We start from the raw sequence: 57,671 nt of genomic DNA, 5'->3' as shown, positions 1-57,671 counted from the left end.
CCCATCGATTTGTTCGAGGACATCGCCGATCCGCGCGACTGGGAGGCGCTGGTCGCTGTCGAGGCGAAAACGAATCCGCGCATTCGATTTGAGGTGGGCGATCTTGGCAAGGTACCCGCGCACCGTCGCGTGTCGGGCATCGGCGCCAGTTATGTCATGGCCCCCTTTGTCCATTGCTCCACAGGGCGGCCGGGCCGCTTCACGGACGGAAGCTATGGTATCTATTATGCAGGCGACAGTGAAGAAGTCGCCGTTGCCGAAACCATACACCACCATCAGGAATTCATGCGTTCAACACCTCAGTCTCCGGGCTGGACCTCGGACTTCCGTGTCCTGGTGGGCAGCCTGGACCGGGCACTGGACGACGTGAACGCGGTGCCCGACGTTCTTCATCCGCACGATTACACCGCTTCGCAGGTTGAGGGACGTGGGCTTCGGGCCGCGGGAAGCGATGGCCTCCTGTGGAACAGCGTTCGAATGCGCGGTCAACGGTGCATCGGTATCTTCTGGCCGGACGCGATACCCATTCCCGTCCAGGGACGGCACTATTGTTATCACTGGAACGGCACGCGGGTCGACTTTGTGCGTCAGTACGACACGGGAGCAGTTTTGGCGGTGACGTAACAGGCGGCATGTGGCCGTAGAAGAGTCATAAAATGTGTCCTCTGTTGCGCCAGTTCACAAAGTAATCTAGTGGTCCGATTCTGACATTTGCACCCCTTTGATACCAGCCATTCAGGCAAATGTCAGAATCGAAGGACCACTAGCAAGTCTATAATTCTAGTGGAACTTTGAATTTGACATTCGCCTGCCCCGCGTGATGTCAAATGGGATGCGAATGTCAAATTCGTTCCACTAGCAGATGCCACCCATTGCTTTGTGACAGCGTGGTGACTTTCATCACGTTGTCATGGAGTTGCGTGACTATTCAGCCGTTTCATTATTTGCCGGGATGCGATCGTGCAGTTCAGAGAACTCTCCTACGCCAATGACACCCAGTCGCGCATCACCCAATGGCTGATCCGTTCGATTGAAGGCCTGTCCGGCCGCGACCACTATGTCCGGCTCTACAATGCCTGGCGCACCGACATCGTCCCGGCGGGGATCGATGTGTTCTGCCGCATGATGGACCTCATCAACATCAGGCTCGACGTTGCGGACCAGTGGCCGCCGCAGCATGTACCCGATACGCCCCTGGTGATCGTCGCCAACCATCCCTTCGGTATCGGCGACGGCATCGCCGCGCTGGCGCTGGCCGAACAGCTCGGCCGGCCGTTCCGCGTGCTCATCAACAACGATCTGATGAAGGTGCCGGAAATCCGCCCCTATGCGCTGCCGGTCTGCTTCGACGAAACCAAGGAAGCGGTGGCGATGAACATGGCCACCCGCCATGAGGCGGTACGCCTGTTGAAGGAGGGCGTTACCATCGTCGTCTTCCCGGCGGGCGGGGTTGCCACGGCGCCCAAGGGCTTTGGCCGGGCGGAGGATCTGCCCTGGAAGATTTTTCCGGCTAAGCTGGTGCAGCAGGCCAAGGCGTCGGTCATTCCGGTCTATTTCGGCGGGCAGAATGGCCGGGTTTTTCATCTCGCCAGCAAGATTTCGATGACGCTGCGCATCTCGCTGCTCATCCGCGAATTCCGCAAACTGTCCGGCAAGGCCATCACCGTGCGCATCGGCCGGACGATGGACTGGCCGGAACTGGCGCCGCTGGCCGACCGCAAGCACCTGCTGGATTATATGTATGACGCGGTGTTTGCGCTGGCTCCGGTCAAACCTCAGTCCAGCGGATCGTCGCCGCTGGCGGGCTGATTGGCGGTGGAGGCGGCGCTGGCGCCATTGGTCGCCAGAAGTTCCACATCCTGGTTGCGCCCGGCGACGACCTTGAAATCGCGCTGGTAAATCTTGTCCTTGTTCTTGGCGATGATGACGTATTCGCCTTCCGCCAGGACGATGGAGGCAAAGGCGCCGACGCTTTCGCGCACGATGTCGCCCGAGGTCGTCAGCACCGACCAGGCGGTATCGGCAAGGGCTTCGCCGCCCGCTTCCCGCACCAGTTTCATCGTTAGCTGCGCGGCCCGGTGCTCCACATTGGCCTCGGTGATCTTGCCGGCCTCGACACGGATATCCGCGCGGATGACCGCATTGGCCGTGCCGTAATTGGAGACGATCTGATAGGTCCCCGCATTCAGCCGCACGACGCTTTCCGGCTTGACGTCGGGAATGATGAGCGCGCGTTCGCCGCTGGCATCCTCGTGATCCTCATAGATGGAGAATCGCAGCTGGTCCTGCGGAATGCGCGCGCCGCCCGACAGAACCGCGTTGAGCTTGACGCCGCCCGCATCGAGAATCATCGTCTCGTTGCGCTTGGCGCGGGTCATGGTGATGCGCTTGGTGGCGCCCGCCCGGCCGAAGGCCACATGCACGAGATAGCTGCCGGGGGCGAGGTTGAACGATGTCGTGCCGCCCTTGGCCGTGGCCAGCAATGGCAGCTTGCCATCCGTATCGGCATCCGGCGCGAACACGCGCCAGACGAGGCCGCGGCCGATGTTTTCGCCGTTCTCCGCCAGTTTGGCCGACAGGACCAGCTCGGCCTCCGTGGCAAGCGGATTGTTGGCCGGGGCTTTCGGGTTGGCATATTGGTTGATGCTGGGGATAGACGGCAATTCCACGTCGGGCGTGGCCATCTCGGGGGCGAGCGCCTGCGCCCAGGCGCCCGTTGATAGGAGAGCTGCCGCCAGCGCCGCCTGCAAAATCCAGGATGCGCCGGAGCTGAAGCCCGCTTTCTGAGTGTCGAATATGCCCATGCACTGTTTTGATCCGAAGCCGGTGGCAATTTCAAGGCTTTTTCACGCGATCATGACTTTACACGGCCGGTGAAACCGCGACATTGTCCGCCCATTCGAAAAACAGCATCTGGTACCCCGTTTCATGCCTTCTCCCATCATTGATTTTCTGTCGCAGCGCAGCTCAACCCCGATTTCCGCCATTGGCCTTCCCGGTCCAAGCGATGCGGAGATCGAAACCATGGTCCGCATCGCCGCACGCGTGCCCGATCACGGCCGCCTGACGCCCTGGCGTTTTGTCCTTTACCGCGGCGATGCGCGCGTCGAGGTCGGCAAATATCTCGCTGACCTGGCCGAGGAACGGGAAGGGCCGCTGACCGAACAGCGGCGCGAGCAGGAGCTGAAGCGCTTTGCCCGGGCGCCGCTGGTCATCGGCGTGATCTTCTCCAAGGTCGATCATCACATCCCGGAATGGGAACAGTTCCTGTCGTCCGGTGCGGCGGCGATGAACCTCGTCCACGCGGCCAACGGGCTTGGCTATGCCACCAACTGGATCAGCAACTGGTATTCATCCGATGAGAAGGGCCGGGCGCTGCTTGGCCTCGCGCCGCATGAGCGGGTGGCCGGTTTTGTCCATATCGGCAGCTGCGACGCGAAAGTGCCGGAACGCCCGCGTCCCGAGGTGAAGGATATCCTGTCCGAATATGCCGGGCCGTGGAAGGGCTGAGCCGCGATGTTCTACAAATTCGAGGACGGCCACGGCCTGCCGCATGATCCGTTGAAGGCCATCGTTTCGCCCCGTCCCATCGGCTGGATATCCAGCCGTTCGGCGGAGGGCAAAATCAACCTGGCGCCCTATTCCTTCTTCAACATGATCAGCACGAAACCCTGCCTGATCATGTTTTCCTCGGAGGGGCGCAAGGACAGCGTCACCTTCATCGAGGAAACGCGGGAGTTTGCCGCCAATCTCGTCAGCGCCAATCTGTCGGTGGCCATGAACAAAACATCGGTCAATGCGCCGCGCGGCGTCAGCGAGTTCGACTATGCCGGCCTCAATGCCGCCGATTGCAGGCTGATTGGTGCGCCGCGCGTGGCCGAAGCCTTTGCAACGCTGGAATGCGTCGTCACCGACATCCGTCACCCCGTCGACCGCCATGGCAATCCGGTGCAGGCACTGATGGTCACCGGCGAAGTCGTCGGCGTTCACATCGACGAGGCGATCCTGACCAACGGCCTTGTCGACATGACCAAGGCGCAGCCGGTGTCGCGGCTTGGCTATATGGACTTTGCAACCGTGTCGGAAACGTTTCAGATGTTCCGGCCGAAGTGGGAGGGGTGAAGGCGTTAATGCAAACACCCCCCTCTGGGCTGCCGCCCATCTCCCCCACAAGGGGGGAGATCAGCTGTCATTGCTGTTTCAGCCAATCTTCAACATTAAGAACAACGCAAAAGCGTTGATGCCAATGTGATCTCCCCCCCTGTGGGGGAGATGCCCGGCAGGGCAGAGGGGGGTAATTGCATCCCTTATCGACTTAAACAGCACCAACCCGTCCCATCAGCCGTTCCGCCCGGCGCAGATGCGGGCGGTCGAACATCAGCCCATCAATGCCGATGACACCCGCAGCGGGATCGTCGGCGAACGCCCGGATGATCTTTTGCGCCTGTGCCACCGCTTCGGCTGAGGGCGTGAACACGGCGTTGATCACCGGGACCTGCGCCGGATGGATGGCGAGCTTGGCGGTAAAGCCGTCACGCTCCGCCTCGGCGCATTCGCGGGCAAGCCCGGCATCGTCCTTGTAGTTGATGTAGACCGTATCGATGGCAGCGGTATCGGCGGCCGAAGCGCCAAGAACGGTCAGCGCCCGCGCCAGCCGGAAAACATCCGTATAGCGCCCGTTGTCATCGCGCACCGCACGTGCGCCAATGACCGCCGACAGGTCTTCCGCGCCCCAGGTGAGGCCGATGAGGCGTGCCGATGCATCGGGATAACTGGCTGCCGACAGGGTGCCGAGCGCGGTTTCGGTGATAATGGCGAGAATCTGCGTCGACCCCTCCGGCGCGCCCGCATGGGCCTCGTGCACGTTCAGCTTGGCCGACAGCCGCGTCACATCCTTGCCGCTGTTGGATTTGGGCAGCAGAATCCCGTGGGGAAGCGATGGCATGACCGCCTCGAGATCGGCATCGGCAAGCCCGCTCGCCAGATCATTGATGCGCACGAACAGGCGTTGTGAATTCTTGTCCCGGTTCGATTTAAGAAAATCCGCCGCGATCTGCCGGGCAGCGGGCTTGCGCTCGGCGCTGACCGAATCTTCCAGATCGATCAGCAGCACATCAGCGCCGCTGGCAAGACCCTTTTCCAGCTTCTTTTCCGAATCGCCCGGCACGAACAAAAGCGAGCGCATCAGGCAGCACTCCTGGATTTCATCATCGCCTGACGCGTGCATTTGGCAACGAGAACGCCGTTCTGGTTGTAGGCGCGATGCTCGAACACAACGACGCCGCGATCCGGCTTGGATTGGGACGGCCGCGTTGAAAGCACCGTTGTCTCCACCCGCACCGTATCGCCGTGGAACAGCGGGGCAGGGAAGGTCACGTCGGTCATGCCCAGATTGGCAATCGTCGTGCCGATGGTGGTGTCATTGACGGAAATGCCGATCATCAGGCCGAGCGTGAACAGCGAATTGACCAGCGGCTTGCCCCATTCGGTCTTGGCGGCGAAGTCGAAATCGATGTGCAGCGGCTGCGTGTTGAGTGTCATGACCGAGAACAGCATGTTGTCGCTCTCGGTGATGGTCTTGCGCAGGCTGTGATTGAACACGTGCCCGACTTCGAATTCTTCCAGATACAGTCCGGCCATGTGCTGGCGTCTCCTCGATGCGATTTTTGGCGAAAGACTAGGGCGGCTTCGGCGGGTTCGCAACGGGGAAGGATCAAAGTTCTCTCGCGGCGCCGAAACAACATGGTTAATCGACATGGTGAACCGATCGTAAACCTTTTGCCGCTAGCCTTGGCTGCAATAAGGGCTTGGGGTATAAATTCATGACAATACAGCATTATCTGGCGATGGTCGGACATGCTTCTGCGGCACAGCGTTGCCATGCCGCAGGGGCGCTGGCCCATGTCTATCTTGAAACCGGACGCGCTTTCGAAGACCGCTGTGCGGCGGAGGCGGCGCTGACGCTGCTGCTCGATGATCCGTCGCCAAAGGTGCGGCTTGCTCTGGCCGAAGCTTTTTCGACAAGCGCCCATGCGCCCGCCCACATCGTCGCCAGCCTTTCGCGCGACCAGGCGGAAATTGCCGCCTATATGCTGGCGCGCTCGACCGTGCTGACCGATATCGACCTGATCGACTGCATTGCCGGGGGCTGTGCGCAAAGCCAGAGGGTGATTGCGGGCAGGGCCAAGGTGTCCTTTGCCGTCAGCGCGGCGCTGATCGAGATCGCCGAACCGGTTGCCATTCTCGACCTGCTGGCCAACAGCCGCGCCGAGATTGCCGACATCAGCTTCCGCCGTCTGGTCGAGCGCCTTGGCCATGTCGCTGATATCCGCTCGCTGCTCGCCGATGATGACCGCTTGCCCGCCGATTGCCGTCATGCGCTGGCGATCAGGGTGGCCGAAGCCCTGTGCCAGATGGATATGGTCATGGCCCTGATGGGCGAGCGCCGCGCCCGGCGCATCACCAGCGAAGCCTGCGTCAAGGCCTCGATCAGTCTGGTTGCCGAAACCCCGCCAGCGCAATATCCGGCGCTGATCGAGCATCTGCAGCTGCGCGGCGACCTGACCACGGCCTTTGTCATCCGCATCGTTGCCTCCGGCAAGATCGATTTTTTTGGCGCCATTCTGGTGGCGCTGTCCGGGCATAATCTTGCCCGGGTGCGCAATCTTCTGATCGATGGCCGCGATGCAGCCCTCGGCGCGCTGTTCAGTGCCGCCGGACTGCCCGACAGCACGCACCAGCCGCTGCGCGTCGCGCTGCATGCCTGGCGTGATGTCGCTAATGGCAAGCTGGCCATCGGGGCACAGGAGGTCACCCGCCGCATGATGGAACGTCTGGCGCCGGAAAAGCCTGCAATGGTGCACGACCTGACCGCGGCCAATGACGGCATGCAGTCGCTCCTGCGCAAGATTTACCTGGAAGCGATTCGGGAGAATGCGCGCAGCCACGGACTGGCCATCGCCGCCGCTTGACCCGGCTTTTTCGCCACGAGCGCATATTTGATTACAAAATCAGATGCCTGCGTGAACGAATGAATATGCGCGCCGCGTGTTCCGTGATGCAAAATTGCTTTTTTCCGGCGCAGTGCCGTGGCTCCGTCCCGAAGCCGCGCCGGAATGATCATAGATTTCATGTTGTTGCCGCTGGATATTGATGTTTGCCGGCATTTGCGGGGAGCAAGGCGGAATAATAAGACAGTATTATTGACCTAATATTTCATGGTAGAGTGCGCAAACATCGCGTGACTGGGAGGTCTGCTGAATGCCCGATGATTCCACGAGTGAATTTGGTCCACTAAGCCTGCACGTGCCCGAACCGGCCGTGCGTCCCGGCGGCGAGCCTGATTTTTCCAATGTGAACATTCCCGAAGCGGGTTCGGTGCGCCGCCCGCCCGTCGATGCCAATCCGGAGGAAATCCGCGATCTGGCGTTTTCAATCATTCGTGTTCTCAACCGCGACGGCGAGGCTGTCGGCCCGTGGGCTGGCGAGCTGACGGATGACCAGCTGGTGGAGGGCCTGCGCCACATGATGACGCTGCGCACCTTCGATGCGCGCATGCAGATCGCCCAGCGGCAGGGCAAAACCTCCTTTTACATGCAGCATCTGGGCGAAGAAGCCGTGAGCTGCGCCTTCCGCATGGCGCTGTCGCCGGGCGACATGAATTTCCCGACCTATCGTCAGGCCGGTCTGCTCATTGCCGGCGGCTACCCGATGGTCGAGATGATGTGCCAGATCTATTCCAACGAAAGAGATCCGCTCAAGGGCCGCCAGCTCCCCATCATGTATTCCTCGAAGGAGCACGGGTTCTTCTCGATCTCCGGCAATCTGGCGACGCAATATATCCAGGCGGTCGGCTGGGCCATGGCATCGGCGATCAAGAAGGATACCAAGATCGCAGCCGGCTGGATCGGCGACGGATCGACGGCGGAATCGGATTTCCACGCCGCGCTGGTCTTTGCCTCCACCTACAAGGCCCCGGTCGTCCTCAACATCGTCAACAACCAGTGGGCGATCTCCACCTTCCAGGGCATTGCCCGCGGCGGTGCCGGGACCTTCGCCGCGCGTGGCCTCGGCTTCGGCATGCCGGCACTGCGGGTCGACGGCAATGATTACCTCGCTGTTTTCGCCGTGGCCAAATGGGCCATCGAGCGGGCGCGGCGCAATCTCGGGCCCACCGTTGTCGAATATGTCACCTACCGTGCCGGGGCGCACTCCACCTCGGACGATCCGTCCGCCTACCGGCCGAAGACCGAATCCGATGCCTGGCCGCTCGGCGATCCCGTCATGCGCCTGAAGAACCACCTGATCGGGCGCGGCGTCTGGTCGGAGGAGCGGCATACCCAGGCGGAAGCGGAAATTCTCGACAGCGTGATCACCGCCCAGAAGGAAGCCGAAAGTTTTGGCACGCTGCATGCGGGCGGCAAGCCGTCGGCGCGCGACATGTTCGAAGGTGTCTACGAGGAAATGCCGCCGCATCTGCGTCGTCAGCGCCAGCAGGCGGGAGTGTGAGGGATGCCGCGTAAGACAATGATTGAAGCCATCCGTGACGCGATGGATGTGATGATGGAACGCGACGACAACGTGGTCGTGTTCGGTGAAGACGTCGGTTTCTTCGGCGGCGTGTTCCGCTGCACCCACGGGCTGCAGGCCAAATACGGCAAGACCCGCTGTTTCGATGCCCCGATCAGCGAAGGCGGTATCGTCGGCGCCGCCATCGGCATGGCGGCCTATGGCCTGAAACCCTGCGTTGAAATCCAGTTCGCCGACTATGTCTATCCGGCCTATGACCAGATCGTCTCGGAAGCCGCGCGCCTGCGCTACCGTTCCAATGGCGGCTTTACCGCGCCGATCGTCATCCGCATGCCGGCGGGCGGCGGTATTTTCGGCGGCCAGACCCACAGCCAGAGCCCGGAAGCGCTGTTCACGCATGTTTCCGGTCTGAAGGTGGTCGTGCCGTCCAATCCGCATGATGCCAAGGGCCTGCTGATTTCATCCATCGAAGACCCGGACCCGGTGATCTTCCTCGAGCCGAAGCGGCTCTATAACGGTCCGTTCGACGGCCATCATGACCGCCCGGTGACGCCGTGGTCGAAGCATGAACTGGGCGAGGTGCCGGATGGGCACTATACGGTGCCGCTGGGCAAGGCCATCAAGCGCCGCGAGGGCAAACAGCTGACCGTGCTGGCCTATGGCACGATGGTCTATGTGGCGGAAGCCGCCGCCGAGGAGACCGGCATCGACGCGGAGATCATCGATCTGCGCACGCTGCTGCCGCTCGATCTGGAAACCATCGTTGAATCCGTCACCAAGACGGGCCGCTGCGTCATCGTGCATGAGGCAACGCTGACCTCCGGTTTCGGTGCGGAACTCGCCGCACTGGTCCAGCAGCATTGTTTCTACAATCTGGAAGCGCCGGTGGCGCGGGTGACGGGCTGGGATACGCCCTATCCGCATGCGCAGGAGTGGGACTATTTTCCGGGTCCCGCGCGCGTTGGCCGTGCATTCCTTGAAACGCTGGAAGGGTAGGAGCAGACGATGGGTGAATTTGTCATCAAGCTGCCGGATGTCGGTGAAGGCGTTGCAGAAGCCGAACTCGTCGAATGGCATGTGAAGGTCGGTGATCTCGTGCGCGAGGACATGATCCTTGCCGCCGTCATGACCGACAAGGCGACCGTGGAAATTCCATCCCCGGTCGACGGTGAAATCCTCTGGCTGGGCGGCGAGATCGGACAGGTGATCGCCATCGGTTCGCCGATCATCCGCCTGAAAGTCGAAGGCGAGGGCCATGCCCCCGCTGCCGAACCGGCCAAGCCCGCCAAGGCGGAAGAACCAAAACCCCAGCCCGCCAAGGCAGAGCCAAAACCGGAAATCAAGGCTGCAAAGCCTGAAAAGCCCGCTGCTCCGGTTGTCCACGCGCCAGCCGCCGCGCCGCTCGCCATCGGGGCACCGCGCGCCGAGGGTGACAAGCCGCTGGCTCCGCCTGCGGTGCGCCTGCGGGCACGGGAAGCGGGCGTCGACCTGCGCCAGGTGACCGGCACCGGTCCGGCCGGGCGCATTACCCATGAAGATCTCGACAGTTTCTTTGCCCGTGGTGCGCAAAAGCCGGTGGTCTCCGGTCTTGCGCCGGACACGTCGGTCAAGGAGATCAAGGTGGTGGGCCTGCGCCGCAAGATTGCGGAAAAGATGGCGATTGCCAAATCGCACATCCCGCACATCACCTATGTCGAGGAGATCGATGTTACCTCGCTGGAGGAACTGCGTGCCCTGCTCAACGGCAAAAAGCGCGCAGACCAGCCGAAACTGACGCTGCTGCCGTTCCTGATGCGCGCCATGGTGAAGGCCATTGCCGAACAGCCGCAGCTGAATGCGCTTTATGACGATGACGCCAATGTCATTCACCAGCATGGCGGGGTGCATATTGGCATTGCCGCGCAGACACCGTCCGGCCTTGTGGTTCCCGTGGTCAAGCATGCGGAAGCGCGCGATCTGTGGGGCTGTGCCGCCGAGGTCAATCTTCTGGCGGAAGCGGCCAAGACCGGCACGGCAACGCGCGAGCAGCTGACCGGTTCGACCATCACCATCACCTCGCTGGGCAGCATGGGCGGCATCGTCACGACGCCCGTGATCAACTATCCGGAAGTCGCCATCATCGGCGTCAACAAGATGATGACCCGGCCGGTATGGGACGGCGCGGCCTTCATTCCGCGCAAGATGATGAACCTGTCCTCAAGCTTCGATCACCGGGTGATCGACGGCTGGGACGCCGCAGTCTTCATTCAGCGGATCAAGACGCTGCTCGAAACGCCAGCGCTGATATTCGTGGAGGGGTGATCCGATGAAAGATATTTCCTGCAAGCTGCTGGTCATCGGTGCTGGCCCCGGTGGCTATGTCTGCGCCATCCGCGCCGGACAGCTCAATGTCGATACGGTGATCGTCGAGGCGGCGAAGGTCGGCGGCACCTGCCTGCTCGTCGGCTGCATTCCGTCCAAGGCGCTGATCCACGCCGCCGATGAATTCGCCAAGGTGGCGCATTTCGCCGCCCGGCAGACGCCGCTCGGCATCTCGCTTGCCGAACCGGCCATCGATTTCAGCAAAACCATCGCTTGGAAGGATGGTATTGTCAGCCGCCTCAACAACGGCGTTGCCGGCTTGCTCAAGAAGGCAAATGTCAAGATCGTCACCGGCAAGGCCCGCTTCCGCGACGGCAAGACCATCGAGGTGGAAACGCTGACCGGCCTGCAGATCATCCGCGCCGAAAACGTCGTCATCGCCACGGGGTCGACGCCGGTCGAGGTGCCGTCGCTGCCGTTCGGCGGCAATGTCATTTCCTCGACCGAAGCGCTTTCGCTGCCGGACGTTCCGGAAAAGCTCGTCGTGGTCGGCGGCGGCTATATCGGCCTCGAACTCGGCACGGCCTATGCCAAGCTTGGCTCCAAGGTCACCGTGGTCGAAGCCCAGTCAAAAGTTCTGCCGCAATATGATGCGGAGCTGACGCGCCCGGTGGTCAAGCACCTGAACACGCTCGGCATCACCGTTCTCACCGGCGCCAAGGCCAAGGGCGTGAGCAGCAAGGGCGATGCGCTGTTGATCGAAACCGCCGATGGCAAGGACGAGCGCATTGCCGCCGACAAGATCCTGGTGACGGTCGGACGCAAGCCGGTCACCGCGGGCTGGGGGCTGGAAGAGATCGATATCGACATGGATGGCCGCTTTGTCCGCATTGACGACAAGTGCCGCACCTCCATGCGCGGCGTCTACGCCATCGGCGATGTCACCGGCGAGCCGATGCTCGCGCACCGCGCCATGGCGCAGGGCGAAATGGTGGCGGAGATCGTCGCGGGCGAAAACCGCAGCTGGGACAAGCGGGCCATTGCCGCCGTCTGCTTCACCGATCCGGAAATCGTCTCGGTGGGCCTGTCGCCCGACGAGGCCAAGCAGGCCGGGCACGAGGTCAAGATCGGGATGTTCCCCTTTGCCGCCAATGGCCGCGCCATGACCAAGGAAGGCGAGGAGGGTTTTGTCCGGGTGGTGGCTGCCGCCAGCAACCATCTCATCCTCGGCATCCAGGCCGTCGGCCATGGTGTCTCCGAATTGTCGGCTTCGTTTGCGCTGGCCATGGAAATGGGCGCGCGGCTGGAAGACATCGCCGGAACCATCCACGCGCATCCGACGCAGGGCGAGGGGTTTCAGGAAGCCGCGCTCAAGGCGCTGGGCCACGCGCTGCACATCTAGACAATCTGTCTTCATATCAAGGGCGCCGGAAACGGCGCCCTTTGCATATGCGCCGGGCGCGGCATTGCCTTGCCACGCCCGCGATCGCATCTGGCCATTGCAAAAGAGGAAAGACGGGCGGTCCCTGGGAACGCGGGTCTTGGGGTAGTCTGTATGCTATGCTTGCGATCCTGGGACCACCCGCCCCGGCGATTTCAGGTCTTGCCTGTTCTGCCCTGTTTCCTCATCAGAAACGCGGACAGCCTCAGCGCAACCTCCTCATCCCTACAGGTTTTGCCTGCGGAATGAAGTGCCGGTCCTTTCCCGACTTTCGAAGGTTTCCGGAAGCATTCCCGCCGGAAAGGACGAGGAGAAGGATAAGCGAGGATGGGAGAACGTGGATAAGTTGGCGTGATTTTTTCGAACGGGCTGGCAGGACCATCATGCGTGGTTCGCGCTACCTAGGTAGGACTGCGAATTTTAAAAATGGATAAATTCAGTCATCTTTTGAGCGCGACACCCATCCTGTTGCGTACTTTTGCGAAAGGAGATGACATGCGTGAATTGACGGAGGCCGAACTCGATCTCGTATGGGGCGGCGATTGGTGGTTTTGATTACGGCCCGCATCTGATCGGCTGCGAATGTCCTCCAACAACAGCAGCGCCTCAGACAATCTAGGTTTGGCATTTGAAGAAAATGGTAAAAAACATAGCTTTGACGGATAATGCTCTAAATCATCTTCTGTCAAACTATGATATTAATAATATAAATAAATATGGAGATGCAAACTGTATAAATGTGTATTAGTATAGAGGTATTTTTAAAGGAGGTTCTTCCTTTGAAGATATGCTGAAATATCAATCGAAATTAATTGAAAGGCGTGGATACTTCATTTTCCAAAAGAATACAAAGTTTTTTGAGGATGCTAATGATTATGTATTTTCGTACTTTGATAATAATCAGAAGATTTTCGGCGTAAGGGTTAGCGGCGTCATTCCTTGTCGAAAGGGCTATATCGGGATATTTACCTACAACGAAAAATATAGCTATGTCATTGATTACGTTGATGGAATAAATCTCATTACGAGTTCGGAAAACGTTTCGTTGATTGCCGAAATGCTCGATCAGGTTCGCTCAAAATATTCAAACAAGCTATAATCAGGTGCCAGGCCCATGGTTCGCGGCCCCTCAGTCGCGGCATCAAGCGGATGCTTGCATGGCCCTCCAGCAAGCCCAGCACATAAGCTAGATCAGGTTTGATAGTCAGTGGAAATAGTCAAGAACATACATTTGACAGGGGATGCCGAAAGGGACCTTCTGTCAAATTATGGAGAAAAAGACATCCGGAATATCAACGATGTTCACCATGTCCATACCTATACGCATTATGCGTGGCTTAACGATGATCAATCCATAAGATCACAAGGGGTTCATTTGGTGCGCATGCCAGTTGTGCATGAATCGTGCAATGTGAAATATTCTCTATTTGATGGCGGCCGGAAAATATTCGGTGTCTGTTTTTTGGATGACACATCTATATTGGGATATTTGGGTTATGACGCCTATGATGAATATCATACCTATATGATAGATTGCATTGATGGCGTGCATTCCATAATGAAATCAAAGCCGCATCACGTGATTGCTGACATGCTTGATCGTATTCGCACAAGGCACAAATGAGTGCGTGACGCCGCTCCGTCTGCTGCGTTTCCTTTTCCCGACTTTTGAGGGGTGAGGAAGCATTCCCGCCGGAAAGACACACCGGGAATGAGCGAGGTTGGGGTGTGTTGGATAAGTTTGATCCAATCGCGTTTCACCCCCCTCTGTCCTGCCGGACATCTCCCCCACAAGGGGGGAGATCACATCGGCATCAACCATCTCGGTCAACTTTCACCCTTGAAGATTAGCTGAAACAGCTCTGAAAGCTTATCTCCCCCCTTGTGGGGGGGGGCGAAGGACGGGCGAGACCCGTGGCTCGCCCCGGAGGGCGGCAGCCCAGAGGGGGTAAAGCACCACTGAGCGCTTACCTCAAAAACAAAACCCCCTGCAAATCACCCGTCCCCGTGCATGCCTCGCACACGCATTTCAACGGGACAATCGGGGCCGCAGGCATCCTCGTCGCACAATCTGCAAAGATGATCGGATTGGTCCCGGCTCGTGGTCATGTTCTCCAGCATCTGGCTCACCAGGCCATGAAGAACGTCCTGATTTTGCGGGGAGAGGGTGATGAGCGCTTTTTTGAGAACGGATTCCCTTGCGTGAATGAGGTCGTCGCGAAGCCGCTTGCCTTCGGGTGTCAGGTGCGACGTGACTTCGCGTTTGTCCTTGCCGGGCGCCTTGGTGATGAGCCCGGCACCGACCAGCGCTTCAACCGTCCGCACAATGACAGAGTGACTGAGGCCTGCGATTGTCGCAATCTCCCGGATGGTGAGGTTGGGATAATGGCCCAAGGCGACAAGTGTTGCGCAGCCAGCGGTTCCGATCCCGCTCGCTTTTTGAACTGCCTCAATTTGTGCATCGGCAAGCGCCAGTGACAAGGCTCCCAGCATATTAACCAGTTGTGGACTCATGTTTTCCCATATATATGTGTGTTGCATACATTTATATATGGCGAGAACATTATCTCATTTTTGCCTCGAGCAACAGAATGCATATCCGGTTGTTCGGCGGATAGAGGGAGCATCGTATGACACAGGCGCCAGAGGATAACCTCATGATCATCCTTGCCTATTGCCGCCTTGGAAGCGGGGCGGCAATGCTGTCCGCGTCGATGCAGAAGGCAAACCCGGATCCGCCGGCAGGTTGTATCGCCGGTCTCCTGAACAAAGTGTTGGGACGGCAACGATGCGTGCCTTGGAAACAGCGGTTTTAAAGGCCTCGAAGAATTCCGCAGGTTTTGCCTGCGAAATGGAGTGCCGGTCCTTTCCTGACTTTCGAAGGTTTCCGGAAGCATTCCCGCCGGAAAGACACACCGGGAATGAGCGAGGTTGGGACGTGGTGGATAAGTTTCAGCCAAATGACGTTTCACCCCCCTCTGTCCTGCCGGACATCTCCCCCACAAGGGGGGAGATCACATCGGCATGAACGGCTTTGCTTGTTCTGTGGCGTTGGAAATTGGCCTGAACAATGATGAAAGCTGATCTCTCCCCTTGTGGGGGAGATGGGCGGCAGCCCAGAGGGGGGTGAGAGCTAATGAGCGCATCCCCCAAAACAAAATGGCGATGCAAAGCACCGCCATTTGAAACAGGTTCCATCGCCAAAACTCAGATGTCCAGCTCTTCCACGAAGGCGGCACGGTCCTGGATGAAGCGGAAGCGGGCTTCCGGCTTGGTGCCCATCAGGTCGTCGACCGCGAGTTTTGTTTCCTCGATCCATTCCTCGTCGATCTGCACCCGCAAAAGCGTGCGCTTCCGGCGGTCCATGGTCGTTTCCTTGAGCTGGTCGGCGCGCATTTCGCCAAGGCCCTTGAAGCGTCCGATCTCGATCTTGCCCTTGCCGGTGAACAGCGTGCGCAAGAGTTCGTCCTTGTGCGCGTCATCCCGGGCATAGGCGACCTTGCCGCCCTGGGCGAGGCGGTACAGCGGCGGCACGCCGAGGAACAGGTGGCCGTTGCGGATGAGCTCGGGCATTTCCTGATAGAAGAAGGTGATGAGCAGCGAGGCGATGTGCGCGCCGTCGACGTCGGCGTCGGTCATGATGATGACGCGGTCATAGCGCAAATCCTCGTCGCGGTATTTTGACCGCGTGCCGCAGCCCAGCGCCTGGATCAGGTCGCCGATCTGCTGGTTGGCCGTCATCTTTTCCCGGCCGGCACTGACCACGTTGAGGATCTTGCCGCGCAGCGGCAGCACCGCCTGCGTGGCGCGGTCCCGCGCCTGCTTGGCCGATCCGCCAGCGGAATCACCCTCGACGATGAAGATTTCAGCGCCCAGCGCGCCGGTCTGGGTGCAATCGGCGAGTTTTCCCGGCAGGCGCAGCTTGCGCACCGCCGACTTGCGGTTGACTTCCTTTTCCTGACGGCGCTTGACGCGCTCGTCGGCACGTTCCACCACCCAGTCCAGCAGCTTCGACGCCTCCTGCGGCGAGGCGGCAAGCCAGTGGTCGAACGGATCGCGGATGGCGTTTTCGACAATGCGCTGCGCCTCGACCGTGGCCAGCTTGTCCTTGGTCTGGCCGACGAATTCCGGCTCGCGGATGAACACCGACAGCATGGCCGCCGACGAGATCATCACATCATCGGTGGTGATGATCGAGGCGCGCTTGTTGCCGGTCAGCTCCGCATAGGCTTTCAGGCCGCGGGTGAGGGCGATGCGCAGGCCCGCCTCGTGCGTGCCGCCTTCGCCCGTGGGAATCGTGTTGCAGTAGGAATTGACAAAACCGTCGCCGCCATACCAGGCCACCGCCCATTCCAGAGCGCCGTGCCCGCCGGATTTTTCGGTCTTGCCCGCGAACATTTCGCGGGTGATCTGAAAATCCTTGCCGAGCGAGGCGGCGAGATAATCCTTCAACCCGCCGGGAAAATGGAAAACCGCCTTGTCGGGCGTCGGGTCTTTCGGATCGAGCAGCGATGGCGCGCAGTTCCAGCGGATTTCCACACCGCCGAAGAGGTAGGCCTTTGACCGGGCCATCTTGTAGAGGCGCGCCGGATCAAATTTCGCACCCTGACCGAAAATCTCGGCATCCGGGTGGAACGTCACGCGGGTTCCGCGCCGGTTGTGCACTTCGCCGGCATCTTCCAGCGGTCCCAGCGGCTTGCCGCGGGAAAAGCGCTGGCGGTAAAGACGCCGGTTGCGCGCGACTTCGATCTCGACATGATCCGACAGGGCATTGACCACCGAGACACCGACCCCGTGCAGGCCGCCCGAGGTCTCGTAGACCTTGGAGTCGAACTTGCCGCCGGAGTGAAGCGTCGTCATGATCACTTCCAGTGCCGATTTGTCCTTGAATTTGGGATGCGGATCGATGGGAATGCCGCGGCCATTGTCGGTGACCGAGAGATAGCCGTTTTCATTGAGGTCGATGTCGATGAAGTTGGCATGGCCGGCCACGGCCTCGTCCATCGCGTTGTCGATGACTTCGGCAAAGAGATGGTGCAGCGCCCGCTCATCCGTGCCGCCAATATACATGCCGGGACGGCGGCGGACAGGCTCCAGACCTTCAAGAACTTCGATATCCGCGGCGTTATAGCTGCCGTCGGGCGCCGCGCGCGGCGGCGCCTTCGCGGAAGCAGCCGGGGCGATTTTGACAGGCGGCGCCACCGGCGTCGCGGCTGGTTCGACCTTGGTCTGGTCCACCGCCGCCTGGCGTTCCCGGGCTGTTTTGACTACCGCTGAAAAGAGGTCGTTATTATCATCCATATCGTATTTTGGCCAATGCTACAGGGGCTGCGAATCACCAGCAATCTTGACATGCTTCGCAGGGAAACGCGATGGGCGTTCGCGATCTGTTCCGGGGTTCACCACAGAACTATGCCGTTAAACCCCAAGTAAACCCTCAGTTTCAAGCGGCTTTGAGGCGCAGGACGGCTTTTTCCAGCTCTTCGATCCGCTCGCCCAGCTCCCGGTGCAGGGCCTTGAGATTGGCGATCTGGCTTTTCAGCAGGCGGTTTTCGTCCGCCGCATCGCTCTCGTCGGGCGATTGTCCGACGCCGTGAATGAGCCAGGTCTGCGTCACCCCGAGCGAGCCGGCCAGCATGAACAGGCGGTTGACGCCGGGCTCCGACCGGTCGGATTCCCAGGCGGCGATGGTTTCCGGCTTGACGCCGACACGCACGCCAAGTTCCGCCACCGACATGGATTTGGCGTCGCGGGCGCGGGAAAGACGGCCGCCCAACGTGTCCGTGTCGGGCATGGCCGTGATGATGTTGGAGATGAAATTCATGGGTTTCTCCATCTTTTTCTTGTTTTTAAAGTGTAGACGAAAGCTTTTGCACCATTTGGAAGCAGAAAAGTCAAATCCGGCGGCATTTTGCTTTCATTTTGCATTATGCGGATGATTGCATTTTTTCACAGAGCCGATATGGCTGAAGGCCCACCTGAGCCATTTGTCCCGGAAAGGCCGCACCATGGAAAACACAACCTCGCCGCAAATGAGGGGCGTCGGAACGATGGCCGGTGCGATGTTCATCCTGCCGATGATGGATGCCATCGCCAAATGGCTGTCGACGGTGGACAGCCTGCCGCCCGCCACGGTGACGCTGTCGCGTTTCGTCGTCCAAACGGTGCTGACCATGCTGATCATCATGGCGCTGACCGGCATGCGCTCGCTCAAGCCGCACAACCTCTGGGGCAACCTGCTGCGCGGTTTTCTGATGGGCATCGGCAGCCTGTGCTTCTTTGCCGCCGTCAAATACATGCCGCTCGCCGACGCGATGGCGGTGTTTTTCGTCGAGCCGCTGATGCTGACGCTGCTCTCGGCCGTGGTGCTGAAGGAAACCGTCGGCTGGCGCCGGCGCATTGCCGTTGCCATCGGTTTCATCGGCACGCTCATCGTCATCCAGCCCAGCTGGGAGCTGTTCGGCTGGATCTCGCTGCTGCCGCTGGGCACGGCGGCGCTGTTTGCGGTCTATCTCATTCTCAACCGCCGCCTGGGCGTGCACGACACGCCGCTGGTCATGCAGCTCTATGCGGGCATCGGCGGTACGGTGACGGTGGTCGTCGCCCTGTTCCTCGGCGCGGCCTTCGGCGTCAGTGACATGACGCTGGGCACGCCCGCGACTGGCATGTCATGGTTTCTTCTGTTTGCCATTGGCGCGATTGCCACGGGCGGGCATCTCCTCGTGGTGCAGGCATCGCGCCTTGCGCCCGCATCGCTCCTGGCGCCGTTCCAGTATCTGGAAATCGTCATGGCCGTCATCATCGGCCTGTTCGTGTTCCGGGAGTTTCCGACGGCGTCGAAATGGGTGGGCATCGCCATCATCATTGCCTCGGGCGCCTATATCGTCTGGCGCGAGGGAAAAAAGCAGAAATCGCCGGAGCCCGCTTTCAATTAAGCGGTCCGCTTTCCAGGAAAGCACCGACAATAGCAGTTGAGCAAATCCGCCATTGGCAATAGAACCAGAGGCGCATTTTGTGCGGGAGGTCCATAAAAGTGTTCAAGAAAATCCTGATTGCCAACCGTGGGGAAATTGCCTGCCGCGTGATCAAGTCGGCAAGGAAAATGGGTATCGCCACGGTGGCGGTCTATTCCGATGCGGATCGCGATGCTGTTCATGTCGAGATGGCCGACGAGGCGGTGCATATCGGCCCGGCGGCGGCCTCCGAGAGTTATCTCGTTGCCGAAAAGATCATCGCCGCCTGCAAGGCGACGGGCGCCGAAGCGGTTCATCCCGGCTATGGCTTCCTGTCCGAGCGCGCCTCTTTCTGTGAAGCGCTGGAGAAGCAGGGCATCGTCTTCATCGGGCCGAAGCCCAAGGCGATCATCGCCATGGGCGACAAGATCGAATCAAAGAAATTCGCCAATGCCGCCAAGGTCAACACGGTGCCGGGCTTTCTCGACATCATCACCGATGGTGCGCATGCGGAAAAAATCGCCGGTGAGATCGGCTATCCCGTGATGATCAAGGCCTCCGCCGGCGGCGGCGGCAAGGGCATGCGCATTGCCTGGGACGAGAGCGAAGTGCGCGACGGCTTCGAGCGCGCCACCTCCGAAGCGCGCAATTCCTTCGGCGATGACCGCGTGTTCATCGAAAAATTCGTGGTCGAGCCGCGTCACATCGAAATCCAGGTGCTGGGCGACAGTTTTGGCAACTGCATTTATCTCGGCGAGCGCGAGTGCTCGGTGCAGCGCCGCAACCAGAAGGTGGTCGAGGAGGCGCCGTCGCCGTTCCTCGATGAAGCCACCCGCAAGGCCATGGGCGAACAGGCCGTGGCCCTGGCCAAGGCGGTGGACTACCAGAGCGCCGGGACGGTCGAGTTCATCGTCGACAAGCACCGCAACTTCTATTTCCTCGAGATGAACACCCGCCTGCAGGTGGAGCATCCGGTGACGGAGCTGATCACCGGTATCGATCTGGTCGAGCAGATGATCCGCGTGGCGGCGGGCGAAAAACTCGCGCTGAAGCAGGCGGACGTCAAGCTGAACGGCTGGGCCATCGAGAGCCGCCTCTATGCGGAAGATCCCTACCGCAATTTTTTGCCGTCGATCGGCCGCCTGACCCGCTACCGCCCGCCGAGCGAAGGTCCGGTCGGCAAGGCCATCATCCGCAACGATACCGGTGTGACGGAAGGGTCGGAAATTTCGATGTTCTACGATCCCATGGTGGCAAAGCTCTGCACCTGGGCGCCGACCCGGCTGGAAGCCATCGATGCCATGGCCGATGCGCTCGATACGTTCGTCGTTGACGGTATCGAGCACAACATTCCGTTCTTGGCGGCGCTGATGCAGCATCCGCGCTGGCGGGAAGGGCGGCTGTCCACCGGCTTCATTGCGGAAGAATTTCCCGACGGCTTCCATCCGATTGCACCAACGGCTGCCGACAGGGACGTGCTGGCTGCCATTGCCCTTGTGGTGGAACTGGTACGCAAGGGACGCCTCGATGGCCTTGGCGACCGCCTGCGGCCGCATACGGGCAGGATCCGCGCCGAATGGGAGGTGCGGATCAACGACGAATACGTGCCCGCGAAAATTCACCGCAGCGTGGCCAAACCGCCGGTCAAGATCGAGCTGTCGCTGCATGGCGGCGAGGCCATCACCATCCGCAGCGACTGGCGGCCCGGCGATGCGGTCTGGGACGGCTATATCGACGACCGCGCCGTCAAGGCGCAACTGCGTCCGGTGCTCAATGGCGTGCGCATCGACTGGAAGGGCATGTCGGTGATCGGCCATGCCATGCAGACGCACGTGGCCGCACTGGAAAAGCTGATGCCGGTAAAACTGCCGCCGGACACATCCAAAATGCTGCTGTGCCCGATGCCCGGCCTGATCGTCTCGATCAACGTGGCGGAGGGTCAGGAGGTGAAGGCGGGCGAAACGCTGGCGATTGTCGAAGCCATGAAAATGGAAAACGTGCTGCGCGCCGACCGCGATCTCACCGTGTCGGCCATCAATGCCAAGCAGGGTGACAGTCTTGCCGTGGATGCGGTGATCATGGAATTCGCCTGATTCTGCAGACCGGCTAGCGTTCGACCGGCCCGAACACGGGTTCGAATGCGTCCCGCAGCGCCCGGTCGAGATCGTCCATCCCGACGGGCAGGCCGAGATCGACGAGGCTGGTCACGCCATGGCCGCGCACGCCGCACGGCACGATGCCGTCGAAATGGGCGAGTTCGGGTTCCACGTTGATCGAGATGCCGTGAAAGCTCACCCATTTGCGCAGGCGGATGCCGATAGCGGCGATCTTGTCTTCGGCGGGAGACCCGTCCGGCAGCGGCGGGCGTTCCGGCCGTGTCACCCAGACGCCGACGCGGTCCTCGCGCCGCTCGCCGCGCACGTTGAACGCGCCAAGCGTGGCAATGATCCATTGCTCCAGCGCCGCCACGAAGGCGCGGATATCCTCGCGCCGCCGCTTCAGGTCGAGCATGACATAGGCCACGCGCTGGCCGGGACCGTGATAGGTGTATTCGCCGCCGCGCCCCGTGGCATAGACGGGAAAGCGGTCGGCAGCCAGAAGGTCGCCCGCCTTGGCGCTGGTGCCGGCGGTATAGAGCGGCGGATGTTCGACCAGCCACACCAGTTCTGCGGCCGTGCCGGCGCGAATCGCCGCGACGCGGTCTTCCATGAAGGCGAGGGCGGTATCGTAATCGGTCAGCCCATCGGCGACGCGCCACTCCACCTTCGGGGAATCGCTTTGGGCAAAAAACGCGGAGGCGAGATCGTCGCGGTTGTTCTTCATGATCGGAAACCAAACTTTCGGCTGTCGCTTCATCCCGGATGAATGACGGCGGATGGGGCCGTTTGCGGCCATCAAAGCGCCGATTCCCGTGGGATAAAGATGGTGAGCCGCATATGGACTTTTTCCTGGAAGATTTCCAGTGTGCGGGGTGCGGCATAAGTTTCACCGGGCTTTGTGAAAAACATTCGGGTTTATTGCCGACAGGGCTTGTTTCACTGAAATTCATTTGCTACATGCCGCGAGCCGACACGTTCGGCTTCTACCACAGTGCGGTCGTGGCGGAATTGGTAGACGCGCAGCGTTGAGGTCGCTGTGTCGCAAGACGTGGAAGTTCGAGTCTTCTCGACCGCACCATTTGGTTTCTCTACAAGATTGAAATCATTGCAGAATAGGGCAGCCCAACGGCTGCCCTATTGCATTTCCGGCTGGCAGCCATCCTGCCATCGCCATGGTCTCTCCGGTTCCCGGCACAATAGCGGCGAACTACGGCATCTGCCGTATTGATGGAATGAACGGCCCACATTACGGATGATGGTTGCGTTGGGGATGCAATGGGGCGGGGAACAATGCCGAGATCGAATGGGCCGGAGGGATTAGCCCCCCACCGGCAGGTATGTGGTGCGCGTCCGGCGCTATGGGCGGGATTGCTGTTCTTCGTCTGTTTGGCCGTATTCTGGCCCGCTTTGTCGCAGGCCCAGACAGCGCCGGTTGCAAATCCCGCAAGGGTCACCGTCGACTATGGCAGCACTGCCAATTCTGTAACACTCAGTATTGGCGGCGGCGCGCCGACATCAGTAGCGGTCGCAGGCGCTGCAGCGCATGGGACTGCGTCAGCATCCGGAACGTCGATCACCTACACGCCGGTACGCGGCTATGCCGGACCTGACAGTTTCACCTATACCGCCACCAACCTGGACGGAACGTCGGCTCCAGCCATAGTTTCAGTGACGGTCTCACCGCCTAGTGTTACTATCACGCCATCGTCACCGCATTCCGCCCGGGTTGGCACCCCATATACGCAGACCTACACTTTCTCTGGTGGACAGGAGCCTTACAGCGGCTTTTTCATCTCCGGTATCCCATCTGGTTTGTCCATCACTGCACTAACTGCGAACAGCGTGACCATCTCCGGGGTTCCACAGCTTCAAGGCAGCTATTCCATAACCGTGAGTGCGACCGACAGCAGCACCGGTGATGGCCCCTTCAGAACCGGCCAGCTTTTCACACTGACTGTATCGCAATTAACAGTGACGTTAAGTCCGGCAGGGCCGACGCTGCCGTATGCCAGTTCTGGTTCCGGTTATAGCCAGACATTCTCTGCCAGTGGTGGCACAGCCCCCTACACCTTTTCGCTCGCGGGCGGCTCATTCCCCGCGGGCATAACGCTCAATGCTGCGACAGGAGTATTGTCGGGGACGCCAACTGTCAGCGGTACTTTCCCTTTCAGCGTGCGGGCGACGGACAGCAGCACGGGCCCCGGCACGCCGTTTTCCGCCACGAATAATTATTCGCTGGTGGTCAATGCGCCGCCGGTCATCATCGTCCTGTCGCCATCAACCCTTTCCAGCGGCAAATCCGGCGTCAGCTCTTCACAGACACTGACGGCGACTGGCGGGACTGCGCCCTATAGGTTTGCGATCACGTCGGGGGCGTTGCCGAATGGCATAACGTTAAGCAGCGCGGGCGTTTTGTCGGGAACGCCCACTGCGGCTGGGGCGTTCAATGTCACTGTAACCGCCACCGACATTCTGGGTAACAACGGCGCTCAGGCCTACACATTGGTAATCAATCAGGCCGTACCGGTTGCGGTCGCCGATGCCGCCGCAACCTTGGCCAACCAGGCCGTCACCATTCCCGTGATTGCCAACGATGGCGGCCCAATAACCTCCATTGCCGTCACCAGCGCGCCTTTGCATGGCACGGTGGCCGTGAACGGTCTTAACGCCGTGTATACCCCGGCCCAAAACTTCTTCGGCACCGATACCTTCACCTATAGCGCCACCGGGCCGGGCGGCACCTCTGCCCCGGCGACGGTCACCATTACCGTATCGCCGCTGGCTGTCCCGGTCGCCGCTGCGCATAGCGCTGCAACGATGGCTGGACATGCCATCACCATTGACACGACGGAAGGCGCCACCGGCGGCCCTTTCACGGGGGCGGCCATTGTTACCCCTCCGGCTTTTGGCAGCGCGACCGTATCGGGCACCACCATTACCTATATCGCGCCAGCCGATGCATCAGGCGCGGTCAGCATCGGCTATACCTTAAGCAACGCGTTCGGAACGTCGCCGCCCGCCATGATTACGCTGACGGTCAATCCGCTGCCGGTGGCCGCGGCCCATTCCGTCACCACACGGGCGGGAACGCCGGTGACGGTAAACCTGACGGAAGGCGCCACCGGCGGCCCTTTCACGGGGGCGGCCATTGTTACCCCTCCGGCTTTTGGCAGTGCGACCGTATCGGGCACCACCATTACCTATATCGCGCCAGCAGGGGCGTCTGGTGCGGTCAGCATCGGTTATACCTTGAGCAACGCGTTCGGAACGTCGCCGCCCGCCACGATTACGCTGACGGTCAATCCGCTGCCGGTGGCCGCGGCCCATTCCGTCACCACACGGGCGGGAACGCCGGTGACGGTAAACCTGACGGAAGGCGCCACCGGCGGCCCTTTCACGGGGGCGGCCATTGTCGCCCCTCCGGCTTTTGGCAGCGCGACCGTGTCGGGCACCACCATTACCTACACGCCGCCAGCCGATGCATCAGGCGCGGTCAGCATCGGTTATACCTTGAGCAATGCGTTCGGAACGTCGCCGCCCGCCACGATTACGCTGACGGTCAATCCGCTGCCGGTGGCCGCGGCCCATTCCGTCACCACACGGGCGGGAACACCGGTAACGGTAAACCTGACGGCCGGCGCCACCGGCGGTCCGTTCACAGGAGCCGCCATTGTTGCCCCTCCGGCTTTTGGCAGTGCAACCGTGTCGGGCACCACCATTACCTACACGCCGCCAGCAGATGCATCAGGCGCGGTCAGCATCGGTTATACGTTGAGCAACGCGTTCGGAACGTCGCCGCCCGCCATGATTACGCTGACGGTCAATCCGCTGCCGGTGGCCGCGGCCCATTCCGTCACCACACGGGCGGGAACACCGGTGACGGTAAACCTGACGGAAGGCGCCACCGGCGGCCCGTTTACCGCTGCGACAATGGTGTCGCTCAGTCCATCGGGGTCAGGCACCGCAAACATTCGCGACAGCGGCGATGGTGGCAACCGGGCTTTCCAGCTGGATTTTGCACCCGCCGCCGCGTTCAGTGGTGTCGCGACGGTCAGCTACACGCTTGGCAATGCTTTCACCACATCGGCTCCGGCCAATGTCACGATTACCGTGACAGCAAGAGCCGATCCATCAAGGGACGCGGAAGTCATCGGTATCGTCAATGCCCAGGCCGAGGGCGCGCGGCGGTTTGCCGATGCCCAGCTGTCGAATTATAGCGACCGGTTACGCCAACTGCGCCGGGGCGGCGGCAATGAGTCCAGCCAGGGTATCAGCCTGAACACGCCTCGAAGTGACGAACAGGCAAAGGACCGGCGCGATCCGGCCGATGCAACGCCGCTCGGGTTCTTCACGGAGCCGAGACGAACCCGGCCAGCCGAGCCGTTCAACAAAGTGGTCGCGGAAAAGCCCGTTCCATCCCGCTTCGGCGTCTGGACAGCCGGTCAGGTCGAGTTTGGCGACACATCCGGCAAATCCGCCGGATCGGGCCGGGATTTTACAACTTCCGGTGTCAGTGCCGGACTGGATTACCGTTTCGACGAACGGTTGACCGCCGGTATCGGTCTTGGTTACGGCAGGGACAGGACGGATATTGGCCGCAACGGCACGCGCAGCGAAGGTGAAAGCTGGAGCATCGGCACCTATGCGAGCTGGCGGCCGGTCAAGAACACCTATCTGGAAGCCGTGCTCGGCTATGGCGCTCTTTCCTTCGACAGCAGACGTTACCTGACCGACGGTGGCGGTTTTGCCTATGGTTCCCGCGATGGCCAGCAGGTGTTCGGCAGCGTGAAGGCCGGTTATGAAATAAGCCGGGACGCCCTCTATTTCACCCCCTATGCCGGGATCGATGCGTCCTGGACCAAGCTCGACGCCTTCAACGAAAGGGATGGCGGATCAAGCAGCCTGCGCTTCGGTAGTCAGAGCGTGAATTCACTCGTTGCCATCGTGGGTTTCGAGACGGATTATACCTATCGTTTCACCGGCTACACATTCACGCCGAGCCTCAAGGCTGAATGGCGTTACGACATGGCGAATGCGAGCGACATTGACCTGAGTTACATCGATTGGTCCGGCGGCCCGTTGTTCAGCCTCAAGGGGGATGGCAGCGTTCGCAACGCGGTTCGATTGGGCGTTGGTTTTGACGTGGTGCTCGACCAGGGGCTGAATCTCGGCCTTGCCTACAACACTACCCTTGGAGAAGGCGGCGCCATTCGTCATGGCTTCAATGCAAAGGCAGGGCTGAGATTCTGATTCTAGACGTCGTCATACCGTGCAGCTTCCGCTGGCTGGTCCCTTCTCAAAATTAAACCGCAATTCGATTTAGGGTAGATCACACCGCATCACTCCAAAGGAATTGTTCTGATGTTCAGCGCCGCAAAATACGCACTTCTCGCATGTTTTCTTGTGTTGAATGCCTCCGCCAATGCATCGCCATCGGCCGTTGCGCTCGTATATCGCGGGCCTGCCGGTTGTGATGATTGTTCATCCGCGGCCGCCGAAGCCCTGAGGAACAGCAGCTTCCACTTCGATGTTAAATTCATCGGCCCCAATGAACAGCTGAAGCTGGTGCCATCCAGCTTCATTGGAGCGTCCTTATATGTGCAACCCGGCGGCGGACAGGACATTGACGGGGCAAGGAGAAGCCTGGGCAAGGCGGGCATCCAGGCCGTCAGGGATTTCGTATCCAAAGGCGGCCGGTATTTTGGAATTTGCATGGGCGCGTATCTCGGTACGGATTTGGGCTTTGACATCGTCAAAGGAGAAACGGATTCCGAGGTCGGGCGGCCGGGGTTTTCCGTGTCCGATATCGGCGATCACGTGGTGCCGATCCAATGGGAAGGGGCGTCGTTGTGGACATATTTTCAGGATGGTCCGCATCTGCCCAAAAATCATGCGCATTCAGGTTTCCGGGAACTTGCCCATTATCAGAATGGTGATCTGGCGGCTGCTCGTTACGCATTTGGCAAAGGCAGCGCGACTTTGGTCGGGCCACACCCCGAAGCGCCCCAGCAATGGTATGACAATTACGGTTTGCACAATCCTGATGGTGTGAATTCCAGGCTGATCCAGGGATTGCTGAACGCGGCGATGGCAGAATGAGGCGACGGGGGCAGGCCCGTCATCATCCGCATGGACGCCGCTACCAATTCTAAAGCAATATCGGTTATCTCTAGGCGGAAAGAGGGTGGGAGCCCGGCCGGGCAAGCATTGACCGCCGCCATGTCCCGGATACCTCTCCTGCAAAGCGATCGAGGCGTTCCCGTTCCATGGATTCAAGGACCATATTCAGCACCGTCTCGCTGTTGATACTGGCCAACAGCGCCGTGCTGGCGGTCATCTACCGCGATGTTCCGAAGATGCTGCAACCGGCAGCCATGCGCTGGCTGGCCGGAACGCTGCTCATCGCGATTGGTTGTACCGTGTTCGCTTTCGGAACGCTTGTCCCCGCCCTGGTTTCCATCATGACCGCCAATTGCGCCTTTCTGCTCGGCCTGACGGCCTATCAGTGGTCGCTCAGGACATTCTATGGCGCGCCGGTGAATGCCCTGATCCTGGCGCCGGCGGCATGCGGAATCCTCGGGGTCTTGTGGTACTCGGCGGTTCATCCGGTCTTCGAGGCAAGACTCATCATCGTTTCGATTGTCTGGGTCTGGCTGATGATGTCCAGCGTCCGGACGCTGACGCAAAACGCCCACCGGGATGCTGCCCTCAGCCGGAAAATGCTGGCCTTCATTTTCTCCGTCGTCACGGCTTTTACGGTCTTGCGGGCGATCTATTACTTCCAGATGCAGCTGCCGCCGGATTTCAACGTGGCGGGCAATGCCAGTTCGCTCAATCCCATCACGCCGCTGTTCATGACCGTATTGCCCATCATCGGCACGACGACATTCGTGCTGATGTGTACGGAACATATCCGGCGGCAATGGGAGTTTGCCGCGTCGACCGATTACCTCACGGGCCTGCCCAACAGGCGGACGCTGACGGAAATCGGCAATGAGCGCTTTCTCGAGGCGTCGAAGCGCACGGACGGGCTGGCGCTTGCTGTCCTTGACATCGATGCATTCAAGGCGATCAACGATACCTATGGGCACGAGATCGGCGACAAGGCGCTGATACACGTGGCCTCCAGGCTGCAAAGCGGTGTCGGTAAATCGGACCTGGTTTCCCGTTCCGGCGGCGAAGAATTCGTCGTGCTTTTCGGCGGACTGAGCGAACTGGAGGCGAAAGCAGCAGCGGAACGCATCCGCCGGTTGGTTGAATCCGATCCGTTCACCGTCAACACCATGACCATTCCCGTCACGGTTTCCATCGGCGCTGCCGTCAACCGGTCCAAGGATGCGAGCTTTGCCGACGTGCTGCGGCGCGCCGATGAAGCCCTTTACATCGCCAAATCCAATGGCAAAAACCGAGTCGAGCTTGCGGTGTGACCGCTGGTCAGGTCAAAAACTCGGGCCGCTGTTGGTCGTCCACTCCTCGTCGGGCACGCCGTTGGTAAAACCGCGCTGCGCAGCCACGAATGTGATATCGGACTCCAGGACAAAGGGCGTCGTTTCATAATACGCCGTCGCAATACAATCCTTCTCGGCGCGCGTCAGTGCGCGGCTTGTAATGACGTCGACATTGTATTCGTTCTCGTCGGTGGGGGCCAATTTTACTTTGTAATGACAGTCACGCGGAATATGTATCCTGATTACTTCGATACCAAAAGGCCACCTGACTTTCACGGATTCGTTCCGATCAAAGTATTGACCGGTTCCTGTTTCACCCGTTGATGGTGGCAATGATGACTTGTGCTTTGTCATTTGTTTGGCCTCCAGAATACAAACAGTATCCAACAACTGCTACGCCAGGAAATCAAGGTGACAACGATGTCCCTACTTGCGCCGTTCTCGTTACCGTCTGACGGCCATTCCGGCACGGCGCGCGGTGTGCTAGGGTCCGGCCTATATCGCCGCCATGCCCGGCTGGAAAAGGCAGATCGGACAGCGCATCGATGCCATTGTCACGCGGGTCTGCCCGGATGTGCAGAAAGCGGTCAAATGGAACACGCCGCTTTACGGCAAGGAAGATGGCCGGTTCTTCGCCATGTATTGCTACAGGAACTACGTGCAGTTGACCTTCCTGCGCGGGACGTCACTGACGCCTGTTCCGCCCGTCAGCTCGAAGATGGAAGGGACGCGCTATGTCCATATCCGCGAGAACGATGTGCTGGATGAAGCCCTCATCGCGGATTGGATCGTGCAGGCCAGCAGGCTGCCGGGTGTCAAATTGTAAGCCGGGGAAGCAAGCCGAAGGAACAGTGGTCGGGCAAGCGCCGTTTATTACTTTGAAAATTATCAAAACCTTAATCAAAATCTATAGAATTAAAGAAAACTGCGCCGCCACGTGACAATATCCATCGACTCATCCACCATGACTGCGTGCAAGCCAAGTCTGCGCAAACCGGGGATTACACATGACATCGATTTCTTCCGCAACGAATGTCGCTTCGCTCATTCTTCAGCAGTCGGCTGATCTGTTGTCTTCGCAGGAAAGCAGACGGAGCAGGGCGGACAATCTCGTGGCCATTGCCAACGGTGTTGCGGGGGACGAAGCCTCCAGCGCCAATCCTCTGACAGGCCAGGCGCGTTCAAAGGTCTTTGAATCGATGTTCGGTGCGAACAGCCGTCCAAGCATCAATCAGATCAAGATCGAGCTGTTCGAGCGCACCGGAGAGGCGTTGAATGTCGATGAGTCCAAATATGCAACCAAGACGGACTACTTCAAGGCCGTCAAGATCGCGTTTCTGGCGCTGAAACTGCATCAGGGCGGTGAAAAGATTATCGACGGGCTCGAGGAAGGTCTCGGCCTGAAGGATCTCGGTCTTTCCCTGGAAACCGTCATCAATGCAATGGGTAATCCGGATGGCGAGGACGATCGCAAGGTAACCGAAGCCCTCGAAAAAAAGTTCGGTGCGCAGAATAACGCCTATTCCGGCAAAAGGGCCGGACCGGTCCACATCAACGATGCGGGGATTTACGGCATATCCCTGCCTTGAACGCAGCCTGGCCATTTGCCGCCTGAGCCTGCTATTGCAGGTGTTCTTCGGACTCGCGCAGTGAATAGGCCAGGATCGCCTTGCCGATCAAGGACGTCTCCGCGTCGATGCAGTCGGCATAGATGGCTGCCCGGACACGGTGAACCGCCTTGTCCTGCGGGGCGGCGGCCACGGCAAATTCGATCAGGTGTGCGGCCACGCGCATCTGGCCCGCGGCCCGCAGCGCTTCGGCTTGTTTCGCCAGGTTTCCCACACCGCCCGCAAGGTGTGCGATTTCCCGGCCGAGGTCCTGGTCAGCCGCCGGCTTGAGGTGCGCGGGGTTTCCGTCAAACCATCCGGCATAGAGGTGCCAGACGCTGCGCACGACAAAGGCGGGATCGTCATATTTCGGCAGGAGATAGGGTTTGCCGAGAAGCTCCGAAGGCGCGCGGACACTGTGCAGGATTGAATTCAGTGTCTCTCCCCTGTTCATTCGCTCAAGTGTCTGATTGACAAGGCTCTCCAGGGCGCTGGCGGCGTCATCCAGCATCTCAGCCACGCGGGCGGCGCCTGAAACGACCGGTCCATGGCCGGGAACCAGGATGTTGGGCTCAAGCGCATGCATTTTCCGAAGCGTCGCCGCCCAATCCTGCGGATATCGCTGGACTTTGCGCGGATTGCCGGCGTTCGGGAACACCCAAATGACAAAATCACCGCTGACCAGGATTTTCTTCTGCGGCAGCCAGACAAAGGTCGCATCATCCGTTTCGCCGCGCCCGTGTGTCAGTTCGATGCGCAGGCCGCCGACATCGAGGCAAAGCTGATCGTCATAGACTTCATCCGGACGCCGGTGCTCGCCGGGGAAGACATAGCCGGCTTTGTTGAACTGACGTCCCATGATGAGACTGTTCAGATCCTGTGACTGATCATAACGCGCGAAGCGCTGCAATATGTTGCGGTGTGCAACGATGCGCGGGCGAGCAACGCCGTTGACGTCCGCTTCCTCATCCAGAAGACGGGCTCCCCATGTGTGGTCGATATGACCATGGGTGTAGATGACCGTGTGGATGGGGCTGCTATCCCAGCGGCGGATCACGCCGAGCGTTTCCCGTGCAGTTTCCCTGCCGCCAGTATCGACGAGCACCAGCCCGGCGCCGGTGCGGATTGCCGTGACATTGCCAACCACGTAATGCGTCGAGACAACGATCATATCGTCGTGGACCGCGTGCGCTGAACCGCCGGCAACGGCCGCGCTCCATTCTTCCATGGCCGCTTCGCCGTGCCATAATCTTTCGAAAAGACGGTTCATGTCGGCCTTATGCATGGAATGGTCCCTTCATTGTGATGGTCCCGCATACAACAGGGGTCCTGACAGCATAGTGTCAGGAGGCGCTATCCTTCCGCCGCATGTCGAGCGCGCCCTACTGGCCTACGCCGCGACGTGCGCTATTGGTGGCCGAAATAGGCATTGGCGACGGTTTCGGCATCTCCATCCATCTTGACCTTGCCATGTTCGAGCCAGACGATACGGCTGCAATTGGCCAGGAGCAACTGTCTGGAGTGGCTGGCGATGATCAGGATCCTGGTCTTGTTGACGAGGTCGTGCAGGCGCTCATTGGCCTTGTTCTGAAAGCTTTCATCGCCCGCCGCCAGCCATTCATCCATGATCAGGATTTCCGGCTGGATGACGGTCGAGATCGAAAAGGCCAGGCGCAGCTGCATGCCGGTCGAATAGGTCCTGACCGGCATGTCGAGAAAATTGCCGAGCTCGGAGAATGCCTCGATCTCCGCCTGCTTGGCCGCCATCTCGCGCTTGGAAAAGCCGAGGAGAGCACCGCGGATGCGGATGTTTTCGCGGCCCGTGGCTTCCGGGTCGATGCCCAGCGAGATGTTGATCAGCGAGGTGCATTTGCCGTTGATGGCGATGCGCCCGCCCGAGGGATAATACACGCCGCTCATCACCCGCAGGAGCGTGGTCTTTCCCGAGCCATTGTGCCCGATCAGGCCGAGCCGCTCGCCCTCGTTCAGGGTGAGGCTGATGGCCTCCAGCCCGCGGATGACCACATGGCCTTCGGCGTTCGAGCCGATGGTGCCGCCGGTGGCCAGACTCATGACCTGGTTCTTGAGCGACCGGCTTTTCGCGTTGTAGATCGGAAAATCCACGGTGACATTGTCGAGAATCATTGAAGTCATGTTGGCCTTCGCAGGAAAAGGGGTGGGGCGTGCCGAAAGGGCCTAGAGCCAATAGGTGATGCGCGAGCGGTAGCGGTTGAGGAAAAGCAGGGCGATGCCCCATCCGATGACAGCCATGCCGGCAACCACGCCCCAGTTGAGCGGGGTGCCCATCTGTCCGAGCAGCGGCTCGCGGATCACGCTGACAAGGTGGTAGAAGGGGTTGAGATCCAGCATCAGCATGGATTTGTCCGCCGGCAGTTGGTGCGGCTGCCACATGATGGGCGTCACATACATGCCGACCTGCATGACGTTCTGAATGATCTGCGTCAGATCGCGGTAGCGCGTGCACACCACCGCCAGCACCACCATCATCCACAGAAGGTTGAGCGAGACGAGAAAGAAGGCCGGGAAGACCAGCAGCGCCGTCCATCCCATGAACTTGCCGAACAGCAGCAGCACGATGGGGAAAATAATGATGTTGTGGAACAGGATGATCGAGTTGCGCCACCAGGTGCGCAGGACATAGGTGAAGAACGGCAGCGGCAATTGCAGCATCGTCTCGGTGTTGGAGATGAAGCTGAGGCAGCCCTCGTTGATCAGCTGCGAAAAATAGCCCCACAGGATGAGGCCGACGCAGATGAAGGGGAGGAACTCGGACATGGGCGAGCGGAAAATGGTGCCGAATATCAGGCCCATGGCGCCGATGAGCACGCCCATGTTGATGGTCAGCCAGAAGGCGCCGACGCTGGAGCGCCGGTAGCGCTGCGCCACGTCCTGCCAGCCGAGCAGCGCCGCCAGATGAAAATTGCCCACGGCAGCCGTGATGTCTTCCCAGGCGGTGATTTTCCGCGAATTCGCTATGGTCATGTCGACGCGCGTCTTTCTCTCAAATACGGCTTTGCTATGCCGGCAAGGCCCTGCCGGACCTGCCTATACACCCGTTGCCGGAACAATTCCAAGCCGCATCGCATTTCATCAACACCGTAGAGCGCAATAGCACGCCGATGGCTCGATCAAAACCGGCTCCGGACAGGAGATTTGCGGTGATCGCCTAATGCAGCGGTTTGACCAAAAAGAGGCATGGATGGCCTTCCGCCCACAATGTGGGGAAGATTTCCGCCTTGAGAAAACCGTTGCGCCCGTAGAAGGCGCGCGTGCTGTCGAGATGCGGTTCATGCCGGCCGCGCGGCGCCAGCGTCTTGACCGTCAGCAGGGAACAGCCGGACCGCCGCGCATGGGCTTCGGCGGCTTTGAGGAGGGAATGGCCGATTCCCCGGCCATGAAATTCCCGGCGTGTGGCGATCACAAAAATTTCCGCCGCCGCCGGCGGATGGTATTTGAGCGCAATGAAACCCGTGCGGGTTCCGCTGTCCGTATGGGCAAGGACGGGCAGGCCCGTTACCAGACCGGCGCAGGCAGCAATGCCGTCCGGCTCCTCGAACCATTCCGGCAGGCCGCTCATGATATCGGCGCACAGGGCGCTCTTGTCGTCCGGGCAGGTGATTTCACTGATCATCGGGATCATCTCTCCGCTGTTGGTTGCATCCATGTGAAACGGGTATGAAAAATTTTCATCCATGACGTAGACGCGGCGCGGCGGAGCGGATTTAGGGAATTTCTTTGCGATCAAGCCGTTGTGAATGCCGGTGCATTTTGCGTTGCAACCACAAGGTGGACAAGCCGCGGCACGCATCTGACGAATCCGCACCACTTTAAGTCGCGTGGGAGAAACCCGTCGGGTGATTCCCGCTGTAGGATCGCGGAAAACAACGGGAACCGAGACCATTGTCCGCACATGCCGATCCGCTTCTACAGCCCTATCAGCTGAAACATCTACGCCTGAAAAACCGTCTGATGTCGACCAGCCACGAGCCCGCCTATTCGGAAGATGGAATGCCGAAGACCCGCTACCGGCTCTATCATGTGGAGAAGGCCAAGGGCGGCATCGCTCTGACAATGACGGCGGGGTCGGCTGTTGTCTCGCGCGAGTCGCCGCCGGCCTTCGGCAATCTGCATGCGTATAAGGACGAGATCGTGCCCTGGCTGCGCGAGCTGGCCGATGACTGTCATGAACACGGCGCCGCCGTGATGATCCAGCTGACGCATCTCGGCCGCCGCACCAGCTGGAACAAGGCGGACTGGCTGCCCGTGGTTTCCGCCTCGCCGGTGCGCGAGCCTGCTCACCGGGCTTTTCCGAAAGAGGCCGAAGACTGGGATCTCGAACGGATCATTGCCGATTATGCGTCAGCGGCGCAGCGCATGCAGGCCGCTGGGCTCGACGGCATCGAGTTCGAAGCCTACGGCCATCTCATGGACGGGTTTTGGTCGCCCGCCACCAATCGGCGCGAGGATGAATATGGCGGTTCGCTCGACAACCGCCTGCGCTTCACCTGGGCGGTGATCGACGCGGTGCGCCGGTCCGTCGGTCCCGATTTCATCGTCGGCATCCGCATGGTCGCCGACGAGGACTGGGAGCAGGGCCTGTCGCGGCAGGAGGGCGTGGAGATTGCCCGGCGCATCGCGGCATCGGGCAAGTTCGATTTTCTCAACATCATTCGCGGCCATATCGATACGGATGCGGCGCTCAACGAGGTCATTCCAGTGCAGGGCATGCGCTCGTCGCCGCATCTGGATTTTGCCGGGGACATCCGGCAGGAAACAAAGTTTCCGGTCTTTCACGCGGCGCGCATCGCCGATGTGGCCACGGCCCGCCATGCCGTCGCCGAGGGCAAGCTTGATATGGTCGGCATGACCCGCGCCCATATCGCCGATCCGCATATCGTGCGGAAAATCGAGGCGGGCGAGGAACATCGCATCCGCCCCTGCGTTGGCGCGACCTATTGCCTCGACCGCATCTATGAGGGCGGCGAGGCGCTGTGCATCCACAATGCGGCGACCGGCCGCGAAGGCACCATGCCGCACACCGTCGCCAAAGCGGCAAAGAGCCGGACTGTCGTTGTTGTCGGGGCGGGGCCAGCCGGGCTGGAAGCGGCGCGTGTTGCGGCCGAAAGCGGGCACAGCGTCACCGTGCTGGAGGCCTCGGACCACGCGGGCGGGCAGGTGCGTCTTGCCGCGCAGAATCCGCGGCGCAAGGAGATGATCGGCATTGTCGACTGGCGGCTGGAAGAGCTGCAGCGGCTGGGTGTTTCCCTGCGCTACAATGTCTGGGCCGAATCCGGCGATGTGCTTGGGCTTTCCCCCGACGTGGTGGTGATCGCCACCGGCGGGCTGCCGCAAAACCCGCCCCTGGCGGCGGGCGGCGAGCTGGTCACCTCAAGCTGGGATATCCTGGCGGGCGCGGTGAAACCGGGCGAAACGGTGCTGCTCTATGACGACAATGGCGGCCATCAGGGCATGAGCGCGGCGGAAATGATCGCGCGCGCCGGCGCAAGGCTTGAACTCGTCAGCCCGGAGCGGTTCTTCGCGCCTGAAATGGGCGGCATGAACCATGTGCCCTATATGCGCGCATTCCACGAGCACGGGGTGCGGGTGACCATCAACACGCGGCTGATCAGCGTCGCCCGCAACGGCAATCAGCTTGTCGCGACACTGGGCTCGGATTTCGATCCGGATTATCGCGAGGAACGGCTGGTGGATCAGGTGGTTGTCGAGCACGGCACCTTGCCGATCGACGATCTCTACCGGGAATTAAAGCCGCTGTCGCGCAATGGCGGTGCGGTGGATTACGGCAATCTGGTCAATGGTGGCGCCATTTTCCCGCAGCGCCATGCCGAAGGACAGTTCGATCTGTTGCGGATCGGCGATGCGGTGCACGCCCGCAACATCCATGCCGCCATCTATGACGGGCTGCGTTACGCCATCCGCTTTTAATGATTGTCATGTGAAGTCGCCGCCGGGCGGGATTGGGTATCTCTCCCCTTGAGGCAGAGAAGGGATTTTCTTGGATTTAGCCCCTTTGCTAAATCCTTAGAAAATCCAAGAGAGGGGAACTCGTGTTCTTCCAAAATCCCCTCTCTTGCGATTTCTAGCACTTAGCCAAGAGGCTAAGATGCTGAAATCGCTTTCTCCCCCACAAGGGGGGAGATAAATGACGTCAGCTAGTGTTACTTCAGCGAAGCCTTGACCTTGGCGGCCACGTCGGCGCTGACCCATTTGGTCCAGATGTCCTCGTGGTTCTTGAGGAAGTATTTTGCGCCGTCTTCGCCGGTTGCCTGATTGTCGGTCATCCAGGCGAGCAACTCATTGACGGTTTTGTTCGACCAGGACCGCGCCTTCAGATAGTCCATGACCGGGCCGGACTTTTCGCTGAATTTTTTGGTGACGACCGTGTCCACTTCGGCCAGTTCCCAGGCATTCTTCTTCGGGTCGGCGCAATCGGCGACAGTGTTGCAGCGCTTCCATTCCGCCGCATCGAAAGGCACACCGTGATCAAGCCTGACCATCTGGTACTTGCCGAGGAGGGCGGTGGGTTCCCAGTAATAGCCGACCCAGCCCTGCTTGCGTTCATAGGCCTTGGCCAATGACCCGTCGAGGCCTGCGGCCGATCCGGTGTCAACCAGCGTAAAACCCTTCTTCTCCGCATCATAGGCCTTGAAGAACTGGGTGGTGGCCAGCGTGCCGCCCCAGCCGGGAGGGCCGTTGAAGACAGCGCCCTTGGAGGCATCTTCCGGTGCCGGGAACAGTTCGGGATGTTTCAGCGCATCATCGATGGTCTTGATATCGGGATGGGCGTCGGCGAGGTATTTCGGGATCCACCAGCCCTGCACGCCGCCATCCGACAGGGATTTCCCGGTATAGACGAGCTTGCCGTCGGCAACGGCCTTGTCGAGAATATCGCGCATGAAATCGACCCAGCCTTCGGGAGCGATGTCCGGCTGGCCCTTTTCGGTCATCGATGTCAGGGTCGGAATGGTATCGCCCTGCACGATATCGGCATTGCAGCCATAGCCCTTGTTGAGAATGATCTTGTCAAGATTGGCGAGAACCTCGGCCGATTGCCAGTTCATGCTGGCGATGGTCACGTCACCGCACTCGGCCGCCGACGCCGCACCGGCGGCACCCATCAGGGCGAAGGCCATGACGCTGCTCATCAATAGTGTCTTCATGTGAGAACCCCTTTTGTTGATTTTATGATGCTTGTGGTGGAGATGGTCATCCGCAGATGCACCGGACGCAGGAACTGCACCCGGCCTGCACAAAGCCGATGGAAAAAAGGCTGGACCATGGCTGAAACGATAACCTTGCACGGGGTGCCCGAGAAGCCCGAACGCGCCACATGCTTTGTTCTCCGCGACATGGTCAGCCAACAACCTTGCCGGGGTTCATGATGCCGTTCGGATCGATCGTTTGCTTGATCGTCCGCATCAGGGCAAGTTTTACCGGATCGGCCAGCGCCTGCAGTTCCGGCATCTTTTCCAGGCCGATGCCATGCTCGGCGGAGAAGGAGCCGCCCATCTGCCTGATATTGGCATAGACGATGTCCTTCACCGCATCCTTGTGCGGATTCTCGTCTTCGCCTGCCACGCAGATATGCAGATTGCCGTCGCCAAGATGGCCGAAGGCAAAACCTCTGACATCGGCGCCAAGCGCCGCGACACCCCCGTCGAACTGTCTGAGATAGGCATCCAGATGCTGCAGCGGCACCGAAATGTCGAACCAGTAGCCATGCGGATAGGCGCGGGTGATGACATTGCTGTCTTCGCGGATGTTCCAGATGTCGTTCCGCTCCTTGCCGCTCTGGGCAATGATGGCATCGAGCACCAGTCCCGTTTCGATGGCAGCGCCAAGCGCCTCTTCCAGCGCCGATTGCGCGGCTTCCTGGGTAAGGCCTTCGCTTTCGACAATGAGATAGACGGGCGCCTGGGTGAATGCGGCGAGCGACGCGGGGCCGAGGGCTTCGACGGCAAGGCTAAAATAGGTGTGCGCCATGAATTCCGTGCGCAGCAGACGCAGCGCGCGGTTCTGCCGGAGTGTCTGGAACAGCGACACCGCCGCTGCGGCAGACGGGCAGGCGACGAGCGCGGTGGCGGTAAACCGGTCGACCGGCGTCAGCGCGATGACGGCCCGGGTGACAATGCCGAGCGTGCCTTCCGCGCCGATGAAAAGCTGCTTCAGGTCATATCCCTCATTGCTTTTGGTCACCTCGGCGAGATCGCTCATGACGGAGCCATCGGGCAGGACCACGTCGAGCCCCAGCACGCGCTGGCGCATGACGCCGAGCCGGAACGCCTCCATGCCGCCCGCATTGGTGGAAATCATGCCGCCGATGGTGGCACTGCCGCGCGAGGGGATATCGATGCCGGTGGTAAGCCCGGCCTTGGCGGCTTCCTCCTGCAGCGCCTGCAGGGTGACGCCGCATTCGACGATGGCAGTTCCCGCCGCCGCTTCCACGGATTCAATCCGGTTGAGCGCGGCCAGCGACAGGATGATTTCATCTTTGTGCGAGACGGCGCCCCCGGCAAGGCCGGTGCGCCCGCCATGCGGGACAATGGCGATCCGGTTGCCGTTGCAGAATTTGACGATGGCGCTGACCTGTTCGACAGTCTGCGGGGTGACCATCAGCCCCGCGTCGAGATTGTGCGGATCGGAGCCCGGATGAATGGCCCGCAAGGCATCGCCGGTCTTGATTGCCGCCGGGCCGGTGATGGCTGCAAGCGCCGCTACAATGTCATCTGCAATCATTTTGTCTCCGATGTCCCGCGCCGTTCGATAAAAATCCTCAGGGCGAGGATGACTGCGGTGACGATGATCAGAAGCACGGAAATGGCGGCGATGGCAGGATCAATATTGTCGCGCAGGCCCATCCACATCAGGCGTGGCAGCGTGATGGCGTTGACGCTGGTGATGAACAGGGTGACGCCAATCTCCTCCCAGGACAGCACGAAGGACAGAAGCGCCGCCGTGGCGATGCCGAACTTGATGTTGGGAATGATAATGCGGAAGGCGCGGGTGGTGAGATCAGCACCGAGGCCGCGGGCGGCGAGATCGATGCGCCGGTCCACCTGAAACAGCGCCACGAGGATAAGCACCACGGCAAACGGCGTGATCATCACCGCATGGGCCAGCGCCACGCCGATCCATGTGTCGTAGCCGATAAAGCTGTTGAAGGCGGAAAGCGTCGTCATGAGGAAATACAGCGTCATGGCCGACACGACGGGCGGGACGATCAGCGGCAGCAGCACGAAGCCGATGAGCAGCGCGGAAAAGCGTGGCTGGAACATCCAGATGCCGAGGCCGAACAGCGTGGCCAGCACCGTTGCGATGGCGCTGGAAAGAAGGCCGATGCGCAGGCTGAGCAGCACGCTTTGCCCCCATGCGGGATTGTCGATGAGCGCCTGATAATGCCGCAGCGACAGCGTGCCCGCCGGCATCGACAGAAACCGCTGCGGCGTGAAGGAGACGGGCACGACGGCCAGAAGCGGCATCAGCAGGAACAGCGCGACGGCGGTGGCAATGATCAGGAGGACGGGACCGGGACGGGATGACTGCATGGGTCAGCCCACCAGATGCGCGGGTTTGATGAAGCGCCGCATCAGCGCGAGCAGGATGCCGATGAACAGCACCAGCACCACGCTGATCGCCGCACCGAGCCCCCAGTCGGGACTTTGGAAAATCCGCAGATACACCAGTTCCGCCACCATGACGCTGCGGCCGCCGCCGAGAATGGCCGGGGTGACGAAGAAACCGAGGGCGAAGACGAAGACGATCAGCGCCGCGCCGATCAGGCCGCCATAGGTCAGCGGCACGAACACGCTCCAGAAGATGCGGCTGCGCGAGGCGCCCATGCCGCGCGCCGCCAGAAGCACGCGCTCGTCAATGGCGCGCATGGCCGAGGCAATGGGAAAGACCGCGAAGGGAATGAGGAAATGCGTCATGCCGATGACGACGCCGAACTCGTTGCGGGCAAGGGCCAGCGGTTCGCTGATGATGCCAGCCGCCTGCAGCCAGGTGTTGATCAGGCCACGATTGGAGAGAAGCGCCAGCCAGCCGAAGGCACGGGTCAGCACGGAAATCCAGAAGGGCACGAGAATGCAGAATTCCGCCAGCATGCGCTGCGCCGGTGTTCCGCGCACCCAGACATAGGCGATGGCATAGGCCATGACAAGCACGGCAGCGGTGACGATGAGACAGATGCGGAGCGTGCGGATGAACACGGACTGCACGAGCGGATCGGTGAGCACGGCGTGATATTGTCCAAGCCCCGGTTCAGGCAGGGTGACACTCCATCTGATGACACCCAGAAACGGCACCACATAGGCAAGCCCGAGAAACAGCAGCAGCGGCGCAAGCAGCAGGATTGTTCGTGATGTCGCCGATTTTCCCATTCAAATTTCCCGTTGCACGTCAGAATGCGGCCGGTGATCTCCCCCGCAAGGGGAGATCACCAAACGATGCTCAAGCCGAGATGACTTTCGTGTATTCGTCGAAAGCCGAGGCATAGTGTTCCGCATACCATTCCATGTTCAGCGGAATCTGCTTGGCCATATTGGCCGGATCGACGCAGTTGACGCGCTTCTTGTCGGCGGGAATGAGCGCATCGGTGGCCGGATTGGCCGGGCCCTGGCCCAGCAGCTCGAACATCTGCAGCTGGCGTTCCGGCGTCTGCGCGCTGGCGATGAACTTCATCGCATTGTCCTTGCCGCCGGGATTGTTTTTCATCACGGCGAGGGCACCGGGTGAAATCAGGCCCTGATCCCAGACGAACTTAATGTTGCCGCCGGAATCCTGTTCGAGCAGTTGCGCGCGGGTCGACCAGATCAGCGCCATCGAGGCTTCGCCGTCCATGAGCACGGACTGGCTTTCCGCACCGCCGCCCCAATAGGCAACGACGTTTTCCTTGAAAGCGGCGATCTTGTCATGGGCGCGCTTCAGGTCGAGCGGATAAAGCTTTTCCGGTGCGACGCCATCGGCCATCAGCGCCGCTTCCCACATGGCCGAACCCCATTTGTAGAGCGAGCGCTTGCCGGGGAATTTTTTCACATCGAAAAAGTCGGCCATGCCGGTTGGCACCTGATCGCCGAATTTCGACGAGTCATAGGCGATGATGTAGGAGAAGAAATAGGTCGATGCCGCATGGTCCCAGCCGAAGCCGGGGCGCATCTTGTGCCTGTCGACAATGGCATAGTCGATGGGCTCGAGCATACCCTGCTTGCCCAAGGTAATGCCGGAGAAGGGATCGATGTCCATCAGGTCCCAGCTGGGCTTGCCGCTCTTGAACTGGGCGGTGATGGCGCCTTCCGTCGGCCCGGAACCGTCCATCTTGACGGCAATGCCGCTCTCCTTGGCGAAGGGCTGGCCATAGGCCTTGTCATAGGCGGTCATGGCATCGCCGCCCCAGTTGACCAGCACCAGGTCTTTCGCCTGAGCCAGTGCCCGGTTCGAGCGCATGAAGGCAGGCGCACCCGCCAGCAGCATTGCGGCCATCTGGGTGAACCGGCGGCGGCTGATCTCGCCGCGTTCCACCTTTTCAGCCAGTATTTCAAGGCAGTCTTTTTGAAATGCGTGATCCATTGTGTTCCCCTGGGATTGTTATTGTCACATTCCGTATGCATGGTTCTAGGTCTGGTGCGGCAGCAAAAATCCCTGTTCTACGGGCCAGGACACCCAGACATCGGCGCGGTGGGCAAAAGGCGGCGTTGCCACCGTCGGCATCGACACGGCAATGGACGCGCCAGTGCGGGTCTTCAGGTGATAGCGGGTGACTGCGCCGAGATAGGTCGCATCCTCGACCCGGCAGGCAATGGCGTTGTGCCCGGCATTCTGCGGCGCTGCCGCGATGGTCATATGCTCAGGGCGCACGGCGGCAACGGCTTTCGGCCCGATCTGCGGATTTGTCCGGGCCAGCACGATGGTTCTGTCCTCGAATTGTCCGGCGGCGCTGTCGCCGTCGAGCCGCAGGGCGTCGAGCGGCAAAAGGTTGATCTCGCCAAGAAACTCCGCAACGAAGCGGTTTTCAGGCCGCTCATAGACATCCTGCGGGCGTCCGACCTGCAAAAGCTCGCCATGGTTGAAAATAGCCACGCGCGAGGACAAAGCGAGCGCCTCCGACTGGTCATGCGTGACGAACACGAACGTCGTGCCGGTTTCCTGATGCAGCCGTTTGACTTCCTCCTGCATCATTTCGCGCAGATTCTTGTCGAGGGCCGAGAACGGCTCGTCCAGCAGCAGCACCGAGGGTTCGAAAGCCAGTGCCCGGGCGAGCGCCACGCGCTGCTGCTGGCCGCCGGAGAGTTTTGCCGGCAGCTTTTTCTCGTGCCCAATGAGGCCGACCCGCTCCACCATTTCACCGACGCGGCGCTTGATGTCGGCTGCGGAGCGACCGCGTACCTTGAGCGGGAAGGCAATATTCTGTTCAACCGTCAGGTGCGGGAACAGGGCGTAGCCCTGGAACACCATGCCGTAGGAGCGGTCTTCGGCCGGCACGTCGGTAATATCCCGGCCGTCCATCATCAGGCGGCCTTCGCTCGGCGCGGTGAAGCCGGCAAGGATCATCAGGAAGGTGGTCTTGCCCGACCCGGACGGACCGAGAAGGGTGAGAAACTCGCCGCGTCCGATGTCGAGCGACAAATCCTTCAGCGCACGGAATGCACCGAATGTCTTGCCAATGGAAACAGCCTTGATCTCGGCGGCTTTCGCGTCGCCCAGTTGCATGCGTTGAGGCATTGATTGACCTCTTTCCCCTGCTTTTCGGGAAAGCCTAGGCACAATCTCCGGTGACGACAATTGAAATATATTGCCGCGATACGTGAATGAAATTCACGCCAGCATGAGCAGATGTTATTCCTGGCTTCATGCGTTGCGCGTTTGCGACAGGCGCGATTTCAGCCATTCCGTGAACGCCAGCTGGGCCGGATGCTCGATCTTGGCGAAATCCGTGACGAGAAAATACGACTTTGGCGACTTGATGCCGAGGTCGAACGGACGGATGAGTTGACCTGCCTTCATGGCTTTGCGGCAGGTGAGTTCATCGCCCATGGCAACGCCCTGCGCCGTGATGGCGGCGGAATAGACAAGGTTCATGTCGGAAAAGATGATGCCGCGCTCCGAATCCGGGTTCTCGACATTGGCCAGCGCCATCCAGCGGGTCCAGTCCTCGAAATCGCCCAGATGCAGCAGCGGCGCGCGCAACAGGTCTCTTGGCTCGGCAATACCGCCGATCTTGTTGAGCAGCACCGGGCTGCACAGCGGCGTGAATTCCACCTCGCACAGCAGTTCCACCGCGCGGTTCGGCCAGTTGCCGTCGCCGAAGGCTATAAAAATATCGACAGTGGAATCAGTGACGTCGTCGAGCTTGCGCGGCGTGACGATGCGCAGCGCGACATCGGGATATTTCTCCTGAAACTCGGCGATATGGGTGCACAGCCACAGCGACGCAAAACCAGCCGTCGAACTCACGCACAGCGATCCGCCGACACCCGCCGGGCTCTGCCTGCCGCCCGCATCGTCGATGACAATCAGCGCCTTGCGCACGTCATTGGCATATTTGCGGCCGCGCGGCGTGAGCGCCACGCCCTTGCCGTCGCGCTGCAACAGTTCAAAGCCAAGATCGCGCTCGAGGAGGCGCAGCTGATGGCTGACGGCACTGCGGGTCAGATGCAGCTCTTCCGCCGCACGCCAGACGCTGCCGTGCCTTGCAAAACTTTCAAGTGATCGCAGGGCCTGCGTGGAAGGAATGCGCATGGATGGGTTTCCGGCTGATGAGGTGAATGGAATTTGCACGTTTTGAAAAAACATATCACTTTTTGTCCCGCCTTCCAGATGATTATCTCGCCGCAACGGGGAGATGCATGGTGATCACGGCAGCAGGAAGCACAGCGCTGGATTTTGTCGACGCGCATCAGGCCGACCTGTCGGCGTGGACGCGCACCATTTTCGGCTTCGGTGAAACCGCCTGGCGCGAATATCAATCGGCGGACTGGTATGTGGCGCTGCTGCGCCGCGAAGGTTTCGACGTCGAGGTTGGATCCGGCGGCATGCCCACGGCATTCTGCGCGCACTGGTCCAACAGGGCGGGAATGACAGGCAAATCCCCTGTCATCGGCATGTATGCGGAATATGATGCGGTCCCCGGCAACTGCCAGGACGCGGCCACGGTCAAACGGCCAAGACCCGGCCTAAACGAGCATGCGGGTGGCCACACGGACCCGCATTCCGGCCTCGGCATTTCCAGTCTGGGCGGGTTGCTGGCAACAAAAGCCGCCATGGAAAAACATGGCATTGCAGGCACGCTGCGCTTCACCGGCGAACCCGCCGAAAAGGTGCGGGGCTCGAAACCCATCCATGCCGCCAAGGGCTATTATGACGGGCTGGACGGGATGATCTCGTTTCATCCGTTCTACATGCTGCCGCTGTGCAATACGGTGCGCTGGGAGACGCATTGCGGCGCCGCCTATTCGATGATTTACCGCTTTGTCTGCGACCAGCCGGAGGGCTGGGGGCTCAGCGATGGCGCGCCGATCCCGCAATCCCATTCGGCGGTGCGCGCACCCGGCGCCAACGATGCGCTGATGATGATGTACATGGCCTCCAAGGCGCTGCGCGATTCCATGCTGCCGCATCAGGGCGGCTGGTCGATCAGCGAGGCGATCCTGACGGCAGGGCAGGCGACGGCGGACAATCTGCCCGCCGGGCTTGCCGAAATCCAGTACATGATGCGCGTGCCTGACATTGCCATGGCCGAACGTGTCACCACCGTGCTCGACCGCAATGCCGAACACGCCGCCGCCATGACCGGCTGCCGGGTGGAGCGGCACTGGGTGTGCAAGTCACGACCGGGCCTTGCCAACCATGCCATGGCCGAAGTGACATGGGATGCCCTGCAGGCTGTCGGCGCGCCGCGCTGGAACGAGGCGGCAAAGGCGGTTGCGCGGGAGATTCAGGTGAATGCCGGAATCGATGCGATGCAGAACCCGTTTCTCGATGAATGCGAGGCATTGATCGCGCCTCGGGAAGCCGAGGCGATCCTGCGCCGCGACCTGCCGCCGTCGCAGATCAATTCCACCTCCGACGATTATACCGACATGACATGGCATGCACCCACCGTACGGTTCTACGTGGCGCGGCCCGCCTTGAAGGCACCGAAAGGTTTTGCCTATCCGGGCTGGGTGATGAATGCGCTCGGCGGTATTTCGGCGACGATCGATCCGATGGTGCTGACCGCCGCCAAGACGGTGGCGCTGACCGCGCTGCGCCTGCTTGAGGATGGCGAGGCGAGGGACAAGGCAAAGGACGAATTCATCCAACGCACCGGCGGCGGCATTGGCGGCTCCAACTGGATCGCACCCCTGTGCGACTACGAGCCGCCGATTCATTTCCGCTGGCCGGAATATGTGACCACTGCACGCGGGCGGGACTGGTGGATACCCACGCGCCCCTGACGAGGAGACGAACCAATGACACGCCATGAACAGGGTTTTGACAGCGATGTTTTCACGCTCAAACGCCGCGATCCGAACGGCGGTACACAACCGCTGAAAGGCTGGGGCTTTCGCAACGAAACCGACCCGCTGACCGATGTCCTTTTGGGCTCGCCCGCCTTCCTGCGCCACATGGCGACAAGCTCGCTGTCGCGCAAGCATCTGCGCGAGGCGCCGTGCAATATTCAGACCGCACAGGCCCAGCACAAGGAACTGGTTGCCGCCTATGAGCATTTCGGCGTGAAAATCCACTGGCACGAGCCGGAACCGGAACTGCCGATGCAGGTCTATTCCCGCGATTCCAGCGTCATGACGCCCTATGGCGCCATCATCACCGCCATGGCCAACTGGTGGCGGCGCGGCGAGAATTACGCCGCGATCCGCACCTACGAAAAGCTTGGCATCCCCATCTATGACATGGTGACCGCAGGCACCTTCGAGGGCGGTGATTTCAACGTGATCGAGGAGGGCTGCGTCCTTATCGGCTGCGGCGGCGCCCGCACGCAGGAAGAGGGCGCGCGGCAGGTGGAGGAATGGTTCCGCCGGGAAGGCTGGGAGACGCGCCTTGCCTTCATCGACGAGTACTACGTGCATATCGACCTGATGGTGGTGCCGATCGCGCCAAAACTGACCGCCGTGTGCCTTGCCTGCACGGAGCCTGATATTGTCGACTGGCTGAAAGCCAAGGGCCACGAGATCATCGACGTGCCGTTTGAGGACACGATGAATCTCGGCTGCAATTTCATGGCGCTGGGCAAGGACCGGATCATCGCGCCGTCGTCGAGCAGGACGCTGATCGGCAAGCTGCGCGCGCGCGGATTCGAGGTGGCGGCGGTGGATATGAGCGAGATTTCCAAAACCGGCGGCGGCATTCACTGCATGGCGCAGGCGCTGGTGCGCTCGGCGGGGTGAGAGTGGTTTTACCCCCCTCTGTCCTGCCGGACATCTCCCCCACAAGGGGGGAGATCACATTGACATCAATGATTCCGTATCATTTTCAACGTTGAAGGTTGGCTGAAACCATTGTGAAAGATGATCTCCCCCCTTGTGGGGGAGATGGGTGGCAGCCCAGAGGGGGGTGATAGCGATAGTCGGCCACCACATAAACTTTCCGTCGTTTTTCCTTCTAGCAACCGGGCGAAAAGCCCCATACCATTTGCGGGACGAACAGCATTCACGAGGAGGCGACGATGCTCATCAAGCGGGATTTCTATATCAATGGCGCGTGGGTGCCGCCTCTCAAGGCCAATGATCTCGATGTGATCAACCCGGCGACGGAAAAACCGGTCGCTGTCATTTCCATGGGCACGGCAGCCGATATCGACCGCGCCGTGGCTGCGGCGAAAACCGCCTTTCAGACCTATAGCCGCACATCGGTGGAAGAGCGGCTGGCGCTTTTGGAAAAGCTGCTCGCGATCTACAAGCGCCGCTATGACGAGATGGCAAAAACCATCACGCTGGAACTCGGCGCGCCGATCACCATGAGCACGCAGCAGCAGGCGGATGTCGGCGTCGGCCACCTCCAGGGCTTTATCGATGCGTTGAAAGCACTGCACATGCGCGAGGAACTGCCGAACGGCGATCTTTTGGTGCGCGAGCCCATCGGCGTGTGCGGGCTGATCACGCCGTGGAACTGGCCGATCAACCAGATCGCGCTAAAGGTCGTCCCGGTTCTCGCCACCGGCAGCACCTGCGTGCTGAAGCCGAGCGAGTTCACGCCGCTCAATGCACTGCTCTATGCTGAAATGGTGGATGAGGCAGGCTTTCCGGCTGGCGTCTTCAATCTCGTCAATGGCGACGGTGCGACCGTCGGCGCCGCCTTGTCCAAGCACAAAGACGTCGACATGATGTCGTTCACCGGTTCCACCCGCGCCGGCATCGCCGTCAGCAAGGATGCGGCGGAAACGGTCAAGCGCGTCACGCTGGAACTGGGCGGCAAGTCACCCAACATCGTGTTCGAGGATGCCGATCTGGAGGATCGCGTCGCGGGCAGCGTGCTCGAATGCTTCAACAATAGCGGCCAGTCCTGCGATGCGCCGACGCGCATGCTGGTGCAGCGCTCGGTCTATGACAAGGCGGTGAAAATCGCCGAAGCCACGGGCAGACAGGCACAGGTCGGCGATCCGCAGGAAGAGGGCGATCATATCGGCCCGCTTGTCAGCCATATCCAGTATGGCCGGGTGCAGAACCTGATCGAAGCGGGCATTTCCGAAGGCGCGCGCGTGCTGGTCGGCGGTGCAGGCAAGCCGGAGGGGTTTGAAACCGGCTATTTCGTCCGTCCCACCATCTTTGCCGATGTGCGCAACGATATGCGCATTGCGCGGGAAGAAGTGTTCGGGCCGGTGCTTTCGCTCATTCCGTTCGATACGGAGGAAGAAGCCATCGCCATCGCCAATGATACGCCCTACGGCCTTGCCGCCTATGTGCAGACGGGGGACGCCAAGCGTGCCGAGCGCGTGGCGTCAAGGCTGAAGGCCGGCATGGTGCATATCAATGGCGGACCGCATCGCTATGGCAGCCCGTTCGGCGGCTACAAGCAGTCAGGCAATGGCCGCGAGGGCGGCAAATTCGGTCTGGAAGACTTTCTCGAGGTCAAGACCATCCACCGGCCGTAACGGGCAGAAATGGTTGATGGCGTAAAGCCATCAACCAATCAATGTTTCATCGATTTCAATCAGATAGGGCTGTCCGCTTGCCTTGGCTTTCAGCATGGCGGCGGGCAGTTCTTCCAACGTTTTCAGCTTTTGCGCAGCCACGCCATAGGCTTCGGCGATTTTCAGGTAATCGGGTGCCGAGGGGCGCACGCCCACCGGATTGATGTGGACATCGCGCATGGCGCGCTCGATTTCCTGATAGCCCTGATTGTTCCAGACCACGAAAATGACCGGGACCTTCTCATCGACGGCTGCGCCGAGTTCGCCGAGGACGAACTGAAATCCGCCGTCGCCGACAATGCAGATCGTCGACGTCTCGGGCTTCCCAAGGGCCGCACCGATGGCGGCGGGCGGGCCGAAGCCGAGCGCGCCGAAGCCGGTCGCCGCATTGAACCAGCCGCCGGTGCGGTCATGGTCGTAATAGAGATTGCCGGAATAGATGGCCTGGGTGGAATCCCCGACGATGAGTGAGCCCGGCAGCGTGTCGCGCAGGATATTCAGAAAGCGCACATGGCTTTGCGTGCGCGGACCGATCTCGGCCCATGCCGCATCGCGGGTGGCGCGGGCGCGGTCTTCGCCGGACTTCGTGTTGCGCCGCGTGGGCAAGGTGGCGGCAAGCGCGCTGACCGTCTCCCTGGCCGAAGCCTCGATGGGCATGAAGGCGGGGCGGCGGTCGAGCTGTCCCGCATCGATGTCGATGCGCACCAGACGTTTCAGCTCGGGAAAACCGCCATCGCCATACATGTCATAGTCGGTCGGCCCCATTTCTGTGCCGATGGCAAGGACAAGATCGCTTTCCGCAAGAAGATTGCGTACGGCGGTGAGGCTGGCGCTGGCCGGGATCAGCAGCGGGTGATTGTGCAGGATACCGCGCGCATTGGTGGTTGCGATCACAGGTGCATCCAGCTTCTCCGCCAGATCCTTGAGTTCCGCCGCCGCCCCCTTGGCGCCGCCGCCAATAAGGATGACCGGCCGTTCCGCCGCAAGGCACTGGCGGGTGAGTTCCGCCATGGTTTCGGCCGATGCCTGCGGGATCGGCGCGTCCGACAGCTGGCGGCTCGCGCCATCGAGCGGCTGTGCCATCACGTCGAGCGGTATCTCGATATGCACGGGGCCGGGACGCCGCGAGGCGAACAAGGCAAAGGAACGAGCGAGCACGATGGGCAATTCATCCGCTTTTTCAATGCGATGCGAGAACATCGCAACCGTCTGCAGCATGGCGCGCTGATTGGGCAATTCATGCAGGAAGCCCATGCCCTTGCCGAGCGAGTCCCGCTGGTTGACGCCCGAGATCACCAGCATGGGAATGGAATCGGCGCGCGCCTGACCCATCGCGGTGATCGTGTTGGTGATGCCAGGGCCCGTGATGACGAAGGCGACGCCGGGCTTGCCGGTCGCCCGCGCATAGCCATCGGCCATGAAGCCCGCGCCCTGTTCATGGCGCGGCGTGATGTGCCGGATTTTCGACGCGGCAAGACCGCGATAGAGTTCGATGGTGTGAACACCGGGAATGCCGAAGACGGTATCGACATCGTAGGATTCGAGCAGATGGACGAGGGCTTCACCAACCGTGGTCATGCGGATTTCCGTTGCTGGAGGCGGGTTGCGAGGCGGACGATCCCGGCGCAGGCGGCATCGATCTTGTCGTCGGCGACGCTGAGGCTGAGCCGCAGATAGCCGGCGAGATTGTCGCCGAAGGATTCGCCGGGCATGACGGCCACGTGCTCTTCCTCAAGAAGGCGCATGGCGAAATCATTGCCGCTCAATCCCGTGGCGCGGATGTCGGCGAGAATGAACATGCCTGCCTGCGGCACGTCGGCGCCGATGCCGGCAATGCCGTCGAGCCGTTTTGAAATCAGCTGGGCGCGGCGGAAATAGCTCTCGCGCATCGTCGCAGCAGCGGCCGATGGCTGGCCGAGGGCATAGGCAGTCATGTCGGCGATGAAGGGCTGGACGCCGAACAGCATGGATTCGGACAGCGGCAGCAATTTCTGCGTGAACTCCGCCGGACCGACGCACCAGCCGCTGCGGAAACCCGGTGCGGCATGGGATTTGGAAATGGAGGCAACCGCAATCGTCCGGTCGGCGAGTTCCGGCTGGTCGAGCGGCGAGGCAAAACTGCCATCGAAGATCAGCAGTTCGTAGACCTCGTCGGAGACGATCCACAGATTGTGTCTGCGGCAGACCTCGCCGATCTCGGCCACTTCCTTTGCGCTCAGCACCGCCCCGGTCGGGTTGTGCGGGGTATTGAGGAGGAGAACACGGGATTTCGGTGTTACCGCCTTTTCCAGATCGGCTGCCTGCATGCGGAAACCGTTTTCCGGCCGCAGCGGCACGGACACGCGGGTTGCACCGGTGGCGCGGACGACGCCGTCATAGGTGGCATAGAGCGGATCGCCGGTGATGATCTCGTCGCCTTCCTCGGCAAGGCCGAGCATAACGAGCGACAGCGCGGTCTGGGTGCCGGGAAAGCACAGGATGTGTTCCGGCCCGATGGCCCGGCCGGTGCGTGCGGTATACTTTGCCGAAAGCGCCGCGAGAACGCCGGGTTCGCCCCGGCCATTCGAATAGCCGGTGCGGCCAGTGCGCATGGCATGTTCAGCCACGTCAAGCATGTCGGTCGGGGTCGGAATATCGGGTTCGCCGATGGTCAGCTCAATGATCTCATGACCGGCGCGCTTCATTTCGCGCGCCCGGATATGCACGGCCCATTTATCCGATCCCAGACCGGCCAGACGATCAGTCACAGACGCATAGCGCATCATTGGGCGCCTCCTTCAGCTTGTAATGAAATTCCCAGTACGGCTTCAATAGCGGCAACCCCGGTTTCCGCCAATTCCCCATCGTCGAAAATATCGCCGGCAAGGCAGCCTTCCAGCCACAATCCGTCGATGATCGCATTGATAGCGATGGCATGGCGGCGGGTATGGTTGTGTTCGGCCGGTTTTCCGGCGGCGCGCAGCGCCTCGCGGATGAGGATTTCCAGCTCGTCGCGAAAGCCGAGATAGCCGTCGTGGTGGGCAGAGGCCATGGCGGGATCGGCATGCACCAGCGCGATGAAACCCGCCCACAGCGAGAGGTTGTGCGGGTCCATGATCGGTTCGCCGAGATTGGCGGTAACGAAGGCCTGCAGGCGCGAACGCGGATCGTCGGCGGCATTCTGCAAGGCATCGCTGGCCTGTACGGTCATGCGGTTCATCACGGCGCGGTAGGCGGCGCCGATCAGGTCGTCCTTGGTCGGGAAGTAATAGCGGATCAGTCCCGGCGTGACGTCGGCCCGCTGGGCGATTTCGCGCACGGTCGCCCCGGCGAGGCCGCGCTCGGCCACACATTCCAGCGTCGCGGCGATCAGATCCTCGCGGCGCTTGTCCTCGCCTTCGCGGCGAAAAGTTTTGCGTGTGGCCGATTGTGCGTTCATTGCCGGAAAACCGGGCGGGTGAGGCAGGTCGGGCCGCCCTCGCAGGCAATGCACAGCGCATCGGCTTCGAAGGTTGTCACGGTGCAGCCTGCGGCTTCCATGGCCGCTTTGGTTTTTTCAAAGCCCGCCACGGCGATGACTTCATAGGGCGCCGTCGGCAAAACGTTGAGGTTGAGGCCGTTGCTGGCGGCAAATTCGTCTTCCGGCGCGGCGATCAGGCGGATGCCGCGCTCCTTCAGCAGCTGGTAGAAGGCAGCGGGCAAAAGCGGCAGATGCACCAGCGCGAGGTCTTCGGCGAGCGGCGAGATGATCGACATCAGGTGCAGGCAGGCCTCTTCGCCCTGCCACAGCGGCAGGTCGAACCCGAGGACGGTGACGCCAAGCGGCTCGAGGATGGCGGCCATCTGCTCGATACCGGCCTGATTGGTGCGCACGCCGCGGCCGATGGCCAGCGTCTTGCTGTCGACCCAGACGCAGTCGCCGCCCTCGACGGTGCCCGGCGCGACGATACGGCCGAGCACCGGCACATCCATCTGGCTGTAGGTTTCGTGGTGCAGGTCCGTCTCGTCGAGGCGCAGGGATTTGCCCATGCGCAGGAGAATCGCGCCCTTGTCGGTGACGAGAGAGGGATCGTGGGTGAACACGGAATCCGACAATCCGTCATTGCCGTCCCTGATCCAGGTGATATCGGCGCCAGACTGGGCCACGAGACCGGCAAAGACGCGGTGCTGTTCGGATGCGCGGCGCGGATCGAACTGCGGACCGTAATGCCAGACGTCGCGTTCGGCGCCCGCCATGACGCGGTCAGGCATGCGCATGATGACGCGTTTCAGGGGAAGGGCCATGGACTGGGAACCGAATGCGCTCATGCGACTGCTCTCTCGTAAAAATTGCTTATGGGAGTATTTATACGCTTGCATAATTAGAGCGCAAGTGGTGTGATGCCCTAAATTAGGCAGTTTGGCCTCATGCTGACAAAACAGGCAGAAACGAACGGTGTCATGACAGCAGGTGCAAGACAACCCATGGGAACCCAGCAATGACGGAGGCGTTGCGCGCATCCGTTGCCACGGACCCGCTCCAACCCGGTGCGGCCGAACGGGCCGAAGCCATCCACGTCTGGAACCTGCACAAGAAATTTGGCGCCCTTGAGGTTCTCAAGGGCGTTTCGCTGACAGCCAGGGACGGCGACGTGGTCGCCATGATCGGCGGCAGCGGCTCGGGCAAATCCACCTTCCTGCGCTGCATCAACTTCCTCGAAAACCCGACGAGCGGCGTCATTCGCATCAATGGCGAGGACGTGCAGATGGTCAGCGACGGCGAGGGCGGCCAGTACCCCGCCAACCGGCGCCAGATCGAGCGCATCCGCAGCCGCCTCGGCATGGTGTTCCAGAATTTCAATCTCTGGCAGCACATGACCCTGATCCAGAATGTCATCGAAGTGCCGGTTCATGTGCTGGGCATGAAGCGCGACGAGGCCATGGCCATCGGCGAACAGCTGCTGGAGCGGGTCGGGCTGTCGGCCAAGCGCGATGTCTATCCCGCCTTTCTCTCCGGCGGCCAGCAGCAGCGCGGCGCCATTGCCCGTGCGCTGGCCATCCAGCCGCGCGTCATGCTGTTCGACGAGCCGACCTCCGCGCTCGATCCGGAACTGGTCGGGGAGGTGCTGAAGGTCATCGGCGACCTCGCCAAGGAGGGGCGGACCATGCTTCTCGTCACCCATGAGATGAAATTCGCCCGGGAAGTGGCGAGCCATGTCATGTATCTGCACAACGGCATTGTCGAAGAAGAGGGGCCGCCGGAAGAATTGTTCGGATCACCAAAATCTGAACGTTTGAAGCAGTTTATCCGCACTGTTTCATAAGTCGCATGAAAAAATACAGGGAATAATCCTGGGGAACAATAAAGAGAAATGGAGATAGGAATGAAAGCTTTCTTGAAATCAGCGGTTGCCGCCGCTGTGCTGGTTGCCGGAATGGGAGTCGCCAGCGCTGAACAGGTCAAGGTCGGCATCGCCGCCGAACCCTATCCGCCCTTCGCCTCGCCGGATGCCTCGGGCAAATGGGAAGGCTGGGAAGTCGATATCGCCCTTGCCATCTGCGCGCAGGCCAAGCTTGATTGTGTCATCACGCCCGTGTCGTGGGATGGCATCATTCCGGCGCTGACCACCAAGAAGATCGATATGATCACCGCCTCCATGTCGATCACACCGGAGCGCGAGAAGACGATCGATTTCTCCGATAAATATTACAACACGCCCACGGTCATTCTCGGTTCGAAGGACGTCAAGATGGACGCCTCACCGGAAGGTTTGAAGGGCAAGGTGCTCGGTGTTCAGGTGTCGACCATCCATCAGGCCTATGCGAAGAAGCATTTTGCCGCGACCGCCGCCGAGATCAAGGAATACCAGACACAAGACGAGGCCAATCAGGATCTGGCCGCCGGACGCATCGACGCGACGCAGGCGGATTCGCTGGCGCTCGAGACCTTCGCCCAGACCGATGCGGGCAGGGCCTGCTGCGAGATCAAGGGCAAGGTTGCCCCCGATCTGGAAGTGCTCGGACCCGGCGTTGGTGTTGGCCTGCGCAAGGGCGACACGGAGCTGAAGACCAAGATCAATGCGGCCATCAAGGACATCCGCGCCAACGGCAAGTATGACGAGATTTCGAAGAAATATTTCAACTTCGATATTTACGGCGGCTAGGCCGCTGTTCGGAGCAGGTTTTGGCCTGCTCCGTTCCTTCCGTTTAACGCAACGCATTTCATTGTTCTGAATCGAGGACGGCTTGGCCGACGCATCGATTGCTCCCGCCGCAATAGCCGGCATGTTCGACCTTTTGTCACCCAATCCGCCGGGATGGGGCGGCAATCTTCTGCGCGGTCTGGCGAATTCGCTGCAGATCGCCGTCGGCGCCTTTGGCATGGGCTTGCTCATCGGCACGGTCGGCGCCTATGGCAAGCTTTATGGCGGCCCGCTGGTGCGCGACATCGCCGCCATCTACACCACCATTGTCCGTGCCGTGCCGGAACTGGTGCTGATCCTTTTGCTCTATTATGCCGGTACCGACATGATCAACCGGATGCTGGAAGGTCTTGGCTATCAGCGCGTCGATATCAGCGGACTTGTCGCCGGGATCGTGGTTCTCGGTTTCGTGCAGGGAGCCTATGCAACCGAGGTGCTGCGCGGCGCCATCAAATCCATTCCGCAGGGCGAGATCGAGGCGGCGCGCGCCTATGGCATGCCGCCGGCGCTGATGATGCGTCGCATCACCCTGCCGGCCATGCTGCCGCATGCGCTGCCGGGGCTTGCCAATCTGTGGCTGATCTCGACCAAGGATACGGCGCTGCTTGCGGTTGTCGGTTTCAGTGAGCTGACGCTCGTCACACGGCAGGCGGCGGGCACGACAAAAGCCTATTTCCTGTTCTTCATCGCCGCCGGTATCCTCTATCTCGCCATTACCCTGTTTTCCAACCTCATCCTTGGCAAGGTCGAGCAATGGGCACGGCGCGGCATGCCTTCGGTCAAGGAGGCGCGGTGATGACCGAGACGCCGCTGGAAACGCCGATCGAGACATTCCCGATCCACAAGGACCGCGACACCAGCGGTCAGGCGCGAAAACTGCCGCCGCACCGCATCGTCCTCATCCTCATCGGCCTTGCGCTTGTCGCTTCTGCCATCTTTTTCATGCGCTGGGACTGGCTGCCCAATTACGGCGATCTGATCCTGCAGGGCCTGTGGCGGACGATCTGGATACTGGTCGTCACGGTGATCATCGGTTTTCTGCTGGCGGTTCCGCTTGGGCTGGCACAGGCCGCCGGGCCCGCGGTGCTCGCCGTTCCCGCGCGCGTGTTCTGCACGGTCATCCGCGGCACGCCGCTGCTCCTGCAGCTCTGGCTGCTCTATTACGGCCTGGGCTCGCTGTTTCCGCAATATCCGTGGATACGGGGCTCCGACCTGTGGCCCTATCTGCGGCAGGCATGGCCCTATGCCGTTCTCGCGCTTTCCCTGTCCTATGCGGGCTATGAGGGCGAGGTCATGCGCGGTGCCTTTGCCGGCGTGCCCAAGGGGCAGCTGGAATCCGCCCGTGCCTTCGGCATGCCCCGCTTTACGATTTTCCGCCGCATCTGGCTGCCCCAGGCCATTCACCGCGCCTTGCCGACACTGGCGGGCGAGGCGGTCCTGCAGCTGAAATCGACGCCCCTGGTGGCGACGATTACGGTCGTCGATCTCTATTCCGTGGCCTCGCGCGTCAGGCAGGATACCTACATCACCTATGAGCCGCTTCTGCTGCTGGCAGCCGGTTATCTCGTCATCACCGGCATCATCGTTTTCCTGTTCCGGCGGCTGGAAAAGCTCATACCATCGAGGCTTGGATGAGACTTTTTCATCGTGACGCAAATGACCCCACATATGTCGCAAGTGTTTGGTCCGCCTGGCCGGGCAGATGCGCATAGTAGGACACAAAAGGAACACCTCGCAAAAGACGAGAAAATGGGATTGATGTTTTCACCGGGTGTTCTGCCCGGTGTGCGTTATCTGTTTTCAGTTCCGCTGTGAGGACGAAAGATGGTAATGCGGACAGTCGAAACATTTCAGCACCAAGTGAAAGAAACCGCCGATCTGGGTATTGTCCTGCCCGATGGCTGCCGCCTGTCGACCCGGGTCTGGATGCCCGAAGACGCTCTCGACAATCCGGTTCCCGCCATTCTCGAATTTCTGCCCTATCGCAAGCGCGACGGCACGACGGCGCGTGACAATCTCACCCATCCCTATATCGCCGGACATGGCTATGCCTGCCTGCGCGTCGACATGCGCGGCAATGGTGATTCCGAAGGGCTGATGGAGGATGAATATTCGGTTCAGGAGCTGAACGATGCCTGCGCGGTGATCGAATGGATCGCGGCGCAGCCCTGGTCATCGGGCAAGGTCGGCATGATGGGCATTTCCTGGGGCGGGTTCAATTCGTTGCAGGTGGCCGCGCTGCAACCGCAAGCGCTGAAGGCCATCATCACGCTGTGCTCCACCGACGACCGCTATGCCGACGACATCCATTACAAGGGCGGGCTTCTGCTCAACGAGAATCTGGGATGGGGCGCGACCATGCTCGCCTATTCCTCGCGCTCGCCCGATCCGATGCTGGTTGGCGACAAATGGCGCCGCATGTGGCTGGACCGGCTTGATCATGAACCGTTCCTGCCGGCCGTCTGGCTGGCGCACCAGACGCGCGACGCCTACTGGAAGCGGGGCTCGGTCTGCGAGGATTTTTCCACCATCAAGGCCGCCACGCTGGCCGTTGGCGGCTGGGGTGATGCCTACAAGAACGCGGTGCCACGCCTGATGGAGGGGATCAAGGCCCCGGTCAAAGGCATTGTCGGGCCATGGGTGCACAAATACCCGCATTTTGCCGTGCCGGAACCGCGCATCGGCTTCCTGCAGGAGGCATTGCGCTGGTGGGACCGCTGGCTGAAGGACATCGATACGGGTGTCGAGAACGATCCGGCCTATCGCGGCTATCTCATGGAGTCGGTCCGCCCGAAAAGCTGGTATACGGAGCGTCCCGGCTGCTGGATTGCCGAGCCGCAATGGCCGTCAAAAACCATCCGCAGCGAAGTGCTTCACCTTGGCGCTGCCAAATCCCTGAGCGCGAAGCGGGGCGGGGCGTTTTCCCATCTCGTGGCCTCGCCGCAGGATTGCGGCATGATGGGCGG

Annotated in this window: 50 protein-coding genes and 1 tRNA gene (2 of these 51 only partly in view); 28 read left to right on the top strand and 23 right to left on the bottom strand. The window is 60.8% G+C overall.

Annotation, left to right across the window (positions count from 1 at the left end):
* Both C5750_RS06635 and C5750_RS06630 read left to right on the top strand, forming a co-directional pair.
* A protein-coding gene (locus tag C5750_RS06635) for an RES family NAD+ phosphorylase (RefSeq protein ID WP_105732979.1) crosses the window boundary here: on the top strand, positions 1–624 show its 3' portion. Its footprint begins 75 nt before the window's first position; the window shows 624 of its 699 coding nt (coding positions 76–699); its start codon lies beyond the left edge, outside the window; it ends in the stop codon at positions 622–624.
* Between the two features lie 336 nt (positions 625–960).
* Positions 961–1,809 carry a lysophospholipid acyltransferase family protein gene (locus C5750_RS06630; RefSeq protein WP_105732978.1) on the top strand — a complete coding sequence of 283 codons (849 nt, stop codon included), beginning with the start codon at positions 961–963 and terminating at the stop codon, positions 1,807–1,809.
* On the opposite strand, the gene C5750_RS06625 is transcribed toward C5750_RS06630, so the two are convergent.
* Positions 1,776–2,804 (bottom strand): hypothetical protein, encoded by a 1,029-nt coding sequence (locus tag C5750_RS06625; RefSeq protein WP_245420993.1) that lies wholly within the window; start codon positions 2,802–2,804, stop codon positions 1,776–1,778. The two genes, C5750_RS06630 and C5750_RS06625, sit on opposite strands and share 34 nt — an antisense overlap.
* Positions 2,805–2,928: 124 nt before the next feature.
* Between C5750_RS06625 and C5750_RS06620 the strand changes: the two genes are divergently transcribed.
* Positions 2,929–3,510 carry a nitroreductase family protein gene (locus C5750_RS06620; protein ID WP_105732977.1) on the top strand — a complete coding sequence of 194 codons (582 nt, stop codon included), beginning with the start codon at positions 2,929–2,931 and terminating at the stop codon, positions 3,508–3,510.
* Positions 3,511–3,516: 6 nt separating this feature from the next.
* Entirely contained in the window at positions 3,517–4,122 is a 606-nt protein-coding gene (locus C5750_RS06615) for a flavin reductase family protein (protein WP_105732976.1), read from the top strand.
* 193 nt (positions 4,123–4,315) lie between these two features.
* Here C5750_RS06615 and C5750_RS06605 read toward each other — a convergent pair whose 3' ends face one another.
* Both C5750_RS06605 and C5750_RS06600 read right to left on the bottom strand, forming a co-directional pair.
* Positions 4,316–5,185, bottom strand: a complete 870-nt coding sequence (locus tag C5750_RS06605; protein WP_105732975.1) for an HpcH/HpaI aldolase/citrate lyase family protein — start codon at positions 5,183–5,185, stop codon at positions 4,316–4,318.
* Complete coding sequence (locus C5750_RS06600) at positions 5,185–5,757, bottom strand: MaoC family dehydratase (protein ID WP_483428608.1); 573 nt, start codon at positions 5,755–5,757, stop codon at positions 5,185–5,187. Before C5750_RS06600 ends, C5750_RS06605 begins: the two co-directional genes overlap by 1 nt.
* A gap of 65 nt (positions 5,758–5,822) precedes the next feature.
* Between C5750_RS06600 and C5750_RS06595 the strand changes: the two genes are divergently transcribed.
* The 7 genes from C5750_RS06595 (at position 5,823) to C5750_RS26320 (ending at position 13,895) form a co-directional block, all read left to right on the top strand.
* Positions 5,823–6,971: a DUF2336 domain-containing protein gene (locus tag C5750_RS06595; RefSeq protein ID WP_105732973.1), complete on the top strand. Its 1,149-nt coding sequence runs from the start codon at positions 5,823–5,825 to the stop codon at positions 6,969–6,971.
* A 289-nt stretch (positions 6,972–7,260) separates the two neighbouring features.
* Complete coding sequence (locus tag C5750_RS06590) at positions 7,261–8,508, top strand: 3-methyl-2-oxobutanoate dehydrogenase (2-methylpropanoyl-transferring) subunit alpha (RefSeq protein WP_105732972.1); 1,248 nt, start codon at positions 7,261–7,263, stop codon at positions 8,506–8,508.
* A 3-nt stretch (positions 8,509–8,511) separates the two neighbouring features.
* A complete protein-coding gene (locus C5750_RS06585) occupies positions 8,512–9,525 on the top strand; it encodes an alpha-ketoacid dehydrogenase subunit beta (protein ID WP_105732971.1) in 1,014 nt (337 codons plus the stop codon).
* A 9-nt stretch (positions 9,526–9,534) separates the two neighbouring features.
* A complete protein-coding gene (locus C5750_RS06580; RefSeq protein WP_105732970.1) occupies positions 9,535–10,830 on the top strand; it encodes a dihydrolipoamide acetyltransferase family protein in 1,296 nt (431 codons plus the stop codon).
* 4 nt (positions 10,831–10,834) lie between these two features.
* Entirely contained in the window at positions 10,835–12,232 is a 1,398-nt protein-coding gene (gene lpdA / locus C5750_RS06575; protein WP_105732969.1) for a dihydrolipoyl dehydrogenase, read from the top strand.
* A 465-nt stretch (positions 12,233–12,697) separates the two neighbouring features.
* A complete protein-coding gene (locus tag C5750_RS26915; protein WP_280952399.1) occupies positions 12,698–12,826 on the top strand; it encodes a hypothetical protein in 129 nt (42 codons plus the stop codon).
* Between the two features lie 676 nt (positions 12,827–13,502).
* On the top strand, positions 13,503–13,895 hold the full coding sequence (locus tag C5750_RS26320) for a hypothetical protein (protein ID WP_130502054.1): 393 nt from the start codon (positions 13,503–13,505) through the stop codon (positions 13,893–13,895).
* A gap of 371 nt (positions 13,896–14,266) precedes the next feature.
* Here the strand turns inward: C5750_RS26320 and C5750_RS06565 are convergent, their stop codons facing one another.
* The 3 genes from C5750_RS06565 to C5750_RS06545 form a co-directional block, all read right to left on the bottom strand.
* Positions 14,267–14,785, bottom strand: coding sequence for a MarR family winged helix-turn-helix transcriptional regulator (locus C5750_RS06565; RefSeq protein ID WP_158531252.1), 519 nt, complete (start codon positions 14,783–14,785; stop codon positions 14,267–14,269).
* A gap of 693 nt (positions 14,786–15,478) precedes the next feature.
* On the bottom strand, positions 15,479–17,572 hold the full coding sequence (parE, locus tag C5750_RS06550; RefSeq protein ID WP_105732965.1) for a DNA topoisomerase IV subunit B: 2,094 nt from the start codon (positions 17,570–17,572) through the stop codon (positions 15,479–15,481).
* A gap of 142 nt (positions 17,573–17,714) precedes the next feature.
* A complete protein-coding gene (locus tag C5750_RS06545) occupies positions 17,715–18,095 on the bottom strand; it encodes a helix-turn-helix domain-containing protein (protein ID WP_105732964.1) in 381 nt (126 codons plus the stop codon).
* A 184-nt stretch (positions 18,096–18,279) separates the two neighbouring features.
* Between C5750_RS06545 and C5750_RS06540 the strand changes: the two genes are divergently transcribed.
* Positions 18,280–19,206, top strand: a complete 927-nt coding sequence (locus tag C5750_RS06540; RefSeq protein ID WP_105732963.1) for a DMT family transporter — start codon at positions 18,280–18,282, stop codon at positions 19,204–19,206.
* 98 nt (positions 19,207–19,304) lie between these two features.
* Positions 19,305–21,317, top strand: a complete 2,013-nt coding sequence (locus tag C5750_RS06535; protein ID WP_105732962.1) for an acetyl-CoA carboxylase biotin carboxylase subunit — start codon at positions 19,305–19,307, stop codon at positions 21,315–21,317.
* A 13-nt stretch (positions 21,318–21,330) separates the two neighbouring features.
* On the opposite strand, the gene lipB is transcribed toward C5750_RS06535, so the two are convergent.
* Positions 21,331–22,047 (bottom strand): lipoyl(octanoyl) transferase LipB, encoded by a 717-nt coding sequence (gene lipB / locus C5750_RS06530; RefSeq protein ID WP_105733155.1) that lies wholly within the window; start codon positions 22,045–22,047, stop codon positions 21,331–21,333.
* 269 nt (positions 22,048–22,316) lie between these two features.
* Between lipB and C5750_RS06525 the strand changes: the two genes are divergently transcribed.
* The 4 genes from C5750_RS06525 (at position 22,317) to C5750_RS06510 (ending at position 28,750) form a co-directional block, all read left to right on the top strand.
* Positions 22,317–22,401 (top strand) — tRNA-Leu (locus C5750_RS06525).
* 212 nt (positions 22,402–22,613) lie between these two features.
* On the top strand, positions 22,614–26,573 hold the full coding sequence (locus C5750_RS06520) for an Ig-like domain-containing protein (protein WP_170111932.1): 3,960 nt from the start codon (positions 22,614–22,616) through the stop codon (positions 26,571–26,573).
* Positions 26,574–26,684: 111 nt separating this feature from the next.
* A complete protein-coding gene (locus tag C5750_RS06515; protein ID WP_105732960.1) occupies positions 26,685–27,422 on the top strand; it encodes a BPL-N domain-containing protein in 738 nt (245 codons plus the stop codon).
* 167 nt (positions 27,423–27,589) lie between these two features.
* On the top strand, positions 27,590–28,750 hold the full coding sequence (locus tag C5750_RS06510; RefSeq protein WP_105732959.1) for a GGDEF domain-containing protein: 1,161 nt from the start codon (positions 27,590–27,592) through the stop codon (positions 28,748–28,750).
* A 12-nt stretch (positions 28,751–28,762) separates the two neighbouring features.
* On the opposite strand, the gene C5750_RS26315 is transcribed toward C5750_RS06510, so the two are convergent.
* Positions 28,763–29,125 (bottom strand): hypothetical protein, encoded by a 363-nt coding sequence (locus C5750_RS26315; RefSeq protein WP_130269241.1) that lies wholly within the window; start codon positions 29,123–29,125, stop codon positions 28,763–28,765.
* A gap of 154 nt (positions 29,126–29,279) precedes the next feature.
* Between C5750_RS26315 and C5750_RS06500 the strand changes: the two genes are divergently transcribed.
* Both C5750_RS06500 and C5750_RS06495 read left to right on the top strand, forming a co-directional pair.
* Entirely contained in the window at positions 29,280–29,597 is a 318-nt protein-coding gene (locus C5750_RS06500; RefSeq protein ID WP_105732957.1) for a DUF1801 domain-containing protein, read from the top strand.
* A gap of 181 nt (positions 29,598–29,778) precedes the next feature.
* Complete coding sequence (locus tag C5750_RS06495; RefSeq protein WP_105732956.1) at positions 29,779–30,360, top strand: hypothetical protein; 582 nt, start codon at positions 29,779–29,781, stop codon at positions 30,358–30,360.
* 31 nt (positions 30,361–30,391) lie between these two features.
* Here C5750_RS06495 and C5750_RS06490 read toward each other — a convergent pair whose 3' ends face one another.
* The 4 genes from C5750_RS06490 to C5750_RS06475 form a co-directional block, all read right to left on the bottom strand.
* Positions 30,392–31,663, bottom strand: a complete 1,272-nt coding sequence (locus C5750_RS06490) for an alkyl sulfatase dimerization domain-containing protein (RefSeq protein ID WP_105732955.1) — start codon at positions 31,661–31,663, stop codon at positions 30,392–30,394.
* Between the two features lie 122 nt (positions 31,664–31,785).
* Positions 31,786–32,532 carry an ABC transporter ATP-binding protein gene (locus tag C5750_RS06485; RefSeq protein WP_105732954.1) on the bottom strand — a complete coding sequence of 249 codons (747 nt, stop codon included), beginning with the start codon at positions 32,530–32,532 and terminating at the stop codon, positions 31,786–31,788.
* Positions 32,533–32,574: 42 nt separating this feature from the next.
* Positions 32,575–33,381 (bottom strand): ABC transporter permease, encoded by an 807-nt coding sequence (locus C5750_RS06480; protein ID WP_105732953.1) that lies wholly within the window; start codon positions 33,379–33,381, stop codon positions 32,575–32,577.
* Between the two features lie 184 nt (positions 33,382–33,565).
* On the bottom strand, positions 33,566–34,030 hold the full coding sequence (locus C5750_RS06475; RefSeq protein WP_105733154.1) for a GNAT family N-acetyltransferase: 465 nt from the start codon (positions 34,028–34,030) through the stop codon (positions 33,566–33,568).
* A 269-nt stretch (positions 34,031–34,299) separates the two neighbouring features.
* Between C5750_RS06475 and C5750_RS06470 the strand changes: the two genes are divergently transcribed.
* A complete protein-coding gene (locus tag C5750_RS06470) occupies positions 34,300–36,345 on the top strand; it encodes an NADH:flavin oxidoreductase (RefSeq protein WP_105732952.1) in 2,046 nt (681 codons plus the stop codon).
* A 233-nt stretch (positions 36,346–36,578) separates the two neighbouring features.
* Here C5750_RS06470 and C5750_RS06465 read toward each other — a convergent pair whose 3' ends face one another.
* The 7 genes from C5750_RS06465 to C5750_RS06435 all read right to left on the bottom strand — a co-directional run bounded on the left by C5750_RS06465 (position 36,579) and on the right by C5750_RS06435 (position 44,154).
* Positions 36,579–37,580 carry an ABC transporter substrate-binding protein gene (locus C5750_RS06465; RefSeq protein ID WP_105732951.1) on the bottom strand — a complete coding sequence of 334 codons (1,002 nt, stop codon included), beginning with the start codon at positions 37,578–37,580 and terminating at the stop codon, positions 36,579–36,581.
* A 193-nt stretch (positions 37,581–37,773) separates the two neighbouring features.
* The gene (locus C5750_RS06460) at positions 37,774–39,156 is read right to left on the bottom strand and encodes an FAD-binding oxidoreductase (RefSeq protein WP_105732950.1); all 1,383 of its coding nucleotides are present in this window, start codon (positions 39,154–39,156) and stop codon (positions 37,774–37,776) included.
* Positions 39,153–39,965, bottom strand: coding sequence for an ABC transporter permease (locus C5750_RS06455; RefSeq protein WP_105732949.1), 813 nt, complete (start codon positions 39,963–39,965; stop codon positions 39,153–39,155). Before C5750_RS06455 ends, C5750_RS06460 begins: the two co-directional genes overlap by 4 nt.
* A 3-nt stretch (positions 39,966–39,968) precedes the next feature.
* The gene (locus C5750_RS06450; RefSeq protein ID WP_105732948.1) at positions 39,969–40,799 is read right to left on the bottom strand and encodes an ABC transporter permease; all 831 of its coding nucleotides are present in this window, start codon (positions 40,797–40,799) and stop codon (positions 39,969–39,971) included.
* A gap of 70 nt (positions 40,800–40,869) precedes the next feature.
* Positions 40,870–41,985: an ABC transporter substrate-binding protein gene (locus tag C5750_RS06445; protein WP_105732947.1), complete on the bottom strand. Its 1,116-nt coding sequence runs from the start codon at positions 41,983–41,985 to the stop codon at positions 40,870–40,872.
* A gap of 45 nt (positions 41,986–42,030) precedes the next feature.
* A complete protein-coding gene (locus C5750_RS06440) occupies positions 42,031–43,137 on the bottom strand; it encodes an ABC transporter ATP-binding protein (protein ID WP_105732946.1) in 1,107 nt (368 codons plus the stop codon).
* A gap of 126 nt (positions 43,138–43,263) precedes the next feature.
* Positions 43,264–44,154 carry a LysR substrate-binding domain-containing protein gene (locus tag C5750_RS06435; RefSeq protein WP_105732945.1) on the bottom strand — a complete coding sequence of 297 codons (891 nt, stop codon included), beginning with the start codon at positions 44,152–44,154 and terminating at the stop codon, positions 43,264–43,266.
* A gap of 107 nt (positions 44,155–44,261) precedes the next feature.
* On the opposite strand from C5750_RS06435, the gene C5750_RS06430 reads away from it, so the two are divergent.
* The 3 genes from C5750_RS06430 to C5750_RS06415 all read left to right on the top strand — a co-directional run bounded on the left by C5750_RS06430 (position 44,262) and on the right by C5750_RS06415 (position 48,505).
* Positions 44,262–45,851 carry a zinc-binding metallopeptidase family protein gene (locus C5750_RS06430; protein WP_162800145.1) on the top strand — a complete coding sequence of 530 codons (1,590 nt, stop codon included), beginning with the start codon at positions 44,262–44,264 and terminating at the stop codon, positions 45,849–45,851.
* A 15-nt stretch (positions 45,852–45,866) separates the two neighbouring features.
* A complete protein-coding gene (locus C5750_RS06425) occupies positions 45,867–46,802 on the top strand; it encodes a dimethylarginine dimethylaminohydrolase family protein (protein WP_105732944.1) in 936 nt (311 codons plus the stop codon).
* 278 nt (positions 46,803–47,080) lie between these two features.
* The gene (locus C5750_RS06415) at positions 47,081–48,505 is read left to right on the top strand and encodes an aldehyde dehydrogenase family protein (protein WP_105732943.1); all 1,425 of its coding nucleotides are present in this window, start codon (positions 47,081–47,083) and stop codon (positions 48,503–48,505) included.
* Positions 48,506–48,535: 30 nt separating this feature from the next.
* On the opposite strand, the gene C5750_RS06410 is transcribed toward C5750_RS06415, so the two are convergent.
* Genes C5750_RS06410 through C5750_RS06395 form a run of 4 tightly spaced genes read right to left on the bottom strand, consistent with a single transcriptional unit; the run spans position 48,536 to position 52,831 of the window.
* Positions 48,536–50,122, bottom strand: coding sequence for a 5-guanidino-2-oxopentanoate decarboxylase (locus C5750_RS06410; protein WP_105732942.1), 1,587 nt, complete (start codon positions 50,120–50,122; stop codon positions 48,536–48,538).
* Positions 50,119–51,306 (bottom strand): pyridoxal phosphate-dependent aminotransferase, encoded by a 1,188-nt coding sequence (locus C5750_RS06405; RefSeq protein WP_105733152.1) that lies wholly within the window; start codon positions 51,304–51,306, stop codon positions 50,119–50,121. Before C5750_RS06405 ends, C5750_RS06410 begins: the two co-directional genes overlap by 4 nt.
* Positions 51,306–51,962, bottom strand: a complete 657-nt coding sequence (locus C5750_RS06400) for a TetR/AcrR family transcriptional regulator (protein WP_105732941.1) — start codon at positions 51,960–51,962, stop codon at positions 51,306–51,308. The genes C5750_RS06405 and C5750_RS06400 overlap by 1 nt, the downstream gene beginning before the upstream one ends.
* Entirely contained in the window at positions 51,959–52,831 is an 873-nt protein-coding gene (locus C5750_RS06395; protein WP_105732940.1) for a dimethylarginine dimethylaminohydrolase family protein, read from the bottom strand. Before C5750_RS06395 ends, C5750_RS06400 begins: the two co-directional genes overlap by 4 nt.
* A 170-nt stretch (positions 52,832–53,001) precedes the next feature.
* Here C5750_RS06395 and C5750_RS06390 point away from each other — a divergent pair, with 170 nt between their 5' ends.
* The 5 genes from C5750_RS06390 to C5750_RS06370 form a co-directional block, all read left to right on the top strand.
* Positions 53,002–53,826 carry an ABC transporter ATP-binding protein gene (locus C5750_RS06390; RefSeq protein ID WP_105732939.1) on the top strand — a complete coding sequence of 275 codons (825 nt, stop codon included), beginning with the start codon at positions 53,002–53,004 and terminating at the stop codon, positions 53,824–53,826.
* Positions 53,827–53,886: 60 nt separating this feature from the next.
* Positions 53,887–54,666 (top strand): transporter substrate-binding domain-containing protein, encoded by a 780-nt coding sequence (locus C5750_RS06385; RefSeq protein WP_105732938.1) that lies wholly within the window; start codon positions 53,887–53,889, stop codon positions 54,664–54,666.
* A 121-nt stretch (positions 54,667–54,787) separates the two neighbouring features.
* A complete protein-coding gene (locus C5750_RS06380) occupies positions 54,788–55,501 on the top strand; it encodes an ABC transporter permease (RefSeq protein WP_105732937.1) in 714 nt (237 codons plus the stop codon).
* Positions 55,501–56,340: an ABC transporter permease gene (locus tag C5750_RS06375; RefSeq protein WP_105733151.1), complete on the top strand. Its 840-nt coding sequence runs from the start codon at positions 55,501–55,503 to the stop codon at positions 56,338–56,340. Before C5750_RS06380 ends, C5750_RS06375 begins: the two co-directional genes overlap by 1 nt.
* Positions 56,341–56,535: 195 nt before the next feature.
* On the top strand, positions 56,536–57,671 hold the 5' portion of the coding sequence (locus tag C5750_RS06370; protein WP_105732936.1) for a CocE/NonD family hydrolase. 871 nt of this gene lie beyond the right edge of the window; only the first 1,136 of its 2,007 coding nucleotides appear in the window; it begins with the start codon at positions 56,536–56,538; its stop codon lies beyond the right edge, outside the window.

It is taken from the genome of Phyllobacterium myrsinacearum (assembly GCF_002980555.1).
GTDB classification, from domain to species: Bacteria; Pseudomonadota; Alphaproteobacteria; order Rhizobiales; family Rhizobiaceae; genus Phyllobacterium; species Phyllobacterium myrsinacearum.
This window is presented reverse-complemented; position numbering and strand designations above follow the sequence as displayed.

Coding starts and splice junctions, on each gene's coding strand:
- C5750_RS06605 (WP_105732975.1), bottom strand. CDS start 5,185: ATGCGCTCGCTTTTGTTCGTGCCGGGCGATTCGGAAAAGAAGCTGGAA.
- C5750_RS06495 (WP_105732956.1), top strand. CDS start 29,779: ATGACATCGATTTCTTCCGCAACGAATGTCGCTTCGCTCATTCTTCAG.
- C5750_RS06565 (WP_158531252.1), bottom strand. CDS start 14,785: ATGAGTCCACAACTGGTTAATATGCTGGGAGCCTTGTCACTGGCGCTT.
- C5750_RS06520 (WP_170111932.1), top strand. CDS start 22,614: ATGCCGAGATCGAATGGGCCGGAGGGATTAGCCCCCCACCGGCAGGTA.
- C5750_RS06475 (WP_105733154.1), bottom strand. CDS start 34,030: ATGATCAGTGAAATCACCTGCCCGGACGACAAGAGCGCCCTGTGCGCC.
- C5750_RS06385 (WP_105732938.1), top strand. CDS start 53,887: ATGAAAGCTTTCTTGAAATCAGCGGTTGCCGCCGCTGTGCTGGTTGCC.
- C5750_RS06615 (WP_105732976.1), top strand. CDS start 3,517: ATGTTCTACAAATTCGAGGACGGCCACGGCCTGCCGCATGATCCGTTG.
- C5750_RS06545 (WP_105732964.1), bottom strand. CDS start 18,095: ATGAATTTCATCTCCAACATCATCACGGCCATGCCCGACACGGACACG.
- C5750_RS06490 (WP_105732955.1), bottom strand. CDS start 31,663: ATGCATAAGGCCGACATGAACCGTCTTTTCGAAAGATTATGGCACGGC.
- C5750_RS06500 (WP_105732957.1), top strand. CDS start 29,280: ATGCCCGGCTGGAAAAGGCAGATCGGACAGCGCATCGATGCCATTGTC.
- C5750_RS06395 (WP_105732940.1), bottom strand. CDS start 52,831: ATGAGCGCATTCGGTTCCCAGTCCATGGCCCTTCCCCTGAAACGCGTC.
- parE (WP_105732965.1), bottom strand. CDS start 17,572: ATGGATGATAATAACGACCTCTTTTCAGCGGTAGTCAAAACAGCCCGG.
- C5750_RS06435 (WP_105732945.1), bottom strand. CDS start 44,154: ATGCGCATTCCTTCCACGCAGGCCCTGCGATCACTTGAAAGTTTTGCA.
- C5750_RS06485 (WP_105732954.1), bottom strand. CDS start 32,532: ATGACTTCAATGATTCTCGACAATGTCACCGTGGATTTTCCGATCTAC.
- C5750_RS06460 (WP_105732950.1), bottom strand. CDS start 39,156: ATGATTGCAGATGACATTGTAGCGGCGCTTGCAGCCATCACCGGCCCG.
- C5750_RS06620 (WP_105732977.1), top strand. CDS start 2,929: ATGCCTTCTCCCATCATTGATTTTCTGTCGCAGCGCAGCTCAACCCCG.
- C5750_RS06465 (WP_105732951.1), bottom strand. CDS start 37,580: ATGAAGACACTATTGATGAGCAGCGTCATGGCCTTCGCCCTGATGGGT.
- C5750_RS06430 (WP_162800145.1), top strand. CDS start 44,262: ATGGTGATCACGGCAGCAGGAAGCACAGCGCTGGATTTTGTCGACGCG.
- C5750_RS06625 (WP_245420993.1), bottom strand. CDS start 2,804: ATGGGCATATTCGACACTCAGAAAGCGGGCTTCAGCTCCGGCGCATCC.
- C5750_RS06480 (WP_105732953.1), bottom strand. CDS start 33,381: ATGACCATAGCGAATTCGCGGAAAATCACCGCCTGGGAAGACATCACG.
- C5750_RS06410 (WP_105732942.1), bottom strand. CDS start 50,122: ATGACCACGGTTGGTGAAGCCCTCGTCCATCTGCTCGAATCCTACGAT.
- C5750_RS06590 (WP_105732972.1), top strand. CDS start 7,261: ATGCCCGATGATTCCACGAGTGAATTTGGTCCACTAAGCCTGCACGTG.
- lipB (WP_105733155.1), bottom strand. CDS start 22,047: ATGAAGAACAACCGCGACGATCTCGCCTCCGCGTTTTTTGCCCAAAGC.
- C5750_RS06400 (WP_105732941.1), bottom strand. CDS start 51,962: ATGAACGCACAATCGGCCACACGCAAAACTTTTCGCCGCGAAGGCGAG.
- C5750_RS06440 (WP_105732946.1), bottom strand. CDS start 43,137: ATGCCTCAACGCATGCAACTGGGCGACGCGAAAGCCGCCGAGATCAAG.
- C5750_RS06540 (WP_105732963.1), top strand. CDS start 18,280: ATGGAAAACACAACCTCGCCGCAAATGAGGGGCGTCGGAACGATGGCC.
- C5750_RS06390 (WP_105732939.1), top strand. CDS start 53,002: ATGACGGAGGCGTTGCGCGCATCCGTTGCCACGGACCCGCTCCAACCC.
- C5750_RS06455 (WP_105732949.1), bottom strand. CDS start 39,965: ATGCAGTCATCCCGTCCCGGTCCCGTCCTCCTGATCATTGCCACCGCC.
- C5750_RS06595 (WP_105732973.1), top strand. CDS start 5,823: ATGACAATACAGCATTATCTGGCGATGGTCGGACATGCTTCTGCGGCA.
- C5750_RS26315 (WP_130269241.1), bottom strand. CDS start 29,125: ATGACAAAGCACAAGTCATCATTGCCACCATCAACGGGTGAAACAGGA.
- C5750_RS06450 (WP_105732948.1), bottom strand. CDS start 40,799: ATGGGAAAATCGGCGACATCACGAACAATCCTGCTGCTTGCGCCGCTG.
- C5750_RS06405 (WP_105733152.1), bottom strand. CDS start 51,306: ATGCGCTATGCGTCTGTGACTGATCGTCTGGCCGGTCTGGGATCGGAT.
- C5750_RS06515 (WP_105732960.1), top strand. CDS start 26,685: ATGTTCAGCGCCGCAAAATACGCACTTCTCGCATGTTTTCTTGTGTTG.
- C5750_RS06585 (WP_105732971.1), top strand. CDS start 8,512: ATGCCGCGTAAGACAATGATTGAAGCCATCCGTGACGCGATGGATGTG.
- lpdA (WP_105732969.1), top strand. CDS start 10,835: ATGAAAGATATTTCCTGCAAGCTGCTGGTCATCGGTGCTGGCCCCGGT.
- C5750_RS06425 (WP_105732944.1), top strand. CDS start 45,867: ATGACACGCCATGAACAGGGTTTTGACAGCGATGTTTTCACGCTCAAA.
- C5750_RS26915 (WP_280952399.1), top strand. CDS start 12,698: ATGGATAAATTCAGTCATCTTTTGAGCGCGACACCCATCCTGTTGCGT.
- C5750_RS06580 (WP_105732970.1), top strand. CDS start 9,535: ATGGGTGAATTTGTCATCAAGCTGCCGGATGTCGGTGAAGGCGTTGCA.
- C5750_RS06445 (WP_105732947.1), bottom strand. CDS start 41,985: ATGGATCACGCATTTCAAAAAGACTGCCTTGAAATACTGGCTGAAAAG.
- C5750_RS06380 (WP_105732937.1), top strand. CDS start 54,788: ATGTTCGACCTTTTGTCACCCAATCCGCCGGGATGGGGCGGCAATCTT.
- C5750_RS06375 (WP_105733151.1), top strand. CDS start 55,501: ATGACCGAGACGCCGCTGGAAACGCCGATCGAGACATTCCCGATCCAC.
- C5750_RS06510 (WP_105732959.1), top strand. CDS start 27,590: ATGGATTCAAGGACCATATTCAGCACCGTCTCGCTGTTGATACTGGCC.
- C5750_RS06415 (WP_105732943.1), top strand. CDS start 47,081: ATGCTCATCAAGCGGGATTTCTATATCAATGGCGCGTGGGTGCCGCCT.
- C5750_RS06600 (WP_483428608.1), bottom strand. CDS start 5,757: ATGTCGATTAACCATGTTGTTTCGGCGCCGCGAGAGAACTTTGATCCT.